Annotated in this window: 49 protein-coding genes (1 of these 49 running past the window's edge); 18 read left to right on the forward strand and 31 right to left on the reverse strand. The window is 64.5% G+C overall.

Translation table 11 applies throughout. From position 1 onward, the window contains the following. Positions 1 to 356 precede the first annotated feature (356 nt). Positions 357 to 773, reverse strand: a complete 417-nt coding sequence (locus C7I55_RS29515; RefSeq protein ID WP_106515610.1) for a GFA family protein — start codon at positions 771 to 773, stop codon at positions 357 to 359. A gap of 84 nt (positions 774 to 857) precedes the next feature. Beyond that, positions 858 to 1,343 carry a hypothetical protein gene (locus tag C7I55_RS24105; protein WP_106515611.1) on the reverse strand — a complete coding sequence of 162 codons (486 nt, stop codon included), beginning with the start codon at positions 1,341 to 1,343 and terminating at the stop codon, positions 858 to 860. Between the two features lie 444 nt (positions 1,344 to 1,787). On the opposite strand from C7I55_RS24105, the gene C7I55_RS27870 reads away from it, so the two are divergent. The 3 genes from C7I55_RS27870 to C7I55_RS24120 all read left to right on the forward strand — a co-directional run bounded on the left by C7I55_RS27870 (position 1,788) and on the right by C7I55_RS24120 (position 4,408). Next, entirely contained in the window at positions 1,788 to 2,585 is a 798-nt protein-coding gene (locus C7I55_RS27870; protein ID WP_146151127.1) for a DUF6683 family protein, read from the forward strand. A 332-nt stretch (positions 2,586 to 2,917) separates the two neighbouring features. Beyond that, a complete protein-coding gene (locus C7I55_RS24115; protein ID WP_146151128.1) occupies positions 2,918 to 3,619 on the forward strand; it encodes an imm11 family protein in 702 nt (233 codons plus the stop codon). 453 nt (positions 3,620 to 4,072) lie between these two features. Continuing rightward, positions 4,073 to 4,408 carry a hypothetical protein gene (locus tag C7I55_RS24120; protein ID WP_106515614.1) on the forward strand — a complete coding sequence of 112 codons (336 nt, stop codon included), beginning with the start codon at positions 4,073 to 4,075 and terminating at the stop codon, positions 4,406 to 4,408. Between the two features lie 199 nt (positions 4,409 to 4,607). Here the strand turns inward: C7I55_RS24120 and C7I55_RS24125 are convergent, their stop codons facing one another. Together C7I55_RS24125 and C7I55_RS24130 are read right to left on the reverse strand one after the other, a co-directional pair. Continuing rightward, positions 4,608 to 5,408 carry a DUF6683 family protein gene (locus tag C7I55_RS24125; RefSeq protein WP_106515615.1) on the reverse strand — a complete coding sequence of 267 codons (801 nt, stop codon included), beginning with the start codon at positions 5,406 to 5,408 and terminating at the stop codon, positions 4,608 to 4,610. 482 nt (positions 5,409 to 5,890) lie between these two features. Next, positions 5,891 to 6,271 (reverse strand): hypothetical protein, encoded by a 381-nt coding sequence (locus C7I55_RS24130; RefSeq protein ID WP_106515616.1) that lies wholly within the window; start codon positions 6,269 to 6,271, stop codon positions 5,891 to 5,893. A gap of 896 nt (positions 6,272 to 7,167) precedes the next feature. Here C7I55_RS24130 and C7I55_RS28325 point away from each other — a divergent pair. Beyond that, positions 7,168 to 7,434, forward strand: coding sequence for a hypothetical protein (locus C7I55_RS28325; protein ID WP_158266567.1), 267 nt, complete (start codon positions 7,168 to 7,170; stop codon positions 7,432 to 7,434). Between the two features lie 367 nt (positions 7,435 to 7,801). Here C7I55_RS28325 and C7I55_RS24140 read toward each other — a convergent pair whose 3' ends face one another. Both C7I55_RS24140 and C7I55_RS24145 read right to left on the reverse strand, forming a co-directional pair. After that, positions 7,802 to 8,188, reverse strand: coding sequence for a type II toxin-antitoxin system VapC family toxin (locus C7I55_RS24140; RefSeq protein WP_106515618.1), 387 nt, complete (start codon positions 8,186 to 8,188; stop codon positions 7,802 to 7,804). Continuing rightward, positions 8,185 to 8,424 (reverse strand): AbrB/MazE/SpoVT family DNA-binding domain-containing protein, encoded by a 240-nt coding sequence (locus C7I55_RS24145; RefSeq protein ID WP_233222395.1) that lies wholly within the window; start codon positions 8,422 to 8,424, stop codon positions 8,185 to 8,187. Before C7I55_RS24145 ends, C7I55_RS24140 begins: the two co-directional genes overlap by 4 nt. A gap of 574 nt (positions 8,425 to 8,998) precedes the next feature. Between C7I55_RS24145 and C7I55_RS24150 the strand changes: the two genes are divergently transcribed. Then, complete coding sequence (locus C7I55_RS24150) at positions 8,999 to 9,418, forward strand: hypothetical protein (RefSeq protein ID WP_106515620.1); 420 nt, start codon at positions 8,999 to 9,001, stop codon at positions 9,416 to 9,418. A gap of 314 nt (positions 9,419 to 9,732) precedes the next feature. Here C7I55_RS24150 and C7I55_RS24155 read toward each other — a convergent pair whose 3' ends face one another. Then, on the reverse strand, positions 9,733 to 10,470 hold the full coding sequence (locus tag C7I55_RS24155; RefSeq protein ID WP_106515621.1) for a hypothetical protein: 738 nt from the start codon (positions 10,468 to 10,470) through the stop codon (positions 9,733 to 9,735). Between the two features lie 422 nt (positions 10,471 to 10,892). Between C7I55_RS24155 and C7I55_RS24160 the strand changes: the two genes are divergently transcribed. From C7I55_RS24160 to C7I55_RS24205, 10 genes are all read left to right on the forward strand, one after another. Continuing rightward, positions 10,893 to 11,318, forward strand: coding sequence for a DcrB-related protein (locus C7I55_RS24160; RefSeq protein ID WP_158266568.1), 426 nt, complete (start codon positions 10,893 to 10,895; stop codon positions 11,316 to 11,318). Then, positions 11,311 to 15,774, forward strand: coding sequence for an RHS repeat-associated core domain-containing protein (locus C7I55_RS24165; RefSeq protein ID WP_106515623.1), 4,464 nt, complete (start codon positions 11,311 to 11,313; stop codon positions 15,772 to 15,774). Before C7I55_RS24160 ends, C7I55_RS24165 begins: the two co-directional genes overlap by 8 nt. A gap of 14 nt (positions 15,775 to 15,788) precedes the next feature. Beyond that, entirely contained in the window at positions 15,789 to 16,319 is a 531-nt protein-coding gene (locus C7I55_RS24170) for a DUF4303 domain-containing protein (RefSeq protein WP_106515624.1), read from the forward strand. 415 nt (positions 16,320 to 16,734) lie between these two features. Further along, on the forward strand, positions 16,735 to 17,151 hold the full coding sequence (locus C7I55_RS24175; protein ID WP_233222396.1) for an NTF2 fold immunity protein: 417 nt from the start codon (positions 16,735 to 16,737) through the stop codon (positions 17,149 to 17,151). A gap of 73 nt (positions 17,152 to 17,224) precedes the next feature. Further along, complete coding sequence (locus C7I55_RS24180) at positions 17,225 to 17,746, forward strand: DUF4303 domain-containing protein (protein ID WP_106515626.1); 522 nt, start codon at positions 17,225 to 17,227, stop codon at positions 17,744 to 17,746. A gap of 181 nt (positions 17,747 to 17,927) precedes the next feature. After that, positions 17,928 to 18,521: a hypothetical protein gene (locus tag C7I55_RS24185; RefSeq protein WP_106515627.1), complete on the forward strand. Its 594-nt coding sequence runs from the start codon at positions 17,928 to 17,930 to the stop codon at positions 18,519 to 18,521. Positions 18,522 to 18,620: 99 nt separating this feature from the next. Beyond that, positions 18,621 to 19,451 carry a tetratricopeptide repeat protein gene (locus tag C7I55_RS24190; protein WP_106515628.1) on the forward strand — a complete coding sequence of 277 codons (831 nt, stop codon included), beginning with the start codon at positions 18,621 to 18,623 and terminating at the stop codon, positions 19,449 to 19,451. 49 nt (positions 19,452 to 19,500) lie between these two features. Next, positions 19,501 to 19,872, forward strand: a complete 372-nt coding sequence (locus tag C7I55_RS24195; protein WP_106515629.1) for a hypothetical protein — start codon at positions 19,501 to 19,503, stop codon at positions 19,870 to 19,872. Between the two features lie 22 nt (positions 19,873 to 19,894). Next, entirely contained in the window at positions 19,895 to 20,422 is a 528-nt protein-coding gene (locus tag C7I55_RS24200; protein ID WP_158266570.1) for a DUF4303 domain-containing protein, read from the forward strand. Between the two features lie 28 nt (positions 20,423 to 20,450). Beyond that, complete coding sequence (locus C7I55_RS24205) at positions 20,451 to 21,134, forward strand: hypothetical protein (protein WP_106515631.1); 684 nt, start codon at positions 20,451 to 20,453, stop codon at positions 21,132 to 21,134. Here the strand turns inward: C7I55_RS24205 and C7I55_RS24210 are convergent. The 15 genes from C7I55_RS24210 to C7I55_RS28590 all read right to left on the reverse strand — a co-directional run bounded on the left by C7I55_RS24210 (position 21,097) and on the right by C7I55_RS28590 (position 36,330). After that, positions 21,097 to 21,933 (reverse strand): peptidoglycan-binding domain-containing protein, encoded by an 837-nt coding sequence (locus C7I55_RS24210; protein WP_106515632.1) that lies wholly within the window; start codon positions 21,931 to 21,933, stop codon positions 21,097 to 21,099. The two genes, C7I55_RS24205 and C7I55_RS24210, sit on opposite strands and share 38 nt — an antisense overlap. 11 nt (positions 21,934 to 21,944) lie before the next feature. Continuing rightward, positions 21,945 to 22,250: a hypothetical protein gene (locus tag C7I55_RS24215; RefSeq protein ID WP_106515633.1), complete on the reverse strand. Its 306-nt coding sequence runs from the start codon at positions 22,248 to 22,250 to the stop codon at positions 21,945 to 21,947. Continuing rightward, complete coding sequence (locus C7I55_RS24220; protein WP_158266571.1) at positions 22,247 to 23,677, reverse strand: class I SAM-dependent methyltransferase; 1,431 nt, start codon at positions 23,675 to 23,677, stop codon at positions 22,247 to 22,249. Before C7I55_RS24220 ends, C7I55_RS24215 begins: the two co-directional genes overlap by 4 nt. A 94-nt stretch (positions 23,678 to 23,771) precedes the next feature. Beyond that, positions 23,772 to 24,275, reverse strand: coding sequence for a hypothetical protein (locus C7I55_RS24225; RefSeq protein WP_106515635.1), 504 nt, complete (start codon positions 24,273 to 24,275; stop codon positions 23,772 to 23,774). After that, positions 24,272 to 25,177, reverse strand: a complete 906-nt coding sequence (locus C7I55_RS24230) for a M15 family metallopeptidase (protein WP_199193039.1) — start codon at positions 25,175 to 25,177, stop codon at positions 24,272 to 24,274. The genes C7I55_RS24225 and C7I55_RS24230 overlap by 4 nt, the downstream gene beginning before the upstream one ends. Before the next feature lie 136 nt (positions 25,178 to 25,313). Further along, positions 25,314 to 28,064 carry a type VI secretion system ATPase TssH gene (tssH, locus tag C7I55_RS24235; RefSeq protein ID WP_106515637.1) on the reverse strand — a complete coding sequence of 917 codons (2,751 nt, stop codon included), beginning with the start codon at positions 28,062 to 28,064 and terminating at the stop codon, positions 25,314 to 25,316. Next, entirely contained in the window at positions 28,061 to 29,095 is a 1,035-nt protein-coding gene (gene tssG / locus C7I55_RS24240; RefSeq protein WP_233222397.1) for a type VI secretion system baseplate subunit TssG, read from the reverse strand. The genes tssH and tssG overlap by 4 nt, the downstream gene beginning before the upstream one ends. After that, positions 29,059 to 30,921, reverse strand: coding sequence for a type VI secretion system baseplate subunit TssF (gene tssF, locus C7I55_RS24245; RefSeq protein WP_158266572.1), 1,863 nt, complete (start codon positions 30,919 to 30,921; stop codon positions 29,059 to 29,061). Before tssF ends, tssG begins: the two co-directional genes overlap by 37 nt. Before the next feature lie 4 nt (positions 30,922 to 30,925). Further along, a complete protein-coding gene (tssE, locus tag C7I55_RS24250; protein WP_106515639.1) occupies positions 30,926 to 31,459 on the reverse strand; it encodes a type VI secretion system baseplate subunit TssE in 534 nt (177 codons plus the stop codon). 4 nt (positions 31,460 to 31,463) lie between these two features. Continuing rightward, positions 31,464 to 32,249: a type VI secretion system accessory protein TagJ gene (locus C7I55_RS24255; RefSeq protein ID WP_106515640.1), complete on the reverse strand. Its 786-nt coding sequence runs from the start codon at positions 32,247 to 32,249 to the stop codon at positions 31,464 to 31,466. A gap of 17 nt (positions 32,250 to 32,266) precedes the next feature. Beyond that, on the reverse strand, positions 32,267 to 32,761 hold the full coding sequence (locus C7I55_RS24260) for an Hcp family type VI secretion system effector (RefSeq protein WP_106515641.1): 495 nt from the start codon (positions 32,759 to 32,761) through the stop codon (positions 32,267 to 32,269). A gap of 102 nt (positions 32,762 to 32,863) precedes the next feature. Further along, complete coding sequence (tssC, locus tag C7I55_RS24265; protein WP_106515642.1) at positions 32,864 to 34,354, reverse strand: type VI secretion system contractile sheath large subunit; 1,491 nt, start codon at positions 34,352 to 34,354, stop codon at positions 32,864 to 32,866. 16 nt (positions 34,355 to 34,370) lie between these two features. Further along, complete coding sequence (gene tssB, locus C7I55_RS24270; RefSeq protein WP_106515643.1) at positions 34,371 to 34,910, reverse strand: type VI secretion system contractile sheath small subunit; 540 nt, start codon at positions 34,908 to 34,910, stop codon at positions 34,371 to 34,373. A gap of 67 nt (positions 34,911 to 34,977) precedes the next feature. Continuing rightward, a complete protein-coding gene (locus C7I55_RS24275) occupies positions 34,978 to 35,949 on the reverse strand; it encodes a type VI secretion system protein TssA (protein ID WP_106515748.1) in 972 nt (323 codons plus the stop codon). 60 nt (positions 35,950 to 36,009) lie between these two features. Further along, positions 36,010 to 36,330: an OmpA family protein gene (locus C7I55_RS28590; RefSeq protein ID WP_199193043.1), complete on the reverse strand. Its 321-nt coding sequence runs from the start codon at positions 36,328 to 36,330 to the stop codon at positions 36,010 to 36,012. A 582-nt stretch (positions 36,331 to 36,912) separates the two neighbouring features. Between C7I55_RS28590 and C7I55_RS24285 the strand changes: the two genes are divergently transcribed. Next, positions 36,913 to 38,841 carry a type VI secretion system Vgr family protein gene (locus tag C7I55_RS24285; RefSeq protein ID WP_158266573.1) on the forward strand — a complete coding sequence of 643 codons (1,929 nt, stop codon included), beginning with the start codon at positions 36,913 to 36,915 and terminating at the stop codon, positions 38,839 to 38,841. Between the two features lie 297 nt (positions 38,842 to 39,138). After that, positions 39,139 to 40,788: a type VI secretion system-associated FHA domain protein TagH gene (gene tagH, locus C7I55_RS24290; RefSeq protein ID WP_106515646.1), complete on the forward strand. Its 1,650-nt coding sequence runs from the start codon at positions 39,139 to 39,141 to the stop codon at positions 40,786 to 40,788. A gap of 112 nt (positions 40,789 to 40,900) precedes the next feature. Here the strand turns inward: tagH and C7I55_RS24295 are convergent, their stop codons facing one another. From C7I55_RS24295 to tssK, 6 genes are read right to left on the reverse strand one after another with little or no spacing between them, the layout of a single operon-like run. Then, positions 40,901 to 42,748: a serine/threonine-protein kinase gene (locus C7I55_RS24295; RefSeq protein WP_106515647.1), complete on the reverse strand. Its 1,848-nt coding sequence runs from the start codon at positions 42,746 to 42,748 to the stop codon at positions 40,901 to 40,903. Then, positions 42,745 to 43,512 (reverse strand): PP2C family protein-serine/threonine phosphatase, encoded by a 768-nt coding sequence (locus tag C7I55_RS24300; RefSeq protein ID WP_106515648.1) that lies wholly within the window; start codon positions 43,510 to 43,512, stop codon positions 42,745 to 42,747. Before C7I55_RS24300 ends, C7I55_RS24295 begins: the two co-directional genes overlap by 4 nt. Beyond that, positions 43,509 to 44,033 (reverse strand): type VI secretion system-associated protein TagF, encoded by a 525-nt coding sequence (gene tagF / locus C7I55_RS24305; protein WP_106515649.1) that lies wholly within the window; start codon positions 44,031 to 44,033, stop codon positions 43,509 to 43,511. The genes C7I55_RS24300 and tagF overlap by 4 nt, the downstream gene beginning before the upstream one ends. Before the next feature lie 2 nt (positions 44,034 to 44,035). Further along, positions 44,036 to 47,500 carry a type VI secretion system membrane subunit TssM gene (gene tssM, locus C7I55_RS24310; protein WP_106515650.1) on the reverse strand — a complete coding sequence of 1,155 codons (3,465 nt, stop codon included), beginning with the start codon at positions 47,498 to 47,500 and terminating at the stop codon, positions 44,036 to 44,038. A gap of 14 nt (positions 47,501 to 47,514) precedes the next feature. Next, on the reverse strand, positions 47,515 to 48,972 hold the full coding sequence (gene icmH / locus C7I55_RS24315; RefSeq protein WP_199193048.1) for a type IVB secretion system protein IcmH/DotU: 1,458 nt from the start codon (positions 48,970 to 48,972) through the stop codon (positions 47,515 to 47,517). Continuing rightward, positions 48,969 to 50,309 carry a type VI secretion system baseplate subunit TssK gene (gene tssK, locus C7I55_RS24320; protein ID WP_106515652.1) on the reverse strand — a complete coding sequence of 447 codons (1,341 nt, stop codon included), beginning with the start codon at positions 50,307 to 50,309 and terminating at the stop codon, positions 48,969 to 48,971. The genes icmH and tssK overlap by 4 nt, the downstream gene beginning before the upstream one ends. 125 nt (positions 50,310 to 50,434) lie before the next feature. Here tssK and C7I55_RS24325 point away from each other — a divergent pair, with 125 nt between their 5' ends. Continuing rightward, the gene (locus tag C7I55_RS24325; RefSeq protein ID WP_106515653.1) at positions 50,435 to 51,874 is read left to right on the forward strand and encodes a M23 family metallopeptidase; all 1,440 of its coding nucleotides are present in this window, start codon (positions 50,435 to 50,437) and stop codon (positions 51,872 to 51,874) included. 16 nt (positions 51,875 to 51,890) lie between these two features. On the opposite strand, the gene C7I55_RS24330 is transcribed toward C7I55_RS24325, so the two are convergent. The 3 genes in view from C7I55_RS24330 to C7I55_RS24340 are tightly spaced (at most 1 nt apart) and all read right to left on the reverse strand, a layout consistent with a single transcriptional unit that may run on beyond the window. Then, positions 51,891 to 52,772 carry a CPBP family intramembrane glutamic endopeptidase gene (locus C7I55_RS24330; protein WP_106515654.1) on the reverse strand — a complete coding sequence of 294 codons (882 nt, stop codon included), beginning with the start codon at positions 52,770 to 52,772 and terminating at the stop codon, positions 51,891 to 51,893. A 1-nt stretch (position 52,773) separates the two neighbouring features. Further along, positions 52,774 to 55,884, reverse strand: coding sequence for a CHAT domain-containing protein (locus tag C7I55_RS24335; protein ID WP_106515655.1), 3,111 nt, complete (start codon positions 55,882 to 55,884; stop codon positions 52,774 to 52,776). Beyond that, positions 55,881 to 57,671: the final stretch of a two-partner secretion domain-containing protein gene (locus C7I55_RS24340; RefSeq protein WP_158266574.1), read on the reverse strand. Its footprint extends 5,538 nt past the window's final position; only the last 1,791 of its 7,329 coding nucleotides appear in the window; the start codon falls outside the window, past its right edge — the gene reads right to left on this strand; the stop codon is at positions 55,881 to 55,883. Before C7I55_RS24340 ends, C7I55_RS24335 begins: the two co-directional genes overlap by 4 nt.

A 57,671-nucleotide genomic window follows, 5' to 3' on the forward strand; every position in this document is an offset into this window, starting at 1 on the left:
CCCTGCCTCGGCCTCCTTCAGGATGCCGACGATCTGCTCTTCCGAAAACCGCTTCCGCTTCATCCATCCGTCCCTTCATTGGGCCGGACTCTAGCTCAAACTGGAGGAGAAAACGGGGGTCACGTCACGCCGAACTGTGAACGGACGAGTCCAGCAAAGAACGGGATCGGCAGGAATGTCCGGTATCAAGTTTGAACCCTTCAAGAAGCTAGGTCAGCTATGGGTCGGAGCACGTCCTAGGTCCCAACGTGACGCACACCGGCGGCGAACGTCAGCGTGCCGCGCGGAAGCGGACCTCCGCAGGGGCGTCTGGCGATTGCGCCAGGAACAGCCGGTGGGCTGGAAGTCGGACACTATCACCATCCGATCAGCTCACCGGTTCCGCCATGCTCTGAGGGAATATCTCGGTAATGGGGAAGATCGTCCACGACCGGTGCCACGGCGTATCGGGTGTGAATGTGAGCCCGCGGTTTGAATTTCCCGGGCGGAAACAAGCCTGCATTAACGCCCCTGAACGGGGTGCCGTCTATCTCGCCGTAAAGATGTGAGCCGCATGCGCTGCAGATAATCATTGTCCGAACGCGATTGACCCACGAGCTGGTCGCTCCAGCAGCCACGGTCACGGATCCCACAGGATAGATAGCCCTCGGCACATAGGCTGCTCCGTGCGCGTTCTGGCAATCGTCACAATGACAGAACACCTGCCCGAGCGGCTCGCCTTCCAGCTGAAGCGTGACAGAACCGCAGGGGCAACGGGCTTCAAATGTATCCATGCAGGCTCCTGATCGAATAGCAGACTCAATATCCGTCTTTTCGACCGCTATCGATGTCTTGCGGCTCGACGGCGAATGACGCGATTACTGGACGCGCTTCAACTCGAGCGCATAGCTCTGGGCGGCTCCCTTCTCATCCGTCCAATTCTGCGTCACCTCTACAGTGTCAGTATCGACCCGACGCCAGCTGAACGAGCTGGGCGCGTTCATCGGCGAGAAGCTGACCCTCCCATCCTCCACAGACGTCGCCACCCAGGTGAACTCGCCCCAGGTGGAGATCAACTTGCCATCCTTGAGCGCCACCGTGCTACCGTTCACGGCCTCTGAGAAGCTCGCGTCCTTATAGCGTTGGCTGCGCATCAGCGTCGGCTCGGGCCGGCTATATTCTTCGTAAAACGTTCTGCCGTCCGGGGCGTTGCCCGACCAGCGACCGATCAAGAAGCTCAGCTTGTTCAAGTCCTCTACCGTTAGCACGTGCTTCTCCTGGATAGGTGGGGAGGTCTGGACGGAAGTCGCGCCAGCTAGATGAGACGAGACCGCGATCGAGGTTGAAACCGCGAGCTTGAGCATCGAGACGTTCACTCCCGTCGTTTACCGCGCTCGTGCCGAAGCGCGGCGAATAGCTCCGCTTTCGCCGAAGAGAAGTCAACGGTCGGAGCCGGTGCACCGTCCCCATTCGAGCGCACGTCGGCACCAACGTCAGACTGCGGCGCGAGCGCGGACAGCGGCTGCCGAGCCCGGCGATCGCGCCGGCTAAGGCAGGAGCGGTGATTGCCGGACTGGTCTCGGAACTCTGACCCTGTCTGCTACGGCGGTTCAGGTTCATCCGCGAAGCGTCTCTGGAAGCGCCGCTGCGCGCGCTGTTTGAACCCGTTAACAACGATGCAGAGATCAGCGGGGCACGTCATACTGTCGTCAAAAAGGCGGATCAGGTAAAGCTACAGGCCGGGCGCTTGTTCGGTCATAAGCCGCCCCGGTCTCGGGGCGTCATCGCAAAGACAGTAGGATCAAGCCATGGCGGCTCGGAAGCACGTACTTTTTGGTTTGGTTTGGGGCGTTGCGGCGGCGGCGTTGGCGCAGGACGTCCCGGTCATGGATTGGGGCCCAATCATGCAAACCGAAGCCATGAACAGCGTCATCGAAGAGATCGGCCGTTCGGAGGCGAAGAAGGCCGGATTGACCTACCCGGGTGACCGCAAGGTTGCTCGGTCACCCCAGGCGGTTCGCTCATCCCTGGCACAAAATCTGCGGAGCCAGATGAGAGGGGAGGGTTCGCGCGCCGCGCCCGTGAACGCTGGGTACGCGCCTAGCTCCGCCGCCCGACAGAGGCTTGCAGACATCATGGCGAACGCGGCCGCGAAGCAGCATCCCGCTAAGGGCGAAGAGATGCGGCAACTTGTAACGTCCGGCCGTGCAGTCAGCGAGTATCAGCGCATCGCTCCCATTCTCGATTTCCGCGCGAACGATGCGATCGATGCATACGCCTTCTACCTGCTTGCGCAGTGGGGTGTCGCGAACGATCATCGCGCGGACGTCACCCGAACCCAGGCCGCTGCGGTTCGCCGTCAAGCGGCGAACGCCTACGCCAGCATCGCCAGCCAGCTCGCCACCGATGCCCTGCGGCAGGAATTTGCCGAGATGCTGGTAATCCAAGGCGTGATCCTCGCAGGCGCCCACGAAGCCGCCGTACGCAGCGGCGACGATGAAGCGACGGCCCGGTACGCTGCTCTGGCCCGCCGCGGCGGCGAGATGATCTTCTCGATCAACCCAGCGGAGATCATCCTCACCAATCGAGGCTTCCAATCGAAATAGAACCCCGCGAATGCGCCGCTGCACCTCGCATCACGCTCCATCCGACGAGGTTAGTTGGAGCTTGGGTGATCGGAATACGTGATCTGGAGCTCGCCAGCACTCTTCGTCAGCTTGCCGCGCGTAAGCAGACCTTCGACGTCGCAGCGCGATCGCGGTCCGGGAACAGCTGAATCGGGTGGAAATCAGACATTCCTGATGGCAGGGATGCGCCCGTGAAGGCAATTGGCGGATGGCTCTTAGCGGCTGGCGAGTTGTTCATTTTGGCGGTCAACTGCCCGTGACCCCATGCTCGATTCCAGCATAGCCGCGCGGGAGTGGTGAGATGTGATTTTATGGTGGTAACCATGGTGATGCTAGGTTCGGAACTCACAATCAGGGAAATGTTCAAGGGGGCACCGGAAGGACAGGTTTCCACATTTGGAATGACTATCCCTGACTCCGGTGAAGAGAGCTACTATCGAGTGCGGCAAAGTTTCGATTATCGGCCAGCGCGGCTCGACTGGGCTAACAGGCCGTCAAGAGAAGCATCCCCGTGGAACGGTAGTCGGACGACCACCCGAATTCCGGTGGCGATCCTGCCGATTCCCGATGTCAGGTTTAAGGGATTTTCGAAGGACGTTGTTGATTTCTATCATCCCGATCAAGACGTGTTCTTCATCTCCGATGCGCTGTTCCGGCAAATTGAGCAGGTCGACCCCGCATCGCTGGAGCACGTCGAATTCTACGTTCAAGCGAAGGATGCGAAGCTGCCGTTCCACGCAGTGATGCCGCGTCGTGTCATCGAAGCGGTCGATCCGCGGCGAACCAGAGTGGTCATCAAAGACACGTCCTACGGCTTTCGAGTTGTCAAGTTTCCTGATGGTGTAGTCTTCAAGAGTAACAACCTGCAAGGCGTGGCTTCATTCTCGGATATTGATGCGGGAGGCTGGTATTGGTCAAAGGACCTCGTCGACATCGTGCAGTCACGCGGCGTGCGCGGGTGTTACCTGCAATCTGTGGCCTCCGTGCCGCCGCGGGAAGTCGCCCGGCTGTAGTCCGTCAACGGCCGGCTTCGGAATCGGAAGAGTCCGCCCAGCGTGGAAGCCGGTAGCTGGGCCTATGCAGCGCCTCGGCCATTCGCAATGTCCGATTAGGGTCGAAGCACGTCCTAGGTCCCCACATGGCGCAAGCCGGCGGCGAACGGCAGGGTACCGCGCGGAAGCGGACCTTCGGCGGATCGCCTGGCGATTGCGTCGGGAACAGCAGAAGCGGGTGGGACTCGGACATTGATCGCTCGACATCAGCACGCACGGAGGGCATGCGAAAACATCGGAGTTGCACCGACCAGGCAGTCTGCCGCGGCTCTGCGGGCCAGGGACGAACCGGCTCTGGACGATCGCGGGCCGGGTTCAGACTAGCCGTGGTTCCGCTGCCTCAGTTGGCTCTGTGGCTCGGCCGCATGGGTGGCTGTCTTCCGCCGCCGTAGAGACGTTGCTTGGAGTTGGTGGGTGGTGATACCTTGGGTTCGGATCCTGGCGGGTTTGCTGATCATCGTCTGCGCGTTGGCGTTTATGCACTCGCTGCTTGTAGCCCTCCTTGCGATGCTGTGGGCTTTTCCGGCTTCTCCAATCGCTGGCGCCGAGATGGCGACCGGCGTCGTAGCGATCCTCGCCACGCCACTCTCCCTGGCGCTTGGCATCGGCTTCGCTTGGAAGCCCCTCCGCACCGGTGAACGGTCCCACCTGCTCAAGGCTGCCGCGTACGCTCTGTTCGGCTTATTGTGTCATATCAGCGTATTTTTCTGGATTGGGAACCTTCCGCCAAATCCCGGTGCTTTCCGCTGACGCCATCAGGCGTTCCTGACGAAGGTCAGCTTCCGGGTAGGGCGATTGATGCTTGAGCGGCAAATATTGGAGCGGACCATGCCGTTCTCCGCTTGGTAGGTAGCGCCTAGCTTTGACCCTCAAGTCCGGGTCGCTCTTATGCTGACCTTGGCCGCGCTGCGGTGGTCGGCTTGCCACCAGGCTGCGCCAGGTGCTCAAGTCACTTCGTTCGAAAGCCCGCATCGGTGAGGGTGATCTGCGCTGGGTCCATCGAGAAAATGTTCTTGCCGCCTCGACGGGCAAGCGCGGCGTAGCGTGTTCTAGCCTTATCGTCGCGGCTACGCACGGCGGCTTCGTGAACGCCGGCGAGAATCACGCCTTGAATGACCAGCATTTCTGCAAACTCCTGCCGCAGCGCGTCCGTAGTGAGCTGGTCGGCGATGCCGGCGTAGGCAATAGCCGCCTGGCGGCGGACGGCCGCTGCCTGAGTGCGGGTCACGTCAGCGCGGTGATCGTTGGCAACGCCCCACTGCGCCAGCAGGTAAAAGGCGTAGGCATCGATTGCATCGTTCGCGCGGAATCCCAGCATGGGGGCGATGCGCTGATACTCCCTCATCGCCCGACCAGCGATAACTAGTTGCCGCATCTCCTCGCCTTTGGCGGGATCCTGCTTCGTGGCCGCATTCCCCATAATGCCCGCAAGCCTCTGCCGCGCGGCCGAGCTAGGTGTGTACCTGCCCTCGACGGCCGTGGCCCGTGCACCCCCGCCTCTGACCTGGTCGGCCAGACCCCGCGACAGGGTTGAGCGAACGGACTTGGGTGACTGTCCAACGTTGCGGTCACCTGGATAGGGCAGCCCGGCGCGCTTTGCCTCCGAACGGCCTATATCTTCGATGACGCTGTTCATCGCCTCTGTCTGAATGAACGGGCCCCAGTCCATGACTGGAAAGTGGTCCTGCGCCTGCGCCTGCGCTGAGATGCCGCACAGCGCGACCAAAAGAGCGCGCTTCCATACCACCATCAATGATCCTCCGTCCTGCGGCACCGGCGAGCCGCCCTTCGACTGTCGCGAGTAATCTGACTTTTGGACGAGCGTGTGACGTCCCGCGAAATCTCCCTCTCTCGCGTTCTATTTGCTTGCTTCGCACTGCGACAATCGGCCGTCATCCGTCGCTGTTGCTCGGTCCGAACAATGTCAGCTTTCGGGTAGCGAGTCCGCATCCGTGAACGATGGGACGTGGGCGTTTCCTGCCGTACCCGGCGATTGGGCAAGGTCAGCTTTGGGTCGGAGCACGTCCTAGGGCCCCACATGGCGCACGCCGGCGGCGAACGTCCGGGTGCCGCGCGGAAGCGGACCTTCGCAGGGTCGCCTGGCGATCGCGTCAGGAGCAGCTGAGGAGGGTGGAAAGACGACGTTCGTCCGGAGCATCTAACGTTGCCTTGCAACTCGGCTGCCATCGCGAACAGCTGATCGAACCTCAAGCCATTCTCGTGAATTCCAGATCACCAAAGAGGCGGTCCACTCATGTCGAACCCCGCATTGGAACACATATTCTCCACGATAGAGCGCTTATCTCCGGATCCAAGTGTGACATCTCCGGCGATGAACCCGTCCACGTCCACAATCCCACCAATCACGAAGAACGGCTCGAAGCCTTTATATTTCCCGTAGACGTTCTTGTCGTTAACCCACGCGCAGTACAGCCCGAATTCTCGTGGCGGCGGCCAACGGAATTGTGCCGATGTCGGATCTACAAGTTGGGTCCCAACCTGCTTCACGATCTCTTCTTTGTGCGCTGATGTAAGGAATCCAAGCGTTGTCTCGGCGGTCGCGGACGTGGCCCACAACAGGCACGCCAGATGGAGCACGTGGCTGAGTCTCAAACGTTTTCCCTTTCTCGTTGATCCGATTGTCTGTAGCGGACTGTATCCACGGCCTCGCTAGATAACAATGTTCGCTATGAACGATGCTTAGCACGGCAAGCTAGGGGCCGGTTCATGGAAGCTACGCCATTGCCAATGCTGCCTGCCATCGGCAATGTGAGGCAGCAAACACGCCATGTGCCTGATTGAAGGTGTCCTATCTTCGTAAGCTCTGCCCCCGCAACGATCTTCTTGATCGTCTCTCTCGCATGTGCGCCTCTCCAGTCGGCGCGAGGGCAGGTCGCGGTTCCTACCTTGGATTCAACAACGGTGAACGGGGTGTTCGACCTTTGCCCGCATTTGGTTCGCAACGAGGCTGCGCCGTCGTTGGCCGACCTCGACAACTGGGGCTGGGAGTTCCTACCAGCTTCTAGGCCCGGGCACCTGGAGTTCCAGGCCGGCGGTCCAGCTGGAGGGTTGATCCTCTCCTACGATACCGGTGAACGACGCTGCACGGTCAACTATGCAGGTGCCGCCTATGAACAGATCGCCGACGTTGCTCGGGAAGCGGTGATACGAAAGCGGTACCAGCGTATCACGGGAGGAGATCAAGGTGGGGCTAAGGCAGACGTCTTCCAAGGGCCGGCCTCGAATTCAACGAAAACGGCTAGGGTCATTATCATTGAGAACTATACCCAACCGTCAGCGGCCGTAAGTTACACAGAAAGGTGATTGCTTCGGCACAGATCGAGCAATGAATCGATCCACTGTGGAGGACGGAGTGCCTCCTACGGCCGCGGCTGCCGTTCAGAGGGATCATAAGCCGGCGTTTAGAGGACTACATAATTTCATTCGAGAAATGCCGTCTGGCTGACGCTCAAATCGTCAGTGTCGCTCGTGTCGACAGCGACTTGCACGTGACCTATCGTGATTGGCGTGAAAACACATTTGTTTTCAAGTTCAAAGATGCGATCGGATATCAGTCGTTTAGTCCTGAGAACCGGGATCTGGATCGGGGGACGGTCGAGGAGGGCGACCCGTTGGCAGTAGTGGCCTGCAGGGCCGCTGGAGAAGAGGTCAGCACGTCTTTCCGCGTATATTCGTTCGTGGCCGCTTGGGACGATCAGCAAATCCTCCGCATCGTGGCCACGGGCGTTGATCACGAAAGGGCCACTAAGCCGTAGGGTATCTCACAAGAGCCGGCTCGAGACCGGCCACGGAGCAGAAAGGTCTATGTCCGATTTGGGTCGGACACGGCTGTAGGAGCCTGCCTGACCTCGGCCCGCCTCGATTGTCGGCTTTTTGTGAGCAAGCGGACCTTCGCGCTCCCGTGAGCTTCGACGGTTCGATGGACTGGGCCGGGGGGCGGCCGCGTTCGTTGCGCCTGCGGGGATCTCCGAGGCGATGTCCGCTTCGGGGTTGGACAGCGGACATAAGTCGACGTGCCGCGGTATGTCCGGTTTGGGGGTGCATCCGCGACGTAGCAGCCTGCGATCGCGAATGTCTCGAATGGAGATGGAGGATCAGGAGCGGGGAGGGGCGCCTTGGCGCCTAGCGGATGTGCTCAACCTTGAGGCTCTTCACCTTGACCTTCTTCCACTCACGATCAGCTGTCAGAGCCGGAACGCCCAGCTGCAACGCCAACGCTAGGCAGGAGCGATCGCCGAGGCCGCGCCCAAACGCCTTTGTTTGGGCGTGCAGTGCTGCGGCGGCGTAAGCGGCTTCCACATCATGGGCGCGAGCGTCGAGGCGGAGCTCGTTTAGCAACTCGCGTATGGTAGGCTCATCCAGGCCGCTCAGGAGCAGCTCTTTGACGACCTCTTGCAGGTTGACCGCCGAGATCGCGGCACGTCCGATATGGGGCACGACTTTGTCCGCTCCCGGCTCATTACGGACGAGCGCCAACACCGCGGATGCGTCGAGAACGACCGAGGTCACTTTGACAGCTTCTTCGGACCAGGCGCGTCAGCGTCCGCGAGCGCCTCCTCTTTCCGATCGCTCAGGAAGTCGTCGGTCGTACGCACCGTCTTGGCATGTTCCCGATAGAGGGCTTGCGCGCGAGAGACACCGCGGGCGATCGGCGACAGTCGTACCTCATCGTCCTCGATGGTAAGGATGACCTTCGCCTCACCATGGAGGCCCATAGCCTTCCGCACCGACAGGGGTAGGACCATGCGACCGTTGCTCGCCACCTTGATGTCTATGGTTCTTATCGTCACCTGCCACGTGCCTCACCCATGCCACAACGCCTAAGATACCGTTCAGGGCTAGGTAGCACAAGGTCGCACGCCGCCACACATCGTCACGGCGTAGCAGTGGTCCTTTATGGGTATACCCTTATCGGACCGGCAGGAATCGGTACTTTTCACCCTGTTTTCGGACGTAAAAAGGACCGAACTCAAAGAGACCACGCATAGCGGACCAAGGTATGTTCACCGCACCTACGGGCGAGGCGATCGCGTGAACCCCAGGACGTTTCCGTCTCAACATTGTGCCTGTTTTGTGTACCGATTTGTGTCCTTGCTCAGCCTCGCGATTCTGATATGATGCGCAAGGCCATGGAATCCCATGGCTTTTGGAAGGCTGAAAACGGCGGCTACAGGTTTTTGGTACCGGCATTCGCAGGTTCGAATCCTGCCGCCCCAGCCAGATTGCAAGATCCAGGCGTCGAGCCGTCGCATGGCAATCGCGCAAGCTCTGGCAGTGGCGATGCCCGCATGACGCCAGGTGAATTCGGGAGCTCGGCTGATGACGCGCGCCATCCTTGGACTTGGCCTCTTGCTTGCAACGTGCATCGAAACGCCGGCCTCCGCCATTAGCCCTGAGACCATGCAGGTGGAACGCGACCTGGTCGACTATGCAATGGCAAGCTGCTTCGCCGCCCAGCAGAACGCCTATCTGAAGGATCAGGGCCGGCGATGGGCTGGTGCCGTGATGCAGCGGGCGCATGGGCCGGTGGAGCAATGGACCGTCGTTGCGGATGCAGTCGAGGCCGAGCTCGCGCGTTCCGGCATCGGCAAGAGCAAGCCCGACGGTCCCCATGGAGCATCCGTTCCCATGCCTCTGATGGCCTGCGTCCACATCCCCGATGCCACAGACGTTCGCGCCGCCATCGCTATCGCGGCACGGGCGCTTTCCGCCGATTATGCGGCGCAGCCGAAGGAATGATCGCCAGTTACAGGCGACCGTCTCGATCGATGGCAGCTCGCATGCTCACGTGCAGGTAGGCCGAGCGGTCCGGTTCGCCACCTGTCCAGACCTGGCAAAGGCACTTGTCGAGGGGGGCAGGTCAACCGCGCAAGGTTGAAATGACGGCTCAACAATGCCCGATCGTACCAGCCGCGCTGAAGCTCGCGATCCGCGATCTCCTTCCTGCGTCTGCGATCATCGAAATGCCGCCCCAGGGATGAGATGGCGGCCTGGTACGAGGTGGCGCCGGTACTGCGCGGCGGAGCGCAAGTATCGCCACGGAGGCCCCGTTCTCAACCTGCCGACGCGTTCAGCATCGCCCAGATCGCATCGCCGGCTTCGTCAAACGAGGCCAGTACGCCCGTGCTGTCGTCGCGGTCGCTTATCACCGTGTACATTTCGTCGTGCGCAAAAAGGATTTCGATCACGTCCCCCTTATGGTTGATGATTTCTACGAAACCGTCTTCCACACCCATGAGATTGCCGACCTCGAACATCGCAGTCTGGAAGGTCACCAGCGCGTAGCCGTTGCCTGTGCCGCCTTCTGTTTTCCCATTGTGATATCGTAGCTGCACTTTCGGCTGGATCGTCCGATCCCAGCGTTCATCCGGAATGATGTGGCGGCGAAGCGTATGAAAATCTTCGATGGTTTCGGTGCCCGAGAGCTCCGGCTCGAAGATGGGGACGACCAGCACGGTGGCCGACCGATCCAATCCCGATCTGCCGTTTAGCGCAGAGTGGTATTGGGGCGCGGCGAGGATCAAGTGCGTGAGGCCGTACCGATTTTCTCCCAAGGGGATCTTCTCGAGCCCCTCGGGCCGCCGGCCCGCCGCCGTTTCCAGCACCTGCCGGGCGAACCTGTCGTCGATGTGATCGTCGGAAATTAGGAAAGGAACGGGCTCGCCCTTCTCATCCGGAAGCAGGAAGTAGGTGTAGATCGTCCTGCTCTCCAGCTCGTCCGCGCCCCGCGCCAGGCGTTCGCTCACCACCACCGGATAGAAATTCTTCTCAATTGTCTGAACATCAACCATCCGACCCTCCGCCGTGCTTGCCCGCGAGGGACGTGAGGCTGACAGACGAGGGTCGATGCATGTTGCCTGCCTTGTGACGCAACCGGATCCGACCTCTCATGATGCAAGAGAACAGGTCAAGGTAAAGGATACGCCGTGCTGCATGGTGGTGATCCGGCCGGATGTTCCCTTCGTGTGCCGACCAAGCTTGCACCCGGCGCCGTGCCGGCGAAACGCGTCAAGAGCCCCGGTCCGAAGTCTTCGAAGCCCAATTTCAACTGTTCCCTGAAGATCCGGCTGACCTCGTGCCGAAGCTTGAATGAGTCTCGCGCATCGACGTTTCGGCAGGATCTCCTCGATTCTCGCGCCGCCGCCGGGAAGAGGGTAGGCGAGCCGTCCTTCCTCCGATATGGAAACTCGAACGGCGTCGTACAGGGATGCAGATGGTGTATCGGATTGCGGAGGGGTCGCTGTCGCTGGCCTCCGAATGGCAGGATCAGAGCATCAACGTGCTGCTGCCGAAGCAGGCCAAGGTGCAAGGTGCCAATCTGGTGATTGCACGCGACCAGGTGCCGCTCGGCATGACCTTCCAGGACTATGTCGCCCAGCAGCGCCAAAATTTCTCGGCGCAGCTCGCCGGGTTCGAGATGATCGCCGATACCGCCGCCACCATCGATGGCCGTCAGGCGCATTTCCTCGAGCTCGGCTGGCGCAGCGACGGCAAGCCGATCCATCAGGTGATGGCAATGGTGCTTCACGACGCCAATGCCGTGCTCAACTTCACCGGATCGATCCCCGGCGGGCCTGACGAGGAGACTCGAAACGCGATGATCGCGGCGATCACCTCCTTCACCTTCGCTCGTGACTGACAGCGGGCGGACCGCCGACGAGAAGCTGCGCGATCTCCGCGAGCGCACCGCGGCGTCGAGCAATGCCGGCACGGTATCGACGATCGCGACGACGGGTCACGTCGCCTCGGCGGGGATTCTCGCCGCCGGTGCCTATTCGGCTTTTTCATCGGGCGGCGTGACCGCACTCAAATGCTTCGGCGGCAGGATCGCCGCGCCCATCGCCGGTGCGATGGCCGGGGCGTGGATCGCCGAGAAGGTCCATGCCGACGAAGCCGCCGTGTGGGTGGCGCAGCAATTCGGTGCGCAGCGCCTCGCCGGACCAGGCAAGCAGGCGGCGCATCTCACCCACCAGATCGCGCACAGCAATGCCTTTGCCGGCCTGCTCGCCGGGATCGCAGCCGGAATCGTGGTCGGTGCGGTGGTGGCGATCAGCGCTGCCGCGATCATCGGCACGGCGGGCATGGCGGCACCGCTGGTCGGCGCGGCCGTGGCGTTCGGCGCGGGCGCCGCCGGGGGCTTCGTCACCGCCGCGATCGCCGGCGCCGGCGCCAAGACGGCGACGCTCTCAGGCCCGATCACCAGCGGTTCTCCGAACGTGTTGTTCGAAGGAAAGCCCGCCGCCCGGGTGACCGACGTCGCCGCCTGCACCAAACATCCCGGCACGCCGCCCTCGGCGATCATCGAGGGCAGCGAGACGATCTTCATCAACGATCTGCCGATGGCCCGGATCGGCCACAAGCTGTCCTGCAGTGCCGTGATCCAGGAGGGCTGCAAGACCGTCTTCGGCGACGATACCACCGGCAGCTACGGGACTCCGGATGCGGAATTCTCGGTCGCCGAGCAGCTTCTGCTGTCGATTGCCGAAGTCGCCGGCATGCGCTCGGCCGTCCGCCAGGGCGGACTCCTCAACGGCTCGCTCCGCCGCCTGTTCGGCGAGCCGGTCGACATCGTTACCGGTGACTATGCCGATCAGCGGGTGGATTTCGAATATCCCGGCATCCTCCCGCTGCGCCTGGAGCGCACCTATCCGGGCCGGATGCGGGTGGAGGGGATGCTCGGTCCGCGCTGGATCTGCAATTGGTCGCAGCGTTTGCTGCTCGATGCCGAGGCCGGAACCGCATTGCTCGAGGATGCGGGCGGCGAGCGGCTGCTGTTCGCCATTGGTAGCGGCCGCCAGATCGACGCACGCCACCTCAAGGCGCCTCAATATCACCTCACCGGCAGCCGCGATCAGATCAGTCTGTTCGATAGCCGGACCCAGCAGTTCCTGCTGTTCGCGCCGGTGCGGGACGCAACGATTCTGGAAATGATCGGGATCGAGGACCGCAACGGCAACCGCATCGATTTCCTGCGCGGCGCAAACGGCCAGCTCGCCGCCATCCGCCATCCCGACGGTTCGATGTTCCGCGTGGAGATGACGGGGGAGGGCTGGCTTCGCGCCTTGTGGCTGGACGGAGAGCCGGATCCGCTGGTGCGCTACGATTATGACCGGGACGGCCATCTGCTGCACGTGTCCGGCAGCTTCACCGGAGAATTCCACTACCGCTACACGGCGCAAGGCTGGCTGAACGGCTGGCGCGACAGCGGACTGACCGTCGTCGAGATCGGTTATGACGAGGCCGGCCGGGTCATCGGCACCCGTACCGCCGACGGGATGTTCAACGACCGCTTCTCCTATTTTCCGGAAGAGCGGATGTCGCGCTATGTCGACGCGACCGGAGCGGTCACCACCTTCCGGTACGACGCGAACAATCTGGTCACCGAGGAGGTGGATCCGAACGGCGCGCGGACGCTCAGCGAATGGGACATGCTCGAGCGGCTGCAGCGCCGGATCGACCCCGCCGGCCGCGAGACCCGGTTCGCCTATGACGGCGACGGCCGGCTGATTGCGCAAAGCGATTGGGCCGGTCGCACCGCCAGTTGGTCCTACGATCGCTGGGGCCAGCTCGCAAAGTTCGAAGGTCCCGACGGGGTCAGCAGCTGGACTCGCGATTCCCGCGGCAACATCGTCGGCTGGGCGGCACCGGACGGCACGTCCGGCACCGCCGCCTATGACGATCGTGGCGTGCTGGTTCGTGAGCAGACTCCAGGCGCGGGAGCCGTTGCGTGGGAGACGGACGCGGCAGGCCGGCCGATCACGCGCCACGATCCCGGTGGGCGGGTCACTCGGTACGAATGGGACCGGATGGGCCGCCTCGTCACGCTGACCGATCCGGCAGGACGGACCAGCCATTGGGCCTATCAGCGCTCGGCGGACAATCCGCGAGGCGCCGTCAGCCACGCCCGCACGGCCGACGGGGGCGAGATCCGCTTCGCCTATGACGGGGAAGGTTTGCTCGCCGCACGCATCCGCGGCGATGGCCAGACGACGCGCTTCGTTCATGGCGCCTTCGACACGCTGCGCCAGGTCATCGATCCGCTCGGCGCCACGACCCAATTCGCTTATGATGGCGCCGGGCGCCTGGCGGCGATCACCGATGCCGCCGGGCAGCAATGGCAGTTCCGCTACGATCCCGCCGGGCGGCTCGCCGCGCAACTGGATTGGGCCGGGCGCGAGACGCTGTACCAGCGCGATCTGCTCGGACGCGTTCTCGCCAAGCGCATGCCAGACGGCGCCGAACAGCATTTCGAATGGGATGATCGCGATCGCATCGTGCGCGTGATCGCGGGCGAGGACGCGATCTCGTACCGCTATGACGAGCAGGATCGCCTGATCGGCGCGAGCACTTGGGCCGCGGTGGGCGGCGCTCCCGAGCGGATCGCCGACGTCGCTCTCGCCTATGACGACAAGGGCCGGATCGTTGCCGAGGAGCAGAACGGCATTGCGATCAGCTATCGCTATGACGAGGCCGGCCGCTGCGTCGGCCGCTCCAGCCCGAGCGGCGAGACCATGCTGGCGTTCGACGAGGCCGGCCTGCTCACCCGCTACCAGAGCAACGGCCACATTTTGCGCTTCGCCCATGATGTCAGTGGGCTGGAGACGCTGCGCGAGCTCGCCGCGATCGGCACGCCGACAGCGTTTCAGCTGCGCCAGAATTACGATCCTGCAGGGCGGCTCGCGGAGCAGCGCGCCGGCTCCGTTGCCGTCGTCGCGCACGAGCGGCACGCCCCCGACGCGCTGACCCGCCGCTACGAATGGGATCGCGCCGGCCGGCTCGCCGCGACGCTCGACTCCGGTGCGGATGTGGGCGCGAAAGGCGAGACCCGATACCGCTACGATTTGCGCGATCAGGCGGTGGCGGTGGAGCGGCCGGGTGCCCGCGAATCCTATCGCTACGACGCGCTGATGAACCTCGCCGAGGGCCTCGCCGGCGAGCATCGTTACTGGCGCGACTGCGTGGTCGAGGCCGGGCCCAATCGCTTCCGCTACGATGCCCGCGGCCGCATGGTGGAGCGGGTGCTCACCCAGGACGGCTTCCGTCCGCGGCGCTGGCGCTACCGTTGGGACGGGTTCGATCGGATGGTCGGACTCGAGACACCCGATGGCGCGCGCTGGCGCTACACTTACGACGCATTTGGCCGCCGCGTGGGCAAGATCCTGCTCGACGAGCCCAATCGGCGGGTCGATTATGTGTGGCAGGGCCAGGCAATCGCCGAAGCATGGCATCGCAGCGGCGGCGACGATGCTCCCGGCCCCGGATCGGTGCGCGTCGAGCGCTGGCATTTCGAGCCCGACGGGGTCCGTCCGCTCGCCAAGGAGCGGGTGCGCATCGGGGAGGACGGCGCACCGGACATCGCGGAGGCGGAGCTGCTGCCGATCGTCGCCGATCAGATCGGCGCGCCGCATGCCCTGTTCGATGAGGACGGCAATGTGCGCTGGCGCGCCGAACCGCAGCTTTGGGGCCGCACACGCGCCGCCCAGGCGCTGCTGCGCGAGCGGCGCGGCGATGAGGAGGAGGACGAGGCCGAGGGCGGGACCACCTGCGCACTTCGCTTCCCGGGACAGTGGGAGGATTCCGAAAGCGGGCTCCACTACAATCTCAACCGTTATTACGATCCGGACACCGGCCAGTATCTCTCGCCCGATCCCATCGGGGTGAGCGGCGGCCTCAGAACCCACGCTTATGTGCACGATCCCATGCGGTGGATGGATCCGCTCGGACTGGCGGAGTGCAATTGGGGTCAATGGTTTGCTGCCAAAACTGGAACGCAGCCGCCGGCGGGCATGCCCCGTCCGCATGCTCATCACATCATCTACAAGGGCCCATTCGCTCACAACCCCGCAATGCAATCGGCTCTTGGGCGAAGTCGGAACGTTATGTCGAAGTACGGGATTGATCCCGTGAATGATCCAGACGCGCTCATGTGGGCTCCCAACCGCGGGCACAGCGTCGCGAACGCGAGAACGGTAGCCTCGCGCCTAGAGGCCGCCGATGCACGAATATCGGCGCAGAACCTGCCCAAGGGCGACGCCACTGCAGCCATGAAAGCCGAGTTGCAGCAAATTGGTAAGGATGTATTTGGCTGGCCGTGAATAAGGAAAAGCAGATGGATTGGAATGCAAGGGGTAGAGAATTAGCCGACGCTGCGAGCAAGGCCTTCGACGAACTCAACTCTGCGCTGGCGGGCGAGAAGCTGTATGCGATCTGTCTGCAGACAGCGGACGACGGGATGAGCGTTGGCTTCTGTGCCAATACAGAAGAGGGCTATGCCGAGAAACGTGCGTCGGAAGCCGAGTTCGAGGAAATGACCTCCGGCTATGAGGCCTATCTCCGCTGGGCGCCTGCCGAATGGCGCTATGAGATGTTCGGCGACGCACACTTCATGGATGTGAATCGTGATCTCAGCGCGGCGGCGCTCAACCCGAAGGAGACGTTCGACGTCCATTTCGAACGCCTGATCGAAGTAATGATCGAGGCACTTGCGAAGCTGCGTGCCGAACGTGGGGCAGCGCTCGGCGGAATCACGCTCTTCGTGACGATCTCCGACAGTGAAGACGCCGAGGCTGTCGAGCGGCGCTCGGCGATGCGGCTCAATACCCCCGAACAGGCTTCTGCCTTTCTCGAGCGGTTTGGGTAAAGGTTGTTCGGCAGTGGTCGGCCATCAGGAATTCGACACGGTTCACGGCCCGAGGTCGACGCCGGGCCAAGTAATGAGCTGCGGCGGATTTCATTGCCTTTGCACCAGCCTTGGCTCACCCTAATCGTCGCGAAGCGCACCAGTTGCATCGGCGGCGCGCCTGCGTCGGCGCTTCGGCTCGAGGCGGAGCGTTCCGCCGGACCTGCGATGGCGTTTGCGGTGCTTCTGAATCGCTCTATCCCGAGCCGTAACGCTCGTCGAGGCCCCGCACGGTTTCTCGGGGCGTTGCTGGGTAGGCCAAGCCAGGTTCCGGCAAGCTCGCGCGACCCAGGTGATCGGTAACACCGGTTACGTGATGAGAGAGAGTCGAGGTTCACCATTCTCTCAGATTCGATTCAAGATGGAAGGCTGCAGCATGATGACCGACGAGATCGCCACGGCGACATCTGCATTTTCTCATTTCTCGTCGAAAATGAAACGTTGGAATGAGCATTTCTACCCTCTGATGGTGCAGGATGCCGAAGAAGCAGCCGGACACGCGATTGCTGAGCTCGGGCCAATCTTCGAATCTCACGTTTGGCCGGATGCAGTTCGCAGTGTCGAGCGCCTGAACAGTCCATCTGCCGGGCTGCCTTCTGATTACGACCCGGAGAATGACGTTATTGAAGAGGCTAATTTGCAATCGTCTACATGTGTTTTACTTGTGCAATCTAATACCGGGTTCAAAGACAAGTTTCGCTACACGCTCAAGAAACGCGGCGGCGAATGGAAATTGTTTAGGAGGGATCTTTTCCTCGATGACACTGGGAAGTGGAGATCTCATCACATCTAAGTGGGGAAGGTACCTTCCAAGGTAGAGCCCATCAAGCACCGCATCCTGCTCGTACCTAGAGGACAAACAAAGCATGGCCTGGACGGACGTCGCCGGCGCTCTGCAAAGCGCCTCGGCAACTGTTGTCGAAGGCTTGTTGGCCCCTCATAGGGACGAAAAGCTTTACGCTGTGGCCCTCTATGCCGCTGAGGATGGCATGAGCGTCGCCGTGGCGGCCAACTCCGAGGAGCAGTACCGGGCGCATCTTGCATCCGAAGCTCTTGCCGGCGCCAACTCGCCGGGGGACGAGGTCTATTATCGATGGGCAACGTCCGAATGGTCCCTCGAACGATGGCACAGCGACTTGTTCGCCGAGGCCAACGCGCTGATCCGCGGGGAGGATAGGCGAGACTTCGACCGATATCGGGAGGCCCTGATCGAAGCGATGATCTCAGCGCTTGCCGGGGTAAGGGAATCGTTCGGCGACCGCCTTGCCGATGTCACCATGTTCGTCTCGGTAACCGACAGCGATGAAGCGGAAGGGATCGAGAATGACTCGGCCGCTCGCCTCAACCCAAAGGGCCTGGCGGATGGCTTTCTGTCTCGCTTCGAGTGACACCGGCCCGGTCGAGGCAGCGGAGGATAAGTGTTCATGACGCCTGTCAGCGCGCCCTCGCGCGGTTCCGCGGGTCAGGAAGCGAGAAACGCTCCCATCTGTTCGGATTCGTGCCGCTTGTCAGCCGTCCGACGTGTTTTCTCGACGGTACGCCGCTCCGCCGAAAAACCGGGAATGTACGATGAGTCCCCTGGAACAAGTCCGATCTTATCTGCAAGGCGAAACTCCGCTGAAGGTATTTTACGACGCGGTGTCGCGCGACAAGGATCTGCAGGCGTATCTTGAGCAAGAAGTCCCTCTCCCTCGGTACATCGAGGAAGATACTCTGTTTCTGTACGTGATCAAACAGGAGCCGGGTAGCGTAGCGGCAGACCTGAACATCAAGGATGCGCTTGCACGCTTCCTGGTAGAGCTCGGAGTTGAGGCCGGCGTGGATCAAAGCTCCATGCGCAGTTATGAGTCGATCCTGGATGCAACCCCATCCTGGTTGGTCTTGCCCGACCATTACGCTACAGGGCTCATCAATCAGTTGCCTCAAGATTGCAGTCGAGCGGCCCGGATCAAACTCGCGAAAGAGCAGATCGCGCGAGACTTCCGCTATCTCAAGAGGCCGCCGAAGTGGCTTCAAACCGCAATGTGGCCTTGTGAAAACGGACGGCCGCTGATGTTCGTCGGCCAGATGGACGTCGGTGACCTGATGCACGATGACGCTCAGCTCTACGTGTTCTTCGATCCGGAGGTGAAAGCTTTCCATACTCTGCTGCAGGTTTGCTAAAGCATCGGGAGAGCGGGAGTTTGGTGGCGGCCCTCGCCGATCCTGACGACCGAACCCCCACGGCAGGAACCCACGCATTCTCGGGACTTGGAGACGAAGATGGGCAAGTATCTGCGAGTTGTAGAACCGAATTATGCAGGCGAGTATGGCGCACTCGCCGATGACAAGATTTTCGCGCGCATCGCGGAAGCCACGACGGTGTATGAGTATCGGCTGCAGAACGGGAAGGTCGGGACGGGGGGCATCAGCAAAGTGATCCTCCTTGGCCCGGCGGCAGAGCGCCGGGTCGAGGATCTTATCGGTGTCCTCCGCTACGAGCATCCGCTGGGCGAGAACCCCGAAGTCAACGCATTGCCGACGCCGCACGAGCGCTATGTCGGCGAAGCGCATTACGCATTGCGCACGTTGGGTGCCGATCGCGGGTGGGATCTTGATGCGCTCGAGACGGTCTATCGCGGGGTGAAGGATGTCGATTATCGGTTCAACGGTACCTGGGCCAAGCCCAAGTGGAATCTGCGCCGAAGCTGTGCCGTCGGAGTGGAGTGGCGGACGGGCCGGCAACTGGAACTGGGCTTTACCGTGAGCCCCAAGGGCGGCGAGACACGCTGGTTGCCGTTCCTCGCCTCGCCGATTGGGCTAGGCAAGATCGACACGGCGGCGGGCAAGCTGGTCTGGGAGGATGATCGGCATGCGCTGCTCTGGCACAGCAACAAACGCGACCGTTGGCGACTCGATACCGAGACGCTCCAGGCCGACTTCCTGTACGCGCCCGCCGAATGTGGAAACCCCCATGGCCAGTACGCCCTGGGCAAGATGTATCTCGATGGCAAATCGTGGGTTTCCGAGGACCGGGCCAAGGCGCTGTACTGGCTTCGGAAATCGGCGGATCAGGGGTTTGCGCGCGCTGAGCGCCTGCTCGCGACCTTGTGATGCGAGGCGTTCGACCGAAGTCGGACATGGCTTCGATCATGGAGGTGACATGAGTCGTATCGTCTTGGTGATAGATCCCGCGGGCGCTGTTCCTGCCTCCGTTGTCGTCCAGATCGCCCGTGTGTCCGGAACTGCTCTGTCGGAAACGAAGCGCGCGTTCCTGTCGGGCGAGCCGGTTCTCGACCTGGCCCTCTTCGATCGCAAGGACCCCCTCGGCACGACGCGGATCCTGGGCCTGTTGCGGGCATTGGAGGAAAGGGAGATCAGATACCGAGCCCGTGAGTTGACCGACGACATGGCCTACGACGCGAACGCGAACCATTTCGAGATCGATGCGATCACGCTCGAAAACATGATCGATGCCCACCGTGTATCCCTTTCCTACCAGTGTACGATCGGCTGGCTGGAGGATCCGGAGTGAGGGCGGCGACGCCGGGAGAAGCATGATGCAAGGAGAAGGCCCAGACCTCGTAACGGCGACGATCGGGGCGGCCGACGACCTGATCTCCTCCCTTGCGGCTGAGAGGCTCTATGCGATCTGCCTGCAGACCGCGGACGATGGAATGAGCGTCGGCCTCTGCGCCAACACCGAAGAGGGCTATGCCGAGAAACGGGAATCCGAGGCCGAGTTCGAGGACATGACCGCTCGCTACGAGGCCTATCTGCGCTGGACGCCGGCCGAGTGGCGCTACGAGATGATCGGCGACGCCCATCTCGTGGACGTGAATCGCGATCTCACTGCGGCCGCCCTCGACGCCAAGGAGGCGTTCGACACTCATTTCGATCGCCTGATCGAGGCGATGATCGACGCCCTCGCGACGCTGCGTGCCGAACGTGGGACTGCGCTCGACGGGATTACGCTGTTCGTGACGATCTCCGACAGCGAAGAGGCGGAGGCGATCGAGCATCGATCTGCGGTGCGGCTCAATCCGCCCGCACTGGCTGCTCCCTTCGTCGGCCGTTTCGAGTAGGCCGGACGGTGTCGAAGAAGGAGCCTGAATGATGACTGGCAATGCAATCGGGCGCTTCATGGACACCGCGCGGCGGGCCGGGATCGCCTTCGAAGCAACGCTGCCGTCGGTGATCGCCGACAAGGACGCAATCGACCGCCTCTTCGGGCAAGACATCGCGGAAGCCATCCAGCAATGTGGCTATCCCGGCGGCGTCGAGGTGCCGGGCATCGCCGAGGATCTCCTCATCTACCCGTTGGAGGAGATTGCCGCCCGCCAGGAGGGCTACCGATCCGGGGCCGGGGAGGAGCAGTGGGACAAGGATCATTGGGTCTTCGCCGATCGGTCCGCGGATCCGTTCACCGTCGGTACGGGTGGACGAATATTCTTCTCCCGGCACGGGCAGGGGGCGTGGTCCTACGAGTATCTCTGCGCCAACCTGCTCGTCTTCTTCGATCTCGCGTCGGCATGGATCGAGTTCTTCGTGATCGATAACCAGAGCCAGATCGTCGACGATGACTTTTCCGTGCTCCCCCAGAAACGGGCGGAGTTCGAAGCGCGGGTGGGGGCGCTCGGCGGCGAGATCGACCGGGAGGCCGCGGTGCCGGTGATGCTGGGAGACTGGAGCCGGCTGGTTCGCCCGCCGCCCCGCGGGGCTGTCGTGCGCCCCGCCCCCACATTCTGCTGCAAGCGGATCAGCGGCCGTTGGCGGACCAATGCGGCGGGTCGGTGATCAGTTTGTGAACCCCGTAGGTTGCGCCGACGGCGTGGAGTGCGGTGTTGGTGTTGCCGGATCGGGGCTGGTCGATGCGGTGGGTGCGCCCGGCGGCATCGACGACGTCGATCGCGTGATCCCAAGTGATCGTCATGTCGATGGCCGTGCCCTGGATATGGTTGGAGGTGAGCGACGGTTTGAAGCGGATCCCGAACAGCTCGACCATCGTCTGAGCCGCGCGCTTCGAGCTTCTGAGATCGCCGTGATCCCACAGGATGTCGACGTCGGGATTGGCGGGCACCGCGCCCGGCTGGATCTCTCCTGCAGCGATGCGCCAGGCATGGTGCATGATCCAGGCGCGGTGCACGTTCCGTCGCGTCGAGCTGACGCGCACGGTCGCCGGCGCGCGGCGGAGCGCCGTCAGGAAGCTCTCGACCTGGGTCGCGAAGGCGGGGGCAAGATCGCTGACCCGGTCGCTGTTCGGGAAACGGGCTTCGTTTGCCCGGAACCATCGCTCGCCGCTCAGCCGTGCCCGCCCCGCCGTGGCGCGCACGCGCTCCTGCATCAAGGCGGTCGGGGCGGTGGCCGAAAGCGCCGAAAAGGTGCGACCGACCGGCTCGACCCGTCCATCGGAGGGCACGCCCATCACGAGCGCCTGGAAGCGGCCGATCGCTGCAGTCGTGGCATCGTCGATGACGCCGTCGGTCCGCACCGGCGTGATCCCCATGTCCGCTGCGCGCAGGTTGAGGAGCTGCTGAACCGCGGCAACATCCGCCCGGACATTGGCGCCGTTCCTGCCCACCGACCCGGTGATCATCCTGCTCTCCCCTATTCGATGTTGTCGTCGTAGTCGGCGAGGGCGGCCTGAACCAGCCGGTTGGCGGCATGCGCGCGTTTCAGGCGGGCAAGCTCGGCGTCGGTGCCGGTGCAGAGACGTTTCAACTGCGCCTCGATCTGCTTGCGCCGCGCGGCATCATAGCCCTCTTCGCCGCGGAAATGATCGCAGCCGTCCCGGCGCGTGATGAAGGCACGAACGTCGGGGGGCAGCGCCCCTGCGCCCGCTTCGACCTTCGCGCCCGGCCCTGCCGCCGTGCAGGCGGACGCCAGGAGCGCAAGCAGAAGGAGACGCGTCATGCCAGGATCAACCCTTCGCTGACCAGAGTGCGCAGCCCCTTGTCGAGCGCCTCGGGCGTGTCGAGCCCGGCCTCTTGCCCGACGGCGACCAGCGCGGTGCGATCGCGGGTGCCGTCCAGGTGCGCGAGCAGGTGCCGCGGGCCGAATTCCTGGATGGTCATCAACCGATGATCGAGCGTGCAGATATTCTCCAGACCTTCGGCAAGCATGGCACGGATCAGCGGGCTGGCCCGCGGCCGTTCGCCGACTTCGCAGGCATAGGGCTCGGCTTCGGTGTAGAGATCGATGAGACCCGCGTTGAACATCTCGAACATCGCGATGCGGCGCGCCGGGGTGTCGACGAGTTCGGACACCCTGAGCCGGCGGGGACGCTGCTCGACGAGCCGGGTCAGCGCCTCGGCGAGCGGCGCATCCTGCACTTCGAAGACGTTCGCGTTGATCCGGAACATCCCCTCCTCGTCGCGAAGGCAGCGGGTGACTGCATAGAGCTGCCCGAGGGCCTGGTGGTCGATGGTTCTGCGCGGGATGCGATCCGCCCGCACCAGCAACGTCTGCCGGAAGAAGCGGAAATCCTGGTAATCGCGTGCGCCGAGAATGCGGAGCAATTGTGCCGACGGGTCGCCTGCGGCCTCGATGCCATCCGGCAGAAACGCATCGTTCATGCGCTCCCGGTCCGCGTCCCCGAGGAACTGAAGCCCGTTGGCACGAGCGGTTGCTTCGACGTCTGCCAGCGATTGCGGGTGGAAGTGGGGGCCGAGCTCGTCGTGGCAGAGAACCGACCAGGGCTTGTCGAGCGTGTGTTTGGCGGCGTCGCGAAGCGCGGCCTGGGCTGGATTCTGGCCGCCCTCCGGCTCGGCCGAAAGGGTCGTCAGATAGGCGCGTGCCGCACGCCAGCGGTCGGCGCCTTGCAGATCGCCGAGCTCGAGCAGCAGCGCATCGCGCAGCGCCTGCCTGAGATATCCGCCGGGAAGGGCATTGTAGCTGAGAAAGGCGACTCCGTCGGGCGCGAGCAACCGGCCGATCAGCGCCATGGTGGCCGACCGCACCTCGGCCGGCACCCAGGCGTAGATTCCGTGAGCGATGATATAGTCGAAGGGGCCCTCGAGGCGATGGTGCGCCTCGAGAATGTCGAGCACCTGCAATCCGGCATTGTCGAGCCCGGCGAGCGCGCGCCAGCGCTCCCCGCGCGCCACCGCGGTCGGCGCGAGATCGAATCCCTCGAAGCGCGCCTGCGGATGCGCTGCGGCCAGCGAGAGCAGGTTCATGCCATCGCCGGCACCGATCTCAAGCACCCGTGCCGTCGACACCGGCGGCGGCGCCAGCCCGGTGAGCCGCGCGATCACGGCCAGCCGTTCCGGCGCGGTCTGGCTGAAGATCGCGCTTGGATAGGCGATCTCGTCATATGGGGTCGGCGCCGGACCGCTCATGCCCTGCCGCCATGCGCAATCCGCAGCGCCGGAGAATGCAGGCGTGCGCAAAGCCGCTTGTGCTCCACCCGGACCTTCGCGTCGGTGATCCTGATCATTCGATCTGCATGTCCAATGTTTCCGCGACCCGCTTGTAGAAAGCGGCGGAGCGCGGGTTCTTCTGTGCCGCATAGCGGGCGCTCACGGCGCGCGCCGCGCGGGCCGCCACCCGAAAGGAATCGAGGCGTTCCTGCCATTCGGTATCGCGTGTTCCGATGTCGCCGTTGACGAACCGTCCGACGACGTAGCCATCGGCCAAATCAAGGACTCCGATGGCGGGGACGCCGTCGCGCAGCTCGCCGTAAAAGGCGGCGCTGCTCGCGCCTCCATCGCGGCGGCGCAGCATGCCGAGACCGTCCGCCTTGCCGCTGCGGCAGGCGCCCGCCCAATGGGTCGGACCCTCGGTCAGCGAGGCCGGCCTGACGAAGCGGCAACCGGTGGCCGGATCCTGCGACCAGGCCGAGCCGGGCACAGGCCTGAACGGAGACTCCGCAGCCGATGCGGGGAGCGCCAGACCTGCAAGCCCCAGGACGGCGCCCAGCAAGTGCGCGCCGTTCATGACGCGAAGCTCGCGATCAGGGACGTGCTGCATTCGAAATGCATACCGTCCTCGACTCCGAACCCGGCACCCCAATACCAGCCCCGGGCATTGAAGAAGGGCGCGAGCAGCAGAAGGCCGTGCTGGACCTTGCTGTCCCCGCGCGGATCGAGCCGTCCGCCGATCTTCAGATCGATGGCCGTGCCCCAGCTGTGATTGGAAATGGCAGTGGATGAGCCGCGTTGCAGGCGGCACACCGTCATCCCTGCCGAGCTGATTGCATTGTAGAGGGTCGGGACCGCGGCCTGCACGTCGCTCATCACCTGGCGGAGGCTCTGAACCGCCGGGCGCAGACCGGTGGCGCGGAACGGGCCGACCGATTCGGTGACGAGCATGCGCTTGAGACGCTCGTTGGTGATCGGCTGATCGTTCTGGCTGTAAGTCTCCCGCGGGGAGCCGAACTTCTCCAGCAACACCCGGTTGGACGGCGAGTGCAGGCCCTTGTTGATCGTGTTCCGTGCCGGCTTCGGCAGCAAGGTCGTGTAGGATATCGAATTATTGGCGGGGATCGGGGCCGGTGCCGATGCGGGGAGCGGCGAGGCTGCCGAATGCGTCGGCGGCGGAGACTCTGGCCCGGCTGAGGTCGCCGGCGACCATCCGGTGCGAACCGGGGTCCTCACCGGAGTCACGTAACGGATCGGGGTGGATCCGGGGAGACCCTGCCCGCCCACTTGTCCGGTGAGGTGTCGCCAGGTGGTCGCGTTCGGCTCCACCAGTCCGTCAGGGTGGCGCAGGAAGCCGTTCTGGTAGTGGATTATCGCGGAGATGGTCCTCGGCCCGCAGCGTCCGTCGACCAGTCCGAGGCGCATCCCGGCGCGTGTCAGCAGAGTCTGGACGGCGATCGTGTCGCTCCTCTCGTTCACCCCGTTGATCCCAACCGAACATCGCAAAGCTGCTGTCATGCGCCACTCCACTGCTGTTGCTGGTGTTGTTGCTGGCCGATGTGACTGTCCCGGCGGTCTTCTTCCTGTCTCCGGGCCGAGAAGCTTAAGCCGCCGCTCAGCGGGCGTCTATCGTCACGGCAACCGGGCCTGCCTCGGGAGCGGCGATTTCAATCGTCTCCGGGGCGGCCGGTGAAGCGGCCGCGCCGAGCTGGTCGCCGAACGCGTAGACGAAGCCCTGCGGACCGGCATCGACGTGGATCGATTCGGTCTCGTCGCCCCTGATCTGACGCTCGAGCAATGCGATCGACAGTTCCGGGAGCATCGTGTTGGTCAGGATCGCGTCGATCATGCGTCCGCCGGATGCGACCTCGTTGCAGCGGGAAACGATGAGATCGACGACCGCGTCGGCATAGCTGAAGCGGATCTTGTGATTGTCGCCGATCCGGCGCTCGACCCGCTTCAACTGAAGCCGAACGATGCTGCTGAGCATGTCCGGGCTGAGCGGGTAATAAGGCAGCACCAGCAGGCGGCCGAGCAATGCCGGCGGAAACACCTTGAGCAGTTCGGGGCGGAGCGCGCCGGCCAGCGCTTCGGGCTCGGGCTTCATCTCCTCGTCCTCGGAAAGGCTCATCACCAGATCGGTTCCGGCATTCGACGTCAGCAGGATGATCGTGTTCTTGAAATCGATGAAACGGCCTTCGCTGTCGTTCATGAAGCCCTTGTCAAAGACCTGGAAAAACATCTCGTGGACGTCCGGATGGGCCTTTTCGACCTCGTCGAGCAGCACCACCGAATAAGGGCGCCGGCGAACCGCTTCCGTGAGCACACCGCCCTGGCCGTAGCCGACATAGCCAGCCGGGGCGCCTTTGAGCGTCGAGACCGTGTGCGCCTCCTGGAACTCGCTCATGTTGATCACGATCAGCGAATCGTCGCCGGAAAAGAGCAGCTCCGCCAGCGCGTGCGCAGTCTCCGTCTTGCCGACGCCCGATGGGCCGCAGAGCATGAACACGCCAACCGGCTTGTTGGGATTGTCGAGCTTGGCACGGCTCGTCTGAATGCGTTTCGCGATCGCGTCCATCGCATGATCCTGCCCGACGACCCGCGCCTTCAGCTGATCGGCGATGGTGAGCACGCTCTGGATCTCGTCCTTGACCATCCGGCCGACGGGAATGCCGGTCCAGTCCCCGACCACGGCCGCCACCGCATCGTGATCGACGACGCCGAACACCATCGGCGCATCCTCTTGCGCCGCGCGCATCCCGGCGATCGCCTCGTCCAGGGCGGCACGGAGCTCAGCCTCCGTCTCCGGTGCCGCGTTCTCGCCATCGGCACGCGCATCGCGCAGCGCATCGCGAGCCTGCGTGACGGTCGCCAGCGCTTCCTTTTCGCGGGCCCATTTCGCATCGGCCGCCTCCAATGCGCTCCGTGCCTCGACCAGTTCCTCGTCGATACGATCGAGCCGGTCGTCGGCGCGATATTGGCCGGCCGCTTCCCGCGCGACGACGTCTCTTTCCACCTCCAGCAACTGCACCTTCCGGCGTCGGTCTTCCACCGGCGCAGGTGTCGCATGCTGGGAAACGGCGACCCGGGCGCACGCGGTGTCGAGAAGGCTCACCGCCTTGTCGGGCAGCTGCCGCGCCGGAACGTAACGCTGCGACAGCAGGACCGAAGCCGCGACGGCCTCGTCCAGTACGACGACTCCGTGATGGTCCTCCATCATCGGGGCGACGGAGCGCAGCATGTCGATGGCCCTGGGCGCTTCGGGCTCGCTGACGTCGACCGTCTGGAACCTCCGGGTAAGCGCAGGGTCCTTTTCGAAATATTGCCGGTATTCGGCGTAGGTGGTGGCGGCAATGGTCCTCAGCCGGCCGCGCGCCAGGGCCGGCTTCAGCAAATTGGCGGCGTCGCCGGTACCGGCCTGCCCGCCGGCCCCGATCAGGCTGTGGGCCTCGTCGATGAACAGCACGATCGGCGTCGGCGAGCTTTCCACTTCGTCGATCACCTGACGCAGACGCTTCTCGAACTCGCCCTTCATGCTCGCACCGGCCTGCATCAGCCCGATGTCGAGAGCCCGGAGCGAAATCCCGGTCAGTGCCGGCGGCACGTCTCCATCGACGATGCGCTTGGCGAAGCCTTCCACCACCGCCGTCTTGCCGACCCCGGCCTCTCCGACGAGGATCGGATTATTCTGGCGGCGGCGCAAAAGGATGTCGACCAGCTGCCGGATTTCGGCGTCGCGCCCAACGACCCCATCGATCTCGCCCGAGCGGGCCCTGGCGGTGAGGTCGATGGAGAATTTCGCCAGCGCTTCGCCGCCGGCGCTGCCGCCACCCGTGTTGCCGGGTTCCGCACCCGCAGAGACATTTGCGGGTGCGTCGACGATGGTCGTTTCGGAAGAACCGCCGACCAGGTGATCGAAATCCGTGCCGAGGGTCTCGACTGCGACCTTCCGCCACTCGCCGCTGAGCGAGAACAATGCGTTCCGCAGCGTCGGCGATTTCAGCATGCCGTGGAGAAGGTGCCCCGTGCGCACCCGGGCCGCTCCGAACTGGAGCGAAGCGTACAGCCAGCCCTTTTCGATCGCTTCCTCGATCTGTGGCGAGAAGTCCGAGATCGCGGTCGCGCCCCGGGGAAGCGCATCGAGCGCCGCCACGACGTCGGTGGTCAGCTTGGCATCGTCCAGGCCGAATGCCGATCGGATCGCGGCCACGTCGTTGCGCGGATCCTGTAACAGGATGTGCACCCAATGCGCCAGCTCCACATAGGGGTTGCCGCGCATCTTGCAGAAGCTGGTCGCCGTCTCGATGGCCTTGAGGGCGGTCGGGTTCAAGCGGCCGAACAAGGCGGTGCGGCTGATCTCGGTCATTGCAATTCCCCCGGTGCGCCATGGGCGATTCTGATACGGCGTAAATGAGCATCCGATCGGATGCGAGACGTCTTCTGCGGGCTCAACCACCCCGTCCATCCCAAACGGGTCCGGCCGTCGAGCCGGGCTGGAGGAACGAGCTGCTCCTCGAGTTCCAAGCGGATGTCCCATTCGAGGTGGCCAGGGGCGAACGCCTCGAGCGCTTCCGAGGCGATCGCGAACCGTTCGCTGGTCGGCAGAAGCCTTTCGAACTCGTCGGCCGATCGCGCGCGGATGACCACGCTGAACGCATCCGATGCCGTTCGAATGCGGCTGCCGAGCACCAGATCGTCGCCGAGGCGAGCGAAGCTGCGTCCCAGGCGGCTGCGGTCATCGACGGGAATCTCGCGCCAGCGGGGCTGGAACTGGTGGATCCGGACCGGTTGGCCGAGAAGCTGGCTGAGAGCATCCTCGATCGCGATGGCGCTGCGGCGGGACGCGAACAGGGCCGCATAATAGACCCGCGCCCGCTTCGGAAACAAAGCACGGTCGGATACGCCTTCGGCGGCGCCCGAGAGCGCTGCGAGATAGCCGGCGAACCGGTCGTCATCCGGTCGGTCGGCGTGGACGACAGGTTGGGAATCGCCCCAGGCACGGAAGAAGAATTGCAGCATGCGATTGGCGAGGACGTCCAGCCAGCGTCCGAACGGCCGCTTCTTCGCGTATCGGTGTTCGAAGGTCGCGAACTCGGTGAGGTGAATGGGCAGGGCGCCCTGCGGCCCGGTCAGCCCGAGCCAGTATCCGTTGAGCTGCGGTCGTCCGTTCCGGAACTCGACCGATTCCAGCGTCGGCGCCGGAAAGTGCATCGCCGGAACCTGGGCGAGATCGACGATGCTCTGGCTCGGCCGCCGCGCACGGCCGACGCGCGGAAGCTCCGGCGCGCGTGCCTCGGCTCCGCGCACCGCCGGGAACATGCCGAACCGCCGCGCAGCGTCGCCGACGCGCTTCAGGAAGCTCAGATGTTGTGTTGGCGGCCCATCCGCGGCGGCCATTGCGCGAACTCCCCTTCGTTCGGGCTGTAGAAGCTGCATTCGGTAAATGCGTTTATACTGGCGAACTCGGCCAGGAAGCGTTCGAGAACCGCAGTGAACAGGAACATGCCGCCCTTGTCGAAGGCGGCGTCGTCCAGCTTCATCCGGATGCGATGCCCGCGGGCCAGCGCCATCCGGTCGAGCCCGGGCACCCGGCGCATGACCTTGCTGGATCGGATGGCGAGGACGCCATCGATCTGCCGGCGGAGGGCCGCATCGTCCTGGCGGCCGTAAAGCGCGAGGTGATCGCGCAAGGCGGACGGATCCTCATGGTCCTCGGGCGCAAGCGTCATGTAATTGGGCGTGAGATGGGCGATGACCCGCCAGGCAGCATCGCCCAGGCCCAAAGGCGGCCGTGGGCGCGTGGGCGCTCGCAGCACCGAGATCGCGCGGGCGGGGACACCGGACGCCACGAAATGCTTATCGCCCCGAAAGGTGAGCAGCTCGGGGAGTTCCCGATTGGTGACCAGCGCCCGGACCGAAAGTTCATGGACATCCTCGATCCGCGCCGGGTCGCCTGGCGAGGTCAGGCTCAGCCAGGTTTCGGTGCCGACATATTCGCTGCGACGGCGCAGCCGCTGCTCACGAGTCGAGAGCCGCCGCGGCCGGAGCTGCGACGAGTAGAACAAGGCCTCGCGCCAATCATAAAGCAGCGCCCCGAAGGCGTAGAGCGGGGCGACCGTGCGGGCGTCGAGATTGTCGCGGGCATAGGCCTTCACCTCGAGCGGGCGGAACACTTCGAAATCGTAGCGCCGGGTGCGATCGGGGATGAGGTGATATTCATGCTCGTGCGGGCGGACCTGCACTCGATCGAGCTGCTTCTCGAAGAGGTTGATGGCCGGGCTCGCGTAGAGCTTGAAATTGCTGACATCGACGGCACGCGCCAGCACCGGCGACGACCGGCCAAACAGCAGCACGACGTCGCAGGCCTTGGGGGATGTTCGGAACGCGCGGTCGAGCTGCATCAATCGCGCGAACAGGAACCGCTCCGGGCAGGCGAAATATTCTGAGAGGAGCCGGTAACCGCGAAAGGCGCGCTGCTCGGCGGGGAGCAATGCATCTTCGTCCTCGAAGCCGACCTGTTCGGGCCGGGGCAGCGACATCCAGGCGGCATTGGCGGGCGCATCGGCGGAGCGGGCGAGCACCGCCTGCGTCTCTCCGATGAGCTGCCGGTACAATTCATTGGGCACAGCTTCCGCGCCATGAAGATAGAGTGGCAGCTCTTTCGGAAGCACCTGGGGCAGCTCGGCGCCCGCGGTCGCGGCGAAGCGCAATCGCAGGCCGGCTTCGGCCCGTACCTTGGCCGCCGCGGCAAAGGGCGCGACAGCAGCGCGGGTCGACAGATATTCCGCCTCGACGATCTTGAGCGGCCAAAGCGTTACGTCGTGACCGGTGCGGAAGATGACGGGGGCATTGTCCTGATCGGATGCCGTCGCGATCAATTGCGTACCCCTGGGGACGCGATGGCCCTTCAACAGGATCTGATCACCTTCCTGCGGCTCGAAGCCCGCGATGCAGATCGACGGCATCGGCGCCAGATAATGGGGCTGGATGGCGTGAAGCAGATGGGAGGTGAACTCCGGATACTGGTCCGCCATCTTGAGCTGCACGCGAGCGCCGAGATAGGCGACTCCTTCGAGCAGCCGTTCGACGTAAGGATCCGGATCCGTCGGGGTCTTGAGGCCGAGGCGCCCTGCGACGCTTTCATGCTCCTCGCCGAACTCGCGTGCGGCTTCGCGCAGATAGGTCAGTTCGTCGTTGTAGAAGCGCAGGAGCCGGGGATCCACGGCGCTACTCCCGCACGTCGACGGCGACCGTCTCCGGATCGACTTCGGTCCGGAACTTGACGGGCATCGCGTGGGCGGCGGCCGTGATGTCTCCCCGGATGACGAAGGTGACGGCATTGTGCCGGTCGGGATTGTCGGCGGGTTCGACGGTGAGCGAGCTTTCGGCCAGGCGCGGCTCGAACAGGCGGATCGCCCTGCGGATCTCGCGTGCGCGGTGGAGGATCGCACGGCGGGTGAGCGCCTTGCCGGCAAGGTCGCTCAGGCCATAGTTCAGGACCGAGCTCTGCACCTGCGGGTAAGGCGCCAGGTCGTGAAGGGCTTCGATATTGGTGGTGTTGAGCAGCCAGGCGAGCTCCCGGCGGATCGTCGCCCGCAAAGCCGCCTCGTTGAACCGTTCCAGCTTGGGGACGGCATAATGACGGAATTTCTCCCGCGAGACCTCGGGCGCCTCCGAATGGATGTCGCGCAACCCGGAAATCTCGATATCGGCGACGAGCTTGTCGAAAAGGGTCGGCGTCAGCCGATGGCGTACTGCCATGGGCTCAGGCGAAACTCAGTTCGCGCAGCGACAGAAGGGGATGATCCTCACCGCTGGAGAGCGTCCAGAGGCGCTGGCCGAGCCCGATCGCCACGCCTCCCGCATCCTTCCACGTGGTTGCATGTCCGAGCCGCTCGGCGGCGTTCGACGAGGTTTCCGATCCAGGATAGCGCGCCGGCAGGAAAGCGGCAACGGACTGGCCGGATTTGAAGGCGATCTGAACAGGGTACCAGATGAGATCCCGAAGATCCCGCGGTCCTTCGCTGGTGATGCGCGCGACCTGATCGAAGGCTTGCAGGCCGTACCGTCCGGCAACGATCACTTCGAAACAGGGACCGAAACGGGCGTCCGCGTCCGCGATCCAATCGAACGCCGTGCCGTTGAACGTACCGGGCGTATCGGGAGCCGCGTCGAAGGCGGTCGCCCTGGCGGCTTCTGCGGCCTCGAACCGGCCCTGGCCGAGTTCGGAGATCGCATCGATCACGCCTTCGGCCCACGGCGTTTCGATCTGCTGCCGGGCGCGTTGGCGACCGGCAAATACGTTCGCCCGTTCAACCTCGGCGTCGATCGCCTGACCGTATGTGAGGGCGAGCATCTGAGCTTCGCCCGAAAGCTGGGCAAGCGCTTGGAGTTGCCGCTTCGCCTTGTCCCATTCCCCGGCCGCTGCGAGCAGCTGGAACAGGAACATGCGCGCCTGCTGATTGGCAGGCTCTGCCCGGACGGTCTCGACAAGCGCGGTGCGCGCGCCGTCGAGATCGCCCGAACGAAGCAGCGTGTCGGCATCCGACATTCGTGCTGAGCCGTGGCTTAGCTGGCGACGTTCTGCCGGATGTCGTAGCTGGCCGTGACCACGCCGCCTTCCTTGCCACCGCTCCGGCTCTGCGGCTGGTAGTCGAAGGTCACCTTCGCGGTGTTGAACACGACCGATTCCATGATCGCGTCGCCATGGCTGGCACCCTGGTTGTCCACCGAGGAGACGATCACGTCTTCCAGCTTGATCTTGTAGTAGGTCAGCGGGTTCTTGTCGTCGCCGGCCTTCTGCGAATAGATGATGATCTCTTTGATGTGCTTGCCGGACGCGCAGGCGCTGAAGAGCTTCGGAGAGGCCTTGTCGACCTCCTTCACGATGGAGATATCGCGAATTTCCGCCTTGCCCGAGCCGCCGCCGGCGCCGCCGGTGTGGAACGAGCCGTGCTGGGCAGCACCGAAGTTGAACGAGATGATGTCGATCTCGCGCTCGTGGCCCTTCTTCTGGCTCTCGCCTTCGATGCCGTCGATTTTCAGGAACAAGTCAACTGCCATGGTCTACCTCCATAGATGCGCGATCCTCCGCGCGAACGAATATCAGCTTTGACTGTGACAATTTCGGGTCAAAGCAAGCGTGTGAGCCGTGTGGCCCACAGCCTATGCTGCCCGTGGCAGCCTAGACACCATGCTAAGCGCAATGTCCATGCCTTCAAGCTGATAATGCGGCACGAACATGAACTTACCCTTGTAGTATCCCGGGTTTTCTTCGTCTGGCACGACCTCGATTTTGGCATCCTTCAGGGGAAGTCTCGCCTTTGTCTCTTCGCTCGACGATGAGGGTGCGCCGTCCACATATTGCAGCACCCAATTGTGGAGATCCCGCTGCAACTGATCCGCCTCACGGTTTCCGCCTACCCAGTCGCGAACCATGCACTTGAGGTAGTGGGCGAAGCGGCAGCTGGCGAAGATGTACGGAAGCCGAGCCGAAAGATTGGCGTTCGCCGTGGCATCGACATTCTCGTAATTCTTCGGCCGATGCAGCGTCTGGGCGCCGATGAACGTGGCCTGGTCGGTATTCTTGCGGTGGATCAGCGCGATCATCCCGGCGGCCGAGAGCTCGGCCTCGCGCCGGTCGGAAATGGCGATTTCCGTCGGGCATTTGAGGTCGATCCCGCCCTCGTCGGTCGGGAAGGTGGCGGTCGGCAGTCCTTCGACCGTGCCTCCGGATTCGACGCCGCGGATGCGGGTGCACCAGCCGTAGGTGCTGAACGCATCGGTGATCCGCGTGCCCATCGCATAGGCGGCGTTCAGCCACAGATGCTTGTCGTGCTCACCCGTCGTATCTTCTTCGAAGTCGAACTCGTCAACGGGCTCCGTCTTCGCGCCATAGACCTGCCGGCCCAGGAAGCGCGGCATCGTCAACGCCATGTAACGGCTGTCCTCCGACGCGCGGAACGAACGCCAGGCCATATATTCCTGAGCATCAAACAATTTGCCGAGATCGCGCGGATTGGCGAGCTCGGTCCAGCTCTCCATGCCGAACAGCGGCGGTGCGGCTGCCGCAATGAACGGCGCGTGCGCGGCGGCACCGATCTTGGCGAGGCCCTTCATGACCTCGAGATTGGGGGCCGTGTGATCGAAATAATAATCGCAGATGAAGGCGCCGTACGGCTGTCCGCCGAGTTGCCCGAATTCGGACTCGTAGACCTTCTTGAACAATGGGCTCTGATCCCACGCGGCGTCGCGATACTGGCGGAACATCTTGCGACATTCCTCCTTGGACATGTTCATCACGCGGATTTTCATGTCCTTACCGGTCGACGTGTTCATCACCATGTAGTGGAGCCCGCGCCAAGCCGATTCGAGGGCCTGGAACTCCTGGTGGTGGATGATCTTGTTGACCTGCTCGGTGAGCTTGCGATCGATCGCCGCGCGCATTGCGTCGACGGTCGTATAGACGTCGTCGCCGATGATCGCGGCATTCTCGAGCGCCTGCTGCGCAAGGGTCTGCACGGCATCTTCGATACGGTTCTTGCGGACATCGTCCGCAGGCTTGAATTCCTTTTGCAGAAGCGCCGAGAAATCGTCGATCTCCGCGGCCTCGGCGAGGGGGCGATCGGTCTGCCCCTGAAGTGCCTCTTGCGCCATGTCGCCCTGTCTCCTCTTACGCCTGCTCGGCCGGCTTGGCTTCCGCCGCCGGTGCATCTTCGCCCGCCGGCTTGGCCGACGACAATGCGGACAGCAGCGCCGGATCCTTCAGAACTTTCTCCAGAAGCTCCTGCGCGCCGTCCTTGCCGTCCATGTAGATCAGCAAGTCCTGAAGCTGTTGCCGCGCCTCCAGAAGCTTGGCAAGCGCCGGAACTTTCTTGACGATCTCGGCCGGCGAAAAATCGTTGATGTTGCTGAACGTCAGGTCGACGCCGAGCTTGCCTTCATTGGTGAGCGTGTTCTCGACCGTGAAGGCAGCGCGCGGCGCGATCGCGTCCATGCGTTCGTCGAAATTGTCCATATCGAACTCGACGAAGTCACGTTTCGTGATCTCCTTCTTCTCGACATGGCTTTTTCCGGAAAGATCGGAGAGCACGCCCATGACGAACGGCAATTCGATCTTCTGCCGAGAGCCGTAGGTCTCGACTTCATATTCGATGTGGACGCGCGGCGCCCGGTTTTCCTTGATGAAGCGCTGTCCGCTTTTCGCAACCATGGGATTAGCCTTTCGATGGCAAAGTCAGCTTCGAACCCAGAATCTGTCGACGATACCGTTTCTCAGGTCAATATGCGGAGCTTTCATCTTCAGTGCGCGCCAAGAGCACAGACCCCGCTTCTGACACGCTTCCGGGAGCGATGTCGCGCAAAATCGCCATGAAATCCATATCAATCCAACCCCGAACCCGCCGCAGAGCAACGGGGATGGGGCTCGTCGGTTCCTTGCGCGCGTAATAATCGGCGATCGCGTCGAGCGCGCGCGCCACATCCTCGCGTGACTCGATCCGGCCCGTGCCGTTGCCCCGGGCGGTCCCTGCCGCGGCATCGGTCGACTCCTGTAGCTCGTCGGCGCTGGTTTCGGGTTCCGCGACATAGCTCACAAGGGATCGGCGGATACTGTCGAACGCCTGGTACGTGGATTTGAAATCGGTCCCGGTATCGTCGACGGCCCTGGCCATCAGCACGGTATCCACGCGGGCGATCGCCGCTTTCGCGGCCTCGATGGCCCGCACGGATTCAACCAGAACCTCCTGCGATGTCTCGCCCATGGCGTGCCGGAACATGCCGAACCCTTCGGCCTCATCCCCTTCGCGTTCGAACCGCTCGAGATCCTCCGCCGTGTAGGTGCCGAGCCGCGGATGATCGATCAGGACGATGCGCTTGAGCGGACCCAGGAAGGTGCCGATCCGCGTCAGCGACTCGCAGGGGCCCTTTCGGCCCTGAAAGCCATATTCCGCCAGGGACGGGTGGAGATCTTCCCAGTAGGTTTCTACCAGTCCGGCGAGCATCTCGCAGCCGGTCACCACCGTTTCCAGGCGGCCCATCTTCGCCCCGGCCCGTGCGAGGTAGATGGCGAGCCAGATATCCTTGGTCTGCTGGCTCTGCGCCTCGATCATCGAAACGACGCCGCGCCAATCGACGGAGGCTGCGTCCTCTTCGAACGCCTGCTCGATCTGCTGCCGCTCCGGATGATCGTAAAGATCGTCGCCGGCGGGCGACTCGTCCGACACCGGCGCAAGCAGATCCTGCACCCGCATCAACACGCATCTGCTCCTGCCAACGTCATGTTCCCCCTTGTCGCCGGTGTGGCAAGCCGATCACGCGATCAGCTTGGCCTCGACCCGGCGGTTGCGCGGGTCGCTCGCCTTGCGGCCCGGCAGCGGGTTGGTGGGGCCGAAGCCCCGGACTTCGACCCGCGACCGCTCGACGCCTTGCTGCGCAAGGAAATTGGCCACGGCCTCCGCGCGCCTGCGCGAGAGTTCCATGTTCAACGGAATCCCGCCGCGCGAGTCGGTATGCCCCTCGATGAGAAAGCGCTTGCCGCGCAGTTCCGGCATCAGCAGCGATTGCGCGAAGATTCGGGCTTTCGCCATGCCGTCGGACGTGATCGTGGCGGAGTTCAGATCGAAGCCGATCATCAAATCGGCGCGTGGCGCTTCGCTCGGGCGGAGGGCCGGCGTCGACGCCGCCGCTGACGCCGACGCATAACGGCTGCTCCTCGCCCGGTTCGCGGTTCTGGTTCCCTGTCGAGGCGGTGTTCTCCGATCGCTGCGCGCGATCGGCCGCGCCGCCGGTGCATTGGCCTGTGCCTGCGGCTCCGCGCCGGGACGTGCGAGTCGGAAGCCCTTGGTCGCGGGCGCCGCCCGGGTCGGCTGCTCGCCGGCGGGAGCATCGCCGCACTTGCCGGCAAACGTGCAGAGATAGCCTTCGACGGTGGGCTCTGGCTGGGTTTGGGCAATAGCGGGGGCCGAGCCGACCCCGATGATCAGACTCGCGATGGACCAAAGGACCGAAATTCGCATCAATTCCTCGCTGTCTCAGCCGATTCCCCTCGGCACCTTAGACATAAATTGACATGGCTCCCCCCACAAGGCTGAACCGCGTTGTGAACGTACATTAATCCCAGTGGCGCGCTTGAACCGCTCACCGCTATGAGCGAAAGAGCAAACGCCAAAATTGGTCGGGAGGCCGCTTTGCCGGGCACGTCGAGACTTTCTGAAATGTCGGTCGATCTGGGTGACGAACAGGTCACTCTGGAACGTATCGACTCGATCGAGTCGCTGAGCACGCCGTTCACGATCACCGTGGACGTGTTCGCGCCCCTCGAGATCGACTTGCAACCGCATCTTGGTAAGCCGTGCGGATTGAAGGTGATGGAGGACGGCGAATTGCTTCGCCACTTCCACGGGCTGGTGGTGTCCGGCGAATATGTCGACGAATCCCCGACCGGCCACCGTTACCGTCTGGTGCTGAAGCCCTGGACCTTCTTCCTGGCGCAGAATCGCAACATGGCGATTTTCCAGGACATGGCGGCGGACGCGATCATCAAGCAGGTGCTGCAGAATGCGGGCGTGTCCGATTTCGAGTTCAAGATTTCGGGATCACCGCGCCCGCGCAACTATTGCGTGCAGTATCAGGAAAGCGATTTCACCTTTGTGTCTCGCCTGATGGAAGAGGAGGGAATGTACTATTTCTTCCGCCACGAGGCCGACAAGCATGTGATGACGATCTGCGATTCGCCGGCTTCGCACGTCGCGGGTCGGCCGGCCTCGTTGACCTATGCGCCCAATTCGGTGTCCGTGTTCGCGGTCGATTCCGCCGAGAGGGCGAGTGGCGGCAAGCACCATCTGCAGAGCTGGCACGAGCGTGTGACGACGCAGGCGGGCGCGAAGGTGACGGTGCGCGACTGGGATTTCCGCGCGCCGGATCGGTTCGTGGAAGCGAAGGCCGAGGGCGAGGGGCAGCATCAGCGGGATGACCGGGAGATCTATGTCTATCCCGGGCGCTTCTTCCATGAATCGATTTCGCCGGGGGAGATCGAAAAGCACGGCGGAGAACGGAGCGAGACGTTGCTCAACGGAATGCGCGCGCAACGTCGGCTGTTCACCGGCGCCTCGCAGGCGGCCTCGCTGTCCTGTGGATACAAGGTTGCCGTCGGGGCGCACCAGGTCGGGCGAATGAACGGCAACTACCTGATCATATCGGCCTACCACAGCATCGTGGCGGAAACCTATCGCAGCGGCCCCAACGCGTACGAGCAATCGTTCAACGTTCGGTTCGAGGCGATCCCTGCCGAGACCCGCTTCCATCCGCCGCAGACCACGCCGCGGCCGGTCGTGCAGGGGCTCGAAACGGCGGTGGTCTCGGGGCCGGCCGGTGAGGAAATCTACACCGACAAATACGGCCGGGTGAAAGTCCGCTTCCATTGGGACCGCGGCACGACGCCGGGGGAGGCTGCGACCTGCTGGATTCGCGTGTCGCAGACCGGCGGCCTCGGCAACGTCATCCTGCCCAGAGTGGGCCACGAAGTGCTTGTCGACTTTCTCGGCGGCGACCCCGACCGCCCGGTCGTGGTCGGGCGGGTCTTCAATGCCAATCACATGCCGATCTATCCGTTGCCGGAAAACAAGACCCGGGCTTTGTGGCGGACCAAGCGGTACGGAAATGCCGGGGATTATTCCGGCGCGAAGTCGCTGGACAGCGGCGCTCCGGGGGCCAACGAGATACGCTTCGAGGACAAGGGCGGCGCCGAGGAGCTGTACGTGCACGCGGAGCGTGACATGAACACGCGGGTTCGCCTCGACGAGACCCACCATGTCGGCCAGAACCAATCCGTCATGATCGGAAACGACCGCATCGAACTGGTCCACAATGATGAAGGTGTGACGATCGGCAACAACCAGAATCTGTCCGTTGTCAAGCAGCGTTACAGCAAGATCGGGCAGGACGACATTCTGGACGTCGACAAATCGTACCAACTCACCGCCAAGGAGACGATCGTCCTTCAGATCGGGGCGTCCAAGATCGTGATGACACCGGACGCGATCGCGATCACTTCGCCGACGATCACCGTCAACGGCACCAAGACATCGACAGTGCACGGTGCGGAGGTGCTGACGTTGACCGGCGGCGTAGTCAAGATCAACTGAGGAACCTCCAATGGCCATGTTGAGCGGAGTTCAGCTCACCCGGGCGTGGCAGCACCGCACAGTGCCGCATCCTGAGGCGAACGGTCTTCGCCTCCCCGAACGTGTCGCCGGTGTTCGTGATGGCGGCCGACCGAAACGACGCGTCCTCTGCTGCTCGGTGCCCGCACGGGGAGCGAACCGCTCGCGCCGACCGATTGCCCGTGGCGATGGGCTGTGCAGCATGGCTGACCAACCTTTGGCATCGGCGTCGTTGCGCGGCACAGCCGCGGCAGGACGGATCGCTCCGCCGGAGGCCGTATGACGCTACGCTTCCGCATAGAGAAGGTGACCCTTGGCAGCGGGGAAGCGGCCCCGGCGGACCTCGTCCTGGACCGGCAGGGGGCGCTCATCGGGCGCTCTCCGAACGCCGACTGGACCCTTCCCGACCCGCGCAATCACATTTCGTCGCGGCATTGCGAGGTTCGATACCAAAACGGGGCCTATCTGCTGAACGACATCAGCATGAACGGCACGTTCGTCAACGGCCGTCCCGATCGCCTCACCCGTCCGCACCGGATTGCCGATGGAGACGTGATCACGATCGGCCATTTCGAGATCCGCGCTTCTCTCCTCGCGGAGGCTCCGCACGGCACCGCAACGCCCGGTCCGCAATCCCAATGGGATGGCTGGGCGCCGGCTGGCCCGCATGCGGCAACGCCGTCGGGGTGGGATCCGCCTCCTGCGATACCAGCTCCAGCGCGGGGGTGGGATGCTCCTCCCTCGCCGCCTTCGCAGCAGAGCGGCTGGGGCGCGCCTTCGGGGCCCGCCCGCTCGGGCAGCAACGACAGCTGGGCGCCCGCAGCCGGTGCAGGCGCGGCCACGCCCGGGAGAGGCGATTCCGGGAGCAACTGGACACCCCCGCCGACACCGCCCGCCTCTCCCGTGGCGTCCGCGTGGCACGTCCCGGAGGCGCCGCAGCAGGATGCGTCCCAATGGTCGAGCGCGGCGCCCGACCGCCCTCCCGCGGCGGCACCCGACGACATCTGGGGTCGGTTGGCCGAAGGCAATGTCGTCGATTGGGCGCGGGGCGGCTTCGGCCAGCCCATCGCGCCTCGACAGGACCTGCTGGGAGTCGATCCGCGCTCGCCGGAGGAGGCGCTGGGCGTCGCTCCGTCCAGATCTTTCGGAGCCGCCGATCCGTGGACGAATGCGGCGCCGACACCGATCGGGGCTCCGGTTTCCGACGTGCATTTCGCGATGCCCAAATCGTCTCCGGCAGGGCCCGCCGGTGCTGGGCCCGCACCGGCGTTCCCCGATCCTGCGCACACGCCCACGATAGCGCCTGCTCCGCTTCCGCCCGTCACTCCGGCCGTACCGGACGGTGCGCTGGTGGAAGCGCTGCTGCGAGCCGCGGGCGTCGAGCGCAGCGTCGTGCGGCGGGACCCCGCACTGCTCGAGCGAGCAGGGCAACTCTTCCACCGTCTCGTCGCCGGCCTGGTGCTGATGGTGGAGGCGAGGGCCCGCGCGAAGTCGCAGATGGGCGCGGAGTCGACGGCGTTCGAGGTGGCAGGGAACAACCCGATCAAGTTTGCCCGGTCCCCCGAAGATGCCGTTGCTGCGCTCCTCAATCCGCCAGCGCAGGGGTTCATGGACGCGGGACAGGCGATCGAGGAAGCCTATTACGATCTGCAGTCGCATCAGGTCGCCACCCTTCGGGCGATGCAAGGAGCGCTCCGGGCCACGCTGGAGCGGTTTTCGCCCGGTGCCATCCGTGAGCGGGCGGAGAGCAGGGGCCTGCTCGCGAAGATCTTGCCGGCGGCCCGGGATGCGGCACTCTGGCAGGCCTATGAGCGGGAGTTCAGTGGCGTCGCCCGCGGCTCGGACGAAGCGTTCATGGACGTCTTCGCCAAGGAATTTCGGAAAGCCTATGACGAACAGTCGAGGATGCAGAAGCGGGATCGGCGCTGAACGGTTGGGCAGCTGGCCACCTGTCCCTCAGGACGTAGAAACCCGTTTCACATCTCAGGCCGCAGCTGCACGCTCTCATCCATGACGATCAGGGTCGGCATGCTGCGTCTTGCTACTCGCTCAGCTCGTCGACGGTCTTGAACCACACCATCTGCGCCTGCCATCCCTTTGCGGCCGCCTCCGACACGAATCTGTTGGTCCATTCCGGCCCGCGGCCGCCGAGGGGCGGTGCAATGACATCCTTCTCGAACGGACCGGAACCGGTCAGCAGCAGCACGCCCGACCAACCCGGATGGTTGACGTCCAGCTGCATCTGATACCGGTCATTGCCACGATCGCTGACGATGCGGCTCTGCTGCGCCAGTGCCTTCAACCCCTGGCGGCCGAGAACCCCGGTGCCCGGACCCGAGAATTCCGGGTCGATGACGCCCGACGGCTCGAGCCCGATCAGCGCGAAATCGGACTTCGGGTCAGCGATGGCGAGCTGCAGAATGACGTTGGCCGCATTCTCCCCCGGATATCCGGTCAACGCGGGGTCGTTCGGCTGAATGCGCATCTCGAACTTGCGCTGAGGCACCGACAATTGTCGCGCATCCGGCGCCCGTATCTGACGGTAGGTATCGAGCGCGGCGCATCCCGATTGGGTGATTTGTGCGACCTCGCTGAAGTCGATCCCCGCACCTGCGATCTTGCTCTGCGCCAATGCCTGCGAGATCTCGTTCTGCGCGGCGGAGGGATTCCCGGCGACGCCGGTCAGCCTGATCGTCGGGCCGACCTTTCCTGCGGTGACATCGACGATCTGGAGCCATGTGCAGCTTACCGATGGCAGAACTGCGTCGATCGCGGTTCGAGCGACCTGCGTCGGATCCCGCGTCCCGATCACGGGTTCGGGCGCGTCTACGGGAGGCGGGGATCGCGTGAGCAGCCAACCCGACCCAAGCACTCCGGCAATGGCGACGATGCCGCCTGCGATCCAGAGCGGCTTGCGAGCGCGATTCGTGGGCACGGGCGCCTGCATCCCGGCAAGCGTGGCAAGCTCTGCCAGGACGGCTTCCATCGATTGGAAGCGCTCGGCCGGATCGGCACGAAGCATCTTCGCCAGGATCGGCCTGAGCGGCTCGGGAAGGCTCGACAGATCCGGGCCGGCACGCCGCTTGTCGACGGCGTCGGCCAGTGATCCGCCCATCTTGACGTCGGAACCCTGTGCGAGCGCCAGAACCACGAGGGCGAGGCTGTAGACATCCGTCCACGGCCCGATCCGGCCGCCGAAATCACCCAATTGTTCCGGGGCGACGTAGTTGAGCTTGCCCGCGAAACCATCGCCGACGATGGTTGCCGAGCCGGGATCCATCTCCTTGGCGATGCCGAAGTCGATGATCTTCGCACGCGCCAGATCCCCGTCCTCGAGGAGGACGTTGTCCGGCGCGATGTCGCGGTGGATCGCGCCGAGCTTGTGCGCGGTGTCGAGACCGGACGCCATGCGCGAGAGAAATCCAACGAGATCGGGCAATTCGGCCCTGATCTTTCCCAGGTGAAGCGAAAGGTTGGACCCGTCGATATATTCGGTAACGATGTAGAGGACGCCGAGCTGCGGTTCCTGCGCCAGGACGCGATACTGGACGAGGGCTTCGTGCCGAAGGCGGGTCAGCGTTCGCGCTTCCTTGCGGAACATCGAAATGACGTTAGGATCGGCCGCGAGCGACGGCAGCATCACCTTGATGGCGACGCGCTCGTCGGTGTTCACGTTCACGCCTTCGAAGACTTCGCCCATGCCGCCCCGAGCAATGAACGTCTTCACTTCGAAAATGTGGTTGAGGACGTCGCCGATCTGAATGCTGGTACCGTCAGTGCGTGGGGCGAAGCCGGTGCCGGCCGGCTGAAAACGTGTCGCCGCATCGGCCGGAACGAAGACCGTTTTCTGATCCCTTGGCGGCGGCGGGTCTTTGGGCTCTTCCGTCATCTGTGCAGAGACCCTGCCGATCCCACGAGGGACAGCATCGTCGATTCGTTCACGCCGATCAGGATGGCCGTGACATTGTCGGGGGCGCCCCGCTCAAGCGTCAGGGTGATCAAGTGATCGAGTGCCTCCGGGCGGGAGCAGGAGTCGAGGGCGGCAGCGATTTCCGCGTCGGAGACGCGGCTGGTCAGACCGTCGCTGCACAGAAGGAAGATGTCACCCGGCTCGGCAAGATCCGCCACCGCATCGACCTCGACTCCCGGCTGCACGCCAATCGCGCGGGCGAGCACATGGGACATGGGATGCATGGCAGCGTCTTCGGCCCGGATGAGCCCGCGGTCGACCATGTCCTGCACCTGGCTGTGATCGCGGGTGAGTTGGTGGAGTCTGCCGTCCCGCAGCACGTAGCCGCGGCTGTCGCCCACCCAGAACAATCCGAAGCGATCGTTGCAGAGATGGAGCGCGACCACCGTCGATCCCATCTGGATGCTACGCCGCTCCGCTTCCTCGTGGATCTCGGCATTGGCCCGATGAATGGAATTCGCGATCACGGCGCAGGCCGCATCGAAATCGCTCGGCAGCGACACGCCTTCCAGCATGTCGATGATCCTGGCGGAGGCCCATTCGCCATTGTCGTGGCCGCCCATACCGTCGGCAACGGCCCACAAGGATCGGTCCTGCCAAAGACAGAAGCTGTCTTCATTGTTGGTCCGCACGCGACCCGCATGCGTGGCACCGACGCTGTCGATGCGGAGCTGCCGCATCATGCCTTCTCCTGCCTCGCGCTCAACAGCGTCTGGAATAGCCCACTCGGCCGCTCGCCCGAAAGCTGCACCGGAGGGAAGTCTTCGCCGCCGGCCGTCCACCAGACGGCTTCCATGTGAACGGTCTCGCCGGGCTGCGGGACGATCGAGCCGGCTTCGCCGGCGAGACGATCGACGGTCCATGCCTCCTCGAACGCTCGGTAGAGCAGCGCCTCGCATTGCGCGGCTGCGTCCAATGCCTGCGCCGGAGCGAGCCCCAGCCCGGCGAGGTAGAATGGAAAGCGGCGCCCGGCGCTGTCGATCGACGGGATCATGACGCCCGCATTCATAAGCGCACCAGCGCGCGTCACGAACCGCCAGGGTGGTGCGCGATCGTACAAATCCTCGAATTCGGCACCGAGTTTCCCCCGAACGTCGCTCAACCCTGCGGACATCCATCCATCGAGCGCGTCTCGCTCTGCGGGCGAGAGCCCGCGCGCGAGAAAATCGCCGTGTGTCGGCAATTTGCCGAACAGCTGCACCATGTTCACAGCGTTGCCGGGCAGCGGAACGACCACAGGTCGCCGCGGCTGAACGGGTTGCGCTGAGAGGGCAGCTGGACCGCCAGCGTGGCCGCGGCCGTGCCCTCACCGAAGGTGGCACGGATCGATTGCGGACCTGCATTCTCCTTGTCCGCCTGGCCCATCAGCCGAAACAATGCCCACGGCCCTTCCGCTTCGAAGCGGCGCAACTCCTTCCCGTCTGCGCCGTAGAGCACCACCGACGCTTGCGGCAGGCCACCCGAAATGGACCACAGAAGCGGTTTTGGCAGGTTGTTGGCAGCGTCGAACTTGTAGGTGGCCCCCCCGTTCGACACTTCGACCGAGGCGACGGCGGTGCCCATGGCCGCCATCGACACCTTGAGCGGCAGGCCTCCCGCCAGCAGATCGCGGATCTGCGCAGCCTTTGCGAATTGCTCGGGGCTTCCCGGGTCCAGGGTCCGCGCGATCGGATCGTCCGGCTTCCAGCGCCAGACCGGGCCGCTCGTGTCGGTTAGCGGCATCAGCCGCTTCTGAACGAACGCGTCGAGCGTGCCGCCCATCCCGAAGACGCGGAGGACATCAACCGCCGGGGCATCCGCCTCGGCGGCCCCGAAAAAAGGGAAATGCTCCTGGGCGACCTCCTGACATGCCGGGAGCACCGATTGCGCATAGGCATCGGCCACGGCGCCTTTGGCGGCGCTTACTTGCGCGGCCGAACCGCCTCCCGATGCGGAATTGACGAAGGACTGTAGCTGCGGCGGCGCGCCGGCCGCCGCCGTCTTCACCGATGCCATCGCGCTCGCCATCTGGGCCTGCGTCGCCTCGGAACCGCCGCCGCCGCCGATCGATCGCGCGGCGATCACCGCCTGCCCTGCCTGCTTGAGGGCGGCCACGAACTCGTCGATCGGCCCCGGGGTCTTTCCGTCGCCGACATAATCGTGAACCGGCTGGAAATAGTTGGTGATCTCGCTTCCGGCATCCAGTCCGGCCGCACGGCCCTGCGTCGCGTCCCCCGCATAGCGCCCGAAGCGCGAGCGATTGATCCGGTCCTGGACCACCCGTCTGCCGATCGCCTGTGCCCCGCCCTCGAAGATCGTGTTCTTCCGAAGTTCGAGCAATACGCGTTTCAGCGGGGAGGGGCTCTTGGTCACCGCCCCGAATGCCGCGGCATCTCGGAAGTAATCGCCGGGCTGCAAGGCCGCGATCACCGCCTCCCAGGCCGCAATATAATCCTGGGCGTAGAGGCCGGCCACTCCGGGGCGGATGTTGCTCATCTCGTCCTGCACGCCACCCGTCGCAGCGTCGCCGCCGAGCACCCAAAGGTCGCGTTTGAGATCCTCCTGCACCGTTGCAAGGCCGAGCGTGTAGGTCTTCTCGAACCCGGCCCGCGTGAAGAAATAGGGCACCCGCGTCGAGAGAACCTGATCGCGGTTGGCAAAGGCTGCCGCGTCGCCCTGCGACAGGACGTTCGCCACTTCCCAATCGGGACCTGCGGTTGCTGCCTTCTGCTTCATCACGGCGTAGGCACGATCCGCCAGCGACAAGGTGCCGATCGCGGCGCGGGCATGGGCAACCAGCTGCCCGTCGAGCGGCGGTTTCCGATCGGCCCAGACGCTGGCGAGGTTGCGGTCCTGCAACAGGGCGGTGAGATGGGTGGCAAGCTGACCGCGCTCGGCGGCGCTGTCGGACCCCGGAAACACCTCGGTCGCCCAGTCGCTCGTCACCCAGCGATGAACGGCCTTGGCGTCCATCGGTCCCTGCTGACCCAGCATCAGATAGACTTTCAGCGGCTCGTACAGCGCCATCGCGTCGCCGCTGTGGCCGCGCATATAGTCTTCAAGGCGAAGCATCAGCCTTGGCAGCATCACGCGGCGAAGCGCTTCGCGATAGCTTTCCTCGGCTTCGACACTGAGACTGCTCTGGAACAGGCCCAGCCGCATCATCAGCGGCGGTCCGCCGGCGGCCCGGGCCGCATAGCCGCGCGGAAGTGCGCGGAGGCTGTTGAGGCCCGGCAGCGCCGCCCGAAGGTCGCCATCGCTTTGCCGCACCTGCTTGAGATCGATGCCGGCCTCGCGAAACTGGGTGCGGGCCGTCTCGGCGCCTGCGAGGAGGCTGGCCTGAAAGTCGCGGTTTCGGGCGAAGCTGACGCCCCATGCAGCGAAGGTGACCAGGATCATTGCGGCCATCGCGGTCAAGGCGCCGACCAGGCGTGCGCGCTGGCGCATGCGTGCCGCAGGATCCATCGCGACCAGGCCCGCTTCGGGAAAGATCACGTCGCCGAGCAGCCGGTTCAGGAAATAGGCACGGCCCGAGCTTCCCTGGCCGGGGCTGCCCGCGGCGGGGCGATCGTAGATTTCCGCCATCCCGGCGAGAATCCGGTCAAGGGGAGCGCCCTCCTGAATGCCGCTGGTGAAATAGAAGCCCCGCAAGGTGCCGGTGGGCTCGGCGCCCGTGGCGAAGGCGCCGTCCAGGAACCGCAGGATCCGGGATCGCAGGGATTGGAGCTGCGATGGGAAACCGAGCAGCAGCGACCGCCGGAGCGGGTCCACTTCCTCGAACAGCCGCTTGGCCTGGCGATCGGCAACCGATTGTGCGGTCTCGTCGAACGCCTGGGCCAGGACCTCGGCGATCGGCTTGCCCTGCTTGTAATCGAACGTGTGACCGAGCACCGCGCGACGACCTTCGACGTCGAGATCCTCGAAGAACTCCGCGAAGCCGGCGAGCCGGTCGGCCTTCGTGAAGATCATGTAGACCGGCGCCGACACTTCGAGGGTCTTGCGCAGCTCAGCCAGCCTGCGTCGGACGGCGGCCGCGTGCGCATCGATCGCGGCGCAATCCACTGCAAGAAGCTCGTCGAGTCCGATGGCGACGATCACGCCATTGATCGGCTGGAGGGGCCGATGCTTGCGAAGCAGGGCGAGAAAGGATGTCCAGCCCCGTGAGTCGACCTGGCGATCGGAATCCTGGCTCGTATAGCGGCCGGCCGTGTCCACCAGCACGGCCTCGTCGGCGAACCAGAAATCCAGGTTGCGGGTGCCGCCGACCCCCTGGGCCGCGCTGTCCCCGAACGGGAAGCGCAGTCCCGAATTCAGGAGCGCCGTCGTCTTGCCGGCTCCCGGCGGACCGATGATCACGTACCAGGGACGGGTATAAAGGTAGTCGCGGCGCTTGCCCGACGCCGATCTGAGCTGCGTGATCGCGGCACGCATGCGCTCGCCGAGGGCACGGCCCTCCACATCGGCAGGATCCGGGACGAGCTCGGCTGCGATCGCCGCAGACGCTTGTTTGGCACGCCGGCGCCGGAGATAGGCGAAGAGCCCCCAGATCGCCCCAACCACCAGCACACAAAGGAGGCGCACCCATAGCGGACGCAGGAACGCGACGAACAAGGGCAGCCCGAGGGCAAGCAGCAATGCCACCAGCAGTGCGCAGGTGATCGTGACGAACCACCAGTTCTTCAGCAAACGCATCCGGCGCTCTCCGATCAATAACGCCGCGGCACGATGATCTCGACCCGCCGGTTTCGCGATTTGCCCTCCGCCGTGCCGTTCGACGCAAGGGGGACGGTCTCGCCCATGCCTTTGGTGGAGACCCGGGCAGGATCGTTGAGCGTGCCCCGGATGATTTGCCCGACCGTTTCGGCGCGCGCTTCCGAGAGCGCCAGATTGTCGGGGAAGGTCAGGTTGGATACGCGGTCGCTGTCGGCATGCCCTTCGATCGTCACGGATCCCTTCTCCCGCTCGATCGCGGCACCGATGCGGCGGAACAAGGCTTCCCGTCCGGTTTCGAGCTGATCAGAACCGGACTGGAACAGCTGCCCGACCGTCGTTCGAACCCGCACCGTCTGCGCATCCTCTTCGACCGTCACCAGACCCTCACGAATCTCCGGCTCCAGGAATTTCTTCAGAGCCGATGCCTGGGCGCTATCGCCGCTCGGAAGATTCGCGGCAGGGCGGGAAAGGGTCAGGCGTTCATCGGGAGCGATGCCGGCCAAGGCCGTGGACGGCGCTTCGGCACCCGACATCAGCACCAGGCGGAGCACGATGTAGACCAGCAGCAGGAGCATCGCGGCGGCGGCGGCGGCGAGGGCCAGGAGGTTCCAGAAGCCGAGCCGCCGCATCGGCGCGGTCTCGCCGCGCCAACGGGGCGACAGCTCGACCTGCGACAGGCCGCGCACATGCTGCAAAGCGCTTTGAAGTTGCGCCATGATCTCGTGGAGACGCCGCTTGCCGTCGGGCATCACTCGGAAACGGCCCTCGAACCCGCTTGCCAGGCAGGCGTGATAGAATTCGATGATGTCCAGATTCTCGCCGGGCGCGCGCAACATGTCGTCGGTCAGCTGCCAGAACCGGTCGCCGCCGATATTCTCCTGAAAAAATTGCACGACCATCGATCGGCGCGCCCATTCCGCACCGTCGGTGCCGACATTCGGAAGGTTCTGGGCCACATCGTCGATGGTCGCGCAAACCGCATATTTGGCCCGCTGCCGAACCTCTTCCCGGTAATGCGGTGCGATCGTGCGGTCGAAGGCGCTGATCAATTGCGTCGCTTCGCGATGGAACTGCGGAAGTGGCGCCCGGACGCGGCCCGCCCGGATGCCCGCGGCAAGCGCCAGCACGGGGGCGGCTTCGGTGAGCATGACGTTGCGCACCTGGGGCGGTGTCGCAGGACGTGGAACGTCATCCTCGGAGAGACGCGACGGCGCGAGCCTTGGCGCTTGCTGCGCCATTCCCGAGCGGGAGAGTGGTGGGGGGGCATCATAGTCGCCTGTGCCCGCAGGTGCCGCGGTGTCGAAACCGGGGTTGCCCGCAGGCTGCCCCCAGCCGCTGCCAGGCGGCGTCTGCCCTGCTCCTCCATGGCCGCCGGGGGCGTTGCGCAACCCCTGCAGGGGAGAGGGCCGGAATACGGTCCTGTTGCCGCGGTCGTCGCCTTCCCCGCTCATCGTCCGGCCCTCTTCACACACCAGAGCTCGAGCTTGAGCTGCGGCCAGTCGCCGGCGACGTGCAATCCGAGCGCCGGTGCGGAGGCGAAATCGCGCCAGTCGGGCGCGCCGCGGTCGAGCTCGAAATATACGAAACCCGGCAACACCCGGATCTGGGGCGGCGGCGTGGGCGTGTGGCGAAGCGGAACGCCAGGAAGCGCGCTGTCGACGATCTGACGCATCTTCTGAATGGCGCCGATCTTGGCCACGGACGGAAACAGTCCGCGGATTTCTTCAAGCGGCGCGGCGGCCGCGACGGCCAGGTAAAAATAGCCGTGCTGATACAGGTGATGATCGGTGATCTTCGAGACATAGGCCCCTGGGCCCGCATTCTCGAGCGGCATCTGAATCGCGGAGCGATCGAAGACCGCGGCGAGCATCGACTGGAGCAGGTCCAACACCGGTTCGAAGCAGGTCTGCGGATTCTCGTGATCGTAGCGCGGCAAAGCAGGGGGTTTGCGTTCGGGCCGGATCATGGTCGCGATCTCGCCCGCCATTGCTACGAACGTCTCGTAGAGGCGCTCCGGGTGCAGCATCGGCAGCCGTTCCGCGTGCTGCAGTACCGGGATCCAGCGGTTGAGCGCCTGGAGCAATAGAAAGCTCGCAAAGGTTTCGGCTCCGCCCTCCGTCGCCTCCACGGCGCGCAAGGCGAGCTCTTCCGCGCGCTGCTCTGCGCGGCCGACAATGTCGGTCACCGCGCCGCGAAGACGGGTGGCGGCGTTCTTGTCGAGGGTCGGCGGGATGAAGCGATCGTCGAACATCAAGCGCCGATTGTGCACCTCGCGCACGCGCGCAACGCCGAGCGTCACCCGGCCATAAATCTGATCGCGCGTGACTCCGAACCTGATGTTCGGCCAGCCATAATCCACCGCCTCCGTGGTTCGGTCGTCCGAAAAGGCGTCGGCGGTTTCGCGCTCCTCGACGAGGAAGCGGGCGTCCAGCGGGTTGGTCTCGGCGTCACGGAATTCTGTAGCGCCACTCTGTTGCGCCGGCAGGGTCAGGTAGATGATCGCGTCGCGCGCTTCGGCGGGAACGTCGAGCGGTTCCGGCGGCGGCATGTCGTCGGGGATGGCGAATGGCGTTCCATCCGGCAGCACCCCACTGGCGCGCGTAACCCCGAACTTTCCGAGGCTCGCGAGATCCTCATCGACGACGAGCTCTGTGAATCCCCAGGGCCAGGGGCAGATGCTCGCCACACGGGCGCGGACCAGCGCATCGATGAAGCGATCCTGGGCCTGGAAATGTTGCGGCCGCAAGAACATGCCTTCGCGCCACGCGACGCGATTGTTTCCGGCCATTTCGTTCCAGTCTCCCCAGCGGGCATCGGTCGTTTCAAGTACAGCTTCCGATTCGGATAAAGCAACGGTAATGGCGAGGCTAGGGGCGCGGAAAGCTCTTTCCGCCGACGTCGGAGCCACGTGCAATGAGCGATCGCGACGACTCGTCGTTCGATCCGAAAACCTGGGTCGTCCGGCGGCCTTCGGAAAGCGCCGCGATGCGCGACTCCGAGCCCAGTTTCGACGTCCGGTCATGGGGCACCGGGGCCGCAGCTCCGCCGACACCGCCGTCGCCGCCCCCAGCTGCGACCACCGTGCGGCTGCACGATCCGTTCTTCGCGTCCGCCGAGGGGCGACGCCAGGCCCTCGGTTTCGTCGCAGGCGCACTGCTCTTCTTGACGGGCGCGGCGGTGGCCTTCGTCAGCCGCGAGCAGCCCAGAGGCGCCACGCAAGCCAAGGCCACCAAGGCCCTTGCGGGCACGCCCGAACGATTGTCCAGCCGGCGCACGCTCGTCCTTGCCGGCGCCGCAGAGATCGAGGGGACACTGAGATCCGCGGGTGTCGCGACGTCCGAGGCCGCAGAGGCGGCACGCCAGGCCGTCGGTGCGCTCGGGCAGCAGAGCGGCGAGATTCGCCTGATCTTCGATCTCGATACGGTCGGCACGGGGGTACGGCTGATCGCGATCGAGGCGACGCGCAGCGACGGCGGCGGGATCGTCCTCAGCAGGCTCGGCGACGGGCGTTTCGCCGCGAAGCGACTTTCGGCGGCGTTGAAGACTCGCCTGACGGTGGTGCGGGGCGAGATGGACAGCGAAAGCTTCTACAGCTCCGCGGTCGCGGCCGGCGTGACCGACAGCCTGATCAGCGACTTTGCAAACGCGTTCAGCTTCGATTTCGACATGCAGCGCGAGGTTGCCCCCGGCGACATCTTCGAAGCGGCGTTCGAGCAGGCTTACAATCCGGTCGGCGAGGCGGTCGGTGTTCCTCGCCTGGTCTATGTCTCGCTGCGGACCAGTACGAAGTCGCGCGCTCTCTACCGCTTCACGCCTGCCGGCGAGCGAGACTCCGGCTGGTTCGACGGGAACGGGTTCAGCACCGTGCGGTCCCTGATGCGCACCCCGGTCGATTCTGCCCGCATCACCTCGCAGTTCGGGATGCGCACCCATCCGATCCTCGGCTATCAGAAGATGCACCGCGGCACGGATTTCGCGGCACCCACGGGCACACCGATATTCGCGTCGGGATCGGCGACCGTCGATTTTGCGGGCCCGAAAGGCGCCAATGGCAATTTCGTCCGCCTACGCCATGAAAATGGCTGGCAGACTTTGTACCTGCACATGAACCGAATCCTGCCAGGAGTCGTGGCCGGGGCGCGGGTCGCGCAGGGGCAGCAGATCGGGGAGGTGGGGACGACCGGCCGCTCGACCGGCCCGCACCTCCACTACGAGGTGCATGTCGAGGGGCAGCCGATCGATCCGTTAAGCATCGAAACCGGCGCGGGGAAATCGCTGTCCGATGACATGCTGGCCGCGTTCCGGAAGGAGCGTGATCGGGTCGACGCTCAGCGCGCGCGGAGCGGCGGCTGAACGTCGCACGGGAGGCCTATTGTTGGGCGGCCTGAAATCCCCGGGCTCTGGCGTTCATCAGCGTCGGAACAAGGAGGACGAGCAACGCCATACCCATTGCAAGGCTGGCATTGAGCCCTTCTTCGGACCCGCCCCAAGTGGCGCTCCCCACGAGATCGAAGTCGAATATCGATCCGAAGGCGCCGAGGCCCGGATTGGGATCTAGGCCAAGGAGCAGCTGCTCGCCCGCGTTCCAGCCGAAATGTGCACCGACCGCACCAGCAATCCCTCCACTTCTCGCTGCCAGGGCGCCGAAGAGAAGCCCGCCGAGGCTCAGGTTGAGAAGGGCCATCGGTGCACTCACGCCCGCGATGAAGTGGAGGCCAGCGAACACGGCCGAAATGATCAGGATCGCCGGGGCGTTGCCCCAGGCGCGGGCGAGGGTTGGCTGAAGCCAGCCCCGGAAATAGGCTTCTTCGGCATAGACCTGAACCAGGATGACGGCAGCGCCCCAAAGGATGAGGCCCGGGCTGGCGCCGCTGCCGACGCGAGCGAGGCCGCCAGCGATCGCCGCATATCCGGCGGCAACAGCAACCCCGGCCACCCCGAGCGCCAGCCCGATCAGCATCTCGCGCCGCGGGCGTGCCCCGAATGCGGCTGCGTTGAGGTGCACGATCCTGCCACCCGCAAGGGCGACCGCCGCTATGGTGCCGAACAGCAGGAAGACGAACAGCGTCTCGAGTGCCGGATCCGAAGCGCCGGCGCCGAGCAGCGCGGTCGCAGCGGGAAATGCGAGGTCGGGCCCGAGGAGCAGTATCGACCCGAGGATCGCGGTGCCGATCGTCAGTGACGCCGCGGCGGCGACATGGAGCTTTGCGCCGACCGCATCCTTTTCACGATGGGGACGGCGATCAGTCACGTCAGCGCGCTGCGATCACCGGATTTCTCGCGGGTCTCGACAGCATCGGCTTCGTGCTGTCGCCGACCAGGAAATAGGGCGCCCAATAGAAGGGATGGGAATATTGCGGCTGGCTGATCAGGCTGCGCTGCGCCGTCTGGAGTGCCTCGCCGATCGATTGGGTCCGCGCAGCCGTGTAGAAGCTGCGCATCAGATCCTCCGATTCCTTCTCCGCTGAGACTTGCCAATAGGTGGCGAGAACCGATCGCGCATTGGCGGCAAGGAACGCACGGACCAAACCCTCCAGCGTGGAGCCGGATTCTTCCTGACCCGAGGCGCGCGCCAGCGCCTGACTCCGCACGCCGCTTGCCGTGTCGCAGGCCGACAGCACCACCAGATTGGCGTTCAGGCGCAGCTGGGCGATTTCCGAGAAGCTGAGCAAACCGTCGGACGCGGTGTCACCGAACGAGGTGACCAAGGCCGGTGGGGATTGGGAACAGCCCCATTGACCTTCCTGCAACCCGTGCGTTGCGAAGTGTAGCACCTGATAGCTGCCAAGGTCGGCTCGCTGCTCGATGGCGGTGTCGCTGAACTGGGCCGCGGTGATCAGCGGCGCATTCGCCTGTCCCAGGGCCTCGGCCGCGACCTGAAGCTCGTGCGTGGCGATCGGCGGAAAGGCGCGAGAGATCGAGGCAAGCTGATTGTAGCCGACGCTGCACCCGAACCCGACGTTGATGATCCGGTCCGGCCCGCGTGTTTCGGGTGGCGGCAAGTGGGTCCCGAGACCAAGAAAGGGCTGGGTTGCAGCGGAGGCCGGCAGGGCGCGCGAGACCAGGAAGGAGCGCGGAGACAAAGCGGTGGAGATCGTCGTTCGCCGCGCCAGGAAATCCGTGGCCGAGAAGTCGAACGGGTCTTCTCGGACGGTGTTCGGATCGTAGCTGGCCACCAATGCACCGACGGGAACCACGCCAAGAGGCCCGCCGGGATCCACGACCAGGCTCCGCGTGTGCAGCATCGCTTCACGTGCAGGTCCTGCAATCAGCCGAAACAGAACGTGCGCGCCGCCCGCGTCATAGGGAACCAGCTGACCGTCCTGCAGACGTCCGTCGATGGATGCGCGAACCGCTGTCGCAAGCCGCTCCAGCTCGGCAAGCTCACCACGTGTGTTCACGACCTGGTAGATGAACGTCCGCTCGGAGGAGACATAAACCCCATAGAGCCGGTTGGGGAGCTCGAAAAGTTTGAAATAGCCTTCGCCCGGTCGAAGCGCCGCGCGGATCGCTTCGATCGTCGCCGGGCTGTCGTCCACGGAACGGAACCGGGGGCTGCTCGCGAGCGCGGCATTGACGGACAGCAGCTTGGCCTCGGCACGATCGCGCTGCGTCTCGAGGTCACCGATGGACTCGCCGGTGCCTTCCGCACGATCTGCGATAGCGTAACGCAGGCGGGTGATCTCGCGTTCGAGCGCCGCCCTGCTCCGAACCAGCTCGGTCAGTTCCGGGTCGGTCGAAACGACGTTCTGCAGCTGATTGAGTTGGCGGGCCACCGCCGGCTCGCCGGTTGCCTGAACCGCGCGGAAGAACAATTCGTACGTCTCGGGGCGGGGCGCGCGCTCGCTCTCCCGGACGAGGAGGTCGAGATAGTTTTCGAGGCCGCTGGGGACGACCGCCCCGGTGCTGTTCGAGGCAACGAGCGCCTCCACGGCTGTTTGATAGACGCTCCGGATCGCCGGCGCCGGCGCGCCGCTCTGCGCAATGATTCCGGCGCGTTCGAGCTGGGCTTCCGCGATCGACGGCTCGGTACCGGTGCCAAGCGTGCCTGCGGCGCTTCGGCGGAGCAAAAGGAGCGCGTTGTCGAACGCCGTTATCGCGCCCGGCCAGTCCTTCCGCTGCGCTGCGAGCCGGCCGCGCTGGCGCTCGATCCGAGCACCAAGCCAAAGAGTTTGGGTTTGTTCGATCGGCTCTCCGAGCAGCGAACGATAGGCGCGGGTCGCTGCGTCAAGGGCTGCCGCCGCCCGCGTTTCATCCCCAAGGCCGAGCAGGGCGACGCTGCGTGCCCAATTCGCCTGTGCGTCGATCACGAGCTGGGAAAGCTGGCGTGTGTCCGGAACCGCCACCGCTTTCGCGCCCGGACGGGCGCTCGCCTGATTGAGTTGCCGAATGGTAGCAACGTCCATCAGCGGCTCATCTGCGGTCGGCTGAACGGAAATGAGGCGATCGAGCGCAACGAGCGCATCGGCGAACCGCCGGCGATTGAGAAGATCGAGTGCCACATAGGCGTTCCGCTTGCGTTGCAGAAATGCAGCGCGCTCGGCGGAGGCCTTGCCGATCAGCGCATCGGCCTGCGCGAACCGTTGTTGCGCGCTGTCGCTGAACACGATGTTCGAATCCGCCAGTCCCGTCTCGAGCAGCAGCTCGGCGCGGGTGCCTGCATCGGCGTTCTCCGGAAGACGGCTGAGAGCATCGTTCAGGACTCGCGATGCTTCGGTATGCCGTCCATTGTGATTGAGCGCGATACCCTGCCGCAGGGCAGCAGCGGCGTCGAACCCTTCCGCAGCGGCGGGAGGTGCCGTTGGGCTCGGCGGAAGCAGGGCGAGATCGATCGTCGCTTTGGGATCTGCCGCAGGATCGGTGCCCGGGCTGCGGGTTCCGGCCAGAACAGCGATGCCTTGCTCCATCGCACCGACAAGAGAGGGCGTCGCATTGGCCACGAGGCGTGTCCGCCCCAGGGGCAGATCGACGCGGACTGTTTCGAGGCCAAGCGACTTGTCGACGCAACGCCGTCCGCGGGCGGCGAGCCCCGCCACCTGAACCGGAATGTCGTTCCCGCACTCGAACAGCGCATCCACGGCGGCCAGCGCCTCCGGTTTGTCGGCAATGATCCTGATCGCACCCAGAGGGCGACTGGCGGTGACGTTCCGACAAGTAATCAGATACGCGCTGTCGAACAGGTCCCTTGTGCCTGCATCGTTCCAGGTCCGGGTGGCGCTGCAGGGTTCATTCGCCGCATTGCGGCCGAGATTGACGACGTCGAGTTGCGTTTGCGGTCGATCCTGGCCTGCGCAGGCGGTGAGGGCGCCGAGCGCCGTCAGTCCCGTCACCAGCGACAAGTGGCGCCATTTCCAGGTGGTCACTGTTGGTTCTCCTGAGCCGCGACGCAGGCGGGATCGCCTTCCGGGCAGGCCTCATACGGTCCGCCCACCGCTCCGATGCCGGCGAACAATGCCTCGTTGTTGCTTCCAATCACCGGATCGAACGGCAAGACGAAGTCCTCCTCCGCACGGAAGACCACCAGACGCCCCGGATCGAAGATGTTGAGGGTCGGCTGGGCGATCGTCGTCGTCAGGCAACCGGCGCCGCTTCCGATCACGCAGCCGTTGATCCGGGCGTTGTTGGTGTCGACGCCGCTTGCCTCGATCGCGCTGTTCCCGAGCACTGCCGTGGACGTGTCGGTGGTACCGTTGATCGACCCGAAGGCGGCAAATACGCTCGGTGTGCCGCTCGGCCGACCACGAAGCGTCAGGGTCGGCCCGCCCTCCGGTGATCCCGTCAGCACCACGCCGGTGTTGAAGCCTCGCGTGCCGGTGTTCTGGAACAGGGCGAATTCGGCGAACCGCACCGTCAGCCGCGATGCGGTCAATGTCGGGCCGGTACCCGGAAGATACGGGGCTCCCCCGGCGAGGCCGCTATAGAGTGCCGAGTTCGAATTGCTCACATAGGCGGCTGTGGCCTGCTCGGACGATAGGCCGCCATTGGCGAACAACGCGTCCAGGAAGCCGCTTTGCCCCAGGGCGATGCGGGTTCCGCGCAGATCCACGTCCGCACCTTCGAAGAACAGCCGTCCTCCTGCGTCAGGCGTGGAAACGATGCGGATGGCGGTGGCGAGGTCCGTGTCCGTGGCGGCGCTTCCGCCGAAGCGGAAGGTCCGTCCGGCACCGGCGCCGCTGACGCCGCCAGTGATCGCGATGTCGCCGAGGCTGAGAATGTCGACATTCCTGCGACCGCTGTTCGGGCCGAATGCGAGTGCGCCGATCTCGACCTGTCCGCTGCCTCCATCGAAGATCGCGCGATCTGCGTCGATCCGGCCGATTTCCGCTTCGGAGAGGCCGAAGCTGCCGTCGGCCCGATCGGCACTGCCGAGACGAAGTCCACCCGCTGCATTGCCATTGACCAGGGTGACGGTCGGGGCACGGAGTTGCCCGCCGATCGCCACGTCGCCGGCGCGCACGGTGATCGCGCTGTTGCCGGTGACCGTTCCTAGTCTGGCGGCTCCGGTGGCGGTCAGGGAGAGGTCGGCAGCGTTCGCCCGCTCGATGGCGAGGTCGCCACTGCTCGCAAGCGACGCAAGGCCACCCACATTGGCGTCATTCAGCGTGATGCCGGCTGCCGTGACGCTCAGCTTTCCGGCGCTCACGCTTCCCAGACTGGCCCTGCCGCCGACCGACAAGGTCGCAGCATTCGAGACGGAAAGCTGCCGCGCGTCGAGAGCGCCGCTGGAGGTCAACTGCGCATCGGCTGCCGCGAGCCTGCCCAACGCAAGCCCGCTTTTGGCGTCGATCGCGGCCGCGCCGGCGATAGTGGCATCGTCCACCCGCACCGCGCCCCCCGTCAAAGCAATGGAATTTGCCTTGAGGATGCCGATCTGGGCGGTGCCCGGTGCCGAGACGATGGCCTTGCTCGCGCTCAGCTCACCGGCGGCAAGATCGGTACCGGCCGTGATCTGGGCATCGCCGCCCGAGGTGAGCCGGCCAAATGTGATGCCCCGCGTTGCGGTGAGGCTGGTGGCGCCCGACACGTCCATCGCCTCGGCGGTGATGCCGGACGCGGTTGCGGTGAGCGTCTGTGCCACCGTTCGGCCGAGATTGGCGGTGCCGCCGGCATTGGCGGTGAGCGCCCCCTGCGACCGGAGGGCGACCGCATT

The sequence above is a fragment of the Allosphingosinicella deserti genome (genome assembly GCF_003012735.1).
Taxonomy (GTDB): Bacteria; Pseudomonadota; Alphaproteobacteria; order Sphingomonadales; family Sphingomonadaceae; genus Allosphingosinicella; species Allosphingosinicella deserti.

Bases quoted from the DNA above. Each gene is read 5' to 3' on its own strand.
- C7I55_RS29515 (WP_106515610.1), bottom strand. From the start codon at position 773: ATGGATACATTTGAAGCCCGTTGCCCCTGCGGTTCTGTCACGCTTCAG.
- C7I55_RS24105 (WP_106515611.1), bottom strand. From the start codon at position 1,343: ATGCTCAAGCTCGCGGTTTCAACCTCGATCGCGGTCTCGTCTCATCTA.
- C7I55_RS27870 (WP_146151127.1), top strand. From the start codon at position 1,788: ATGGCGGCTCGGAAGCACGTACTTTTTGGTTTGGTTTGGGGCGTTGCG.
- C7I55_RS24115 (WP_146151128.1), top strand. From the start codon at position 2,918: ATGGTGGTAACCATGGTGATGCTAGGTTCGGAACTCACAATCAGGGAA.
- C7I55_RS24125 (WP_106515615.1), bottom strand. From the start codon at position 5,408: ATGGTGGTATGGAAGCGCGCTCTTTTGGTCGCGCTGTGCGGCATCTCA.
- C7I55_RS24145 (WP_233222395.1), bottom strand. From the start codon at position 8,424: ATGGTCCTACCCCTGTCGGTGCGGAAGGCTATGGGCCTCCATGGTGAG.
- C7I55_RS24150 (WP_106515620.1), top strand. From the start codon at position 8,999: ATGACGCGCGCCATCCTTGGACTTGGCCTCTTGCTTGCAACGTGCATC.
- C7I55_RS24155 (WP_106515621.1), bottom strand. From the start codon at position 10,470: ATGGTTGATGTTCAGACAATTGAGAAGAATTTCTATCCGGTGGTGGTG.
- C7I55_RS24160 (WP_158266568.1), top strand. From the start codon at position 10,893: ATGGTGTATCGGATTGCGGAGGGGTCGCTGTCGCTGGCCTCCGAATGG.
- C7I55_RS24170 (WP_106515624.1), top strand. From the start codon at position 15,789: ATGGATTGGAATGCAAGGGGTAGAGAATTAGCCGACGCTGCGAGCAAG.
- C7I55_RS24175 (WP_233222396.1), top strand. From the start codon at position 16,735: ATGATGACCGACGAGATCGCCACGGCGACATCTGCATTTTCTCATTTC.
- C7I55_RS24180 (WP_106515626.1), top strand. From the start codon at position 17,225: ATGGCCTGGACGGACGTCGCCGGCGCTCTGCAAAGCGCCTCGGCAACT.
- C7I55_RS24185 (WP_106515627.1), top strand. From the start codon at position 17,928: ATGAGTCCCCTGGAACAAGTCCGATCTTATCTGCAAGGCGAAACTCCG.
- C7I55_RS24190 (WP_106515628.1), top strand. From the start codon at position 18,621: ATGGGCAAGTATCTGCGAGTTGTAGAACCGAATTATGCAGGCGAGTAT.
- C7I55_RS24195 (WP_106515629.1), top strand. From the start codon at position 19,501: ATGAGTCGTATCGTCTTGGTGATAGATCCCGCGGGCGCTGTTCCTGCC.
- C7I55_RS24200 (WP_158266570.1), top strand. From the start codon at position 19,895: ATGATGCAAGGAGAAGGCCCAGACCTCGTAACGGCGACGATCGGGGCG.
- C7I55_RS24205 (WP_106515631.1), top strand. From the start codon at position 20,451: ATGATGACTGGCAATGCAATCGGGCGCTTCATGGACACCGCGCGGCGG.
- C7I55_RS24210 (WP_106515632.1), bottom strand. From the start codon at position 21,933: ATGATCACCGGGTCGGTGGGCAGGAACGGCGCCAATGTCCGGGCGGAT.
- C7I55_RS24215 (WP_106515633.1), bottom strand. From the start codon at position 22,250: ATGACGCGTCTCCTTCTGCTTGCGCTCCTGGCGTCCGCCTGCACGGCG.
- C7I55_RS24220 (WP_158266571.1), bottom strand. From the start codon at position 23,677: ATGAGCGGTCCGGCGCCGACCCCATATGACGAGATCGCCTATCCAAGC.
- C7I55_RS24225 (WP_106515635.1), bottom strand. From the start codon at position 24,275: ATGAACGGCGCGCACTTGCTGGGCGCCGTCCTGGGGCTTGCAGGTCTG.
- tssH (WP_106515637.1), bottom strand. From the start codon at position 28,064: ATGACCGAGATCAGCCGCACCGCCTTGTTCGGCCGCTTGAACCCGACC.
- tssG (WP_233222397.1), bottom strand. From the start codon at position 29,095: ATGGCCGCCGCGGATGGGCCGCCAACACAACATCTGAGCTTCCTGAAG.
- tssE (WP_106515639.1), bottom strand. From the start codon at position 31,459: ATGGCAGTACGCCATCGGCTGACGCCGACCCTTTTCGACAAGCTCGTC.
- C7I55_RS24255 (WP_106515640.1), bottom strand. From the start codon at position 32,249: ATGTCGGATGCCGACACGCTGCTTCGTTCGGGCGATCTCGACGGCGCG.
- C7I55_RS24260 (WP_106515641.1), bottom strand. From the start codon at position 32,761: ATGGCAGTTGACTTGTTCCTGAAAATCGACGGCATCGAAGGCGAGAGC.
- tssC (WP_106515642.1), bottom strand. From the start codon at position 34,354: ATGGCGCAAGAGGCACTTCAGGGGCAGACCGATCGCCCCCTCGCCGAG.
- tssB (WP_106515643.1), bottom strand. From the start codon at position 34,910: ATGGTTGCGAAAAGCGGACAGCGCTTCATCAAGGAAAACCGGGCGCCG.
- C7I55_RS24275 (WP_106515748.1), bottom strand. From the start codon at position 35,949: ATGCGGGTGCAGGATCTGCTTGCGCCGGTGTCGGACGAGTCGCCCGCC.
- C7I55_RS28590 (WP_199193043.1), bottom strand. From the start codon at position 36,330: ATGATCGGCTTCGATCTGAACTCCGCCACGATCACGTCCGACGGCATG.
- C7I55_RS24285 (WP_158266573.1), top strand. From the start codon at position 36,913: ATGTCGGTCGATCTGGGTGACGAACAGGTCACTCTGGAACGTATCGAC.
- tagH (WP_106515646.1), top strand. From the start codon at position 39,139: ATGACGCTACGCTTCCGCATAGAGAAGGTGACCCTTGGCAGCGGGGAA.
- C7I55_RS24295 (WP_106515647.1), bottom strand. From the start codon at position 42,748: ATGACGGAAGAGCCCAAAGACCCGCCGCCGCCAAGGGATCAGAAAACG.
- C7I55_RS24300 (WP_106515648.1), bottom strand. From the start codon at position 43,512: ATGATGCGGCAGCTCCGCATCGACAGCGTCGGTGCCACGCATGCGGGT.
- tagF (WP_106515649.1), bottom strand. From the start codon at position 44,033: ATGGTGCAGCTGTTCGGCAAATTGCCGACACACGGCGATTTTCTCGCG.
- tssM (WP_106515650.1), bottom strand. From the start codon at position 47,500: ATGCGTTTGCTGAAGAACTGGTGGTTCGTCACGATCACCTGCGCACTG.
- icmH (WP_199193048.1), bottom strand. From the start codon at position 48,972: ATGAGCGGGGAAGGCGACGACCGCGGCAACAGGACCGTATTCCGGCCC.
- tssK (WP_106515652.1), bottom strand. From the start codon at position 50,309: ATGGCCGGAAACAATCGCGTCGCGTGGCGCGAAGGCATGTTCTTGCGG.
- C7I55_RS24325 (WP_106515653.1), top strand. From the start codon at position 50,435: ATGAGCGATCGCGACGACTCGTCGTTCGATCCGAAAACCTGGGTCGTC.